The organism is Methylomonas rhizoryzae, assembly GCF_008632455.1.
Taxonomy (GTDB): Bacteria; Pseudomonadota; Gammaproteobacteria; order Methylococcales; family Methylomonadaceae; genus Methylomonas; species Methylomonas rhizoryzae.
Genome location: NZ_CP043929.1, coordinates 4149315 through 4205112, shown reverse-complemented (window position 1 = coordinate 4205112; position 55798 = coordinate 4149315). Strand labels below are relative to the sequence as shown.

The following is a 55798-nucleotide window of genomic DNA, read 5'->3' as shown; positions in this document are numbered from 1 at the left end:
GCTAACAGCGGGCAAAGCGCCAGGTTCTGCGTCAGGATCACGTTGTTGTGCCACAGGCCGTCAGAGGCGATTTTCCGGTAGGATGCGGATAAGAAATTCATGTTCGTCTCCCGATAGAAATTGCAGGGTATGCGCGATTACGGCTTATGCGGAGCCAACAGCTCCTGCTGGTGACTGCGGTAGAAATCCAAACCGCGTTTGATGGCCTGCACGACTTTGCGCGGTGTGATAGTGGCCCCGGCAAATTGGTCGAATACCCCGCCGTCCTTTTTGACGGCCCATTGGGTTACCGTTAGGTTGTCCAGCGATTTGCCGTTAAAGCTCAGTACCCATTTGGATTTACTCAGTTCGATTTTGTCGCCTAGTCCCGGCGTTTCTACGTGAGAAATGACTCGCACGCCTAAGATTTCGCCGTTTTTATCGACACCCATGACCAGATAAATAGGGCCGGCGTAACCGTCCGGCGCGACGAATTTAAAGCACGCCGCAGTCAAATTGCCTTGTCTCTTTGCCAAGTACACCGTGGTTTGCTCAGCGCCTATGTTGGCTTCGGCGGACGGCAAGCTTACGGTGTCCGCCAGCAAATCGTTATCGTATAAATCTGCAGGTACCACTTCTTCCAAGCTGGCTTTCAAATCTTCTTCCAAACGCAGCTTGATGACGTCACGGGTCGCGAAATCGGCTACGCCTAGCAATAAGCTGCCCAGCAATGCAAATCCCGCCAATACGCCGGCTTGATACTTTAATTGCGGGCGTAGTCGTTCCAAGTTTTCGGGTTCAAGAAATGCTTTCAGCTTTTCAGACAATATTTTGACAGTCGTCGCCGAATCGATCGCCGATTCGCCGGATGCAGTGTCAGGCGCAGGCTCTGAACTCATGGCTTTCCTCAAGATTGGCTGATGTCGATCGGTCTGCCGTTACGGTAGCGGCCGTAAATGCGCGGACGAACGTAATGGTCTATCAACGGTGTGGTGGCGTTCATCAATAGAATCGCAAACCCGCTACCTTCCGGGTAGCCGCCCCAGGTACGGATAATGAAAATCAAGATTCCGCAGCCCGCGCCGAATAGCATTTGGCCTGCCGGTGTATTGGGAGAAGTGACGTAGTCGGTGGCGATGAAGAAGGCCAGCAGCATGATCGCACCGGAGTTCAGGTGTGCCCACGGTCCCAGGTAGTGGCTGCTGTCTATCCAGTGAAATACAGTCGATAAAAGCGCTATGGAGGCCAACAGCGCAACCGGTCCATGCCACTGAATTACCCGTTTGTACAGCAGCCACAAGCCGCCGCCCAGCACCAGCAGGCTGGAGGTTTCGCCGAAGCTGCCGCGTTCCCAGCCGATAAAGGATAAAAAGCCGTTATAGTCAGATAAAGAGCCGGGTAAGGTCAGATGATTGGAGAAGCCGGTTTTGACCGCGCCCAGCGTGGTTGCGCCGGTGACGGCGTCGGCGCCGGCGTTGCCGAAAGTAATCGCTAAGCTATCGATGGGGCCTGGGCCAAAGAATAGCGGATTGACGTTTACCCAAGTCGTCATCTCGATAGGAAAGGAAATCAACAAGGCGACCCTGGCCAGCATGGCCGGGTTGAACAAATTTTGGCCCAAGCCGCCGTACACTTGTTTGCCCAATACGATGGCGATGGCCGAGCCGGCTACGCCTATCCACCATGGTGCCCAAGGCGGCAAGGTCATGGCGACCAACAAGCCGGTCAAAATTGCCGAGCGGTCGCGTAAAAAAGGCGCGGCTTCCACCCCTTTCATTTTCAAGCACATTGCCTCGAACAGCAGCGCCGAGCCGATGGTGGCCGAGCAAAGGTAAAGCGCGGGGAAACCGAATAACAGTAAACCCCAGGCAGTAGCCGGCACCAAGGCGATGATGACTAGGCCCATGATTTCATCGACGCGGCGCACCGCGATGACGTGCGGGCCGCTGACAGGCTTTATGCTCATAAGCTTTCCTCGGTAACTTTGGTCGCTTCGGTGGCTTTGGCCGCAGCGGCAGCCGCTTTAGCGGCCTCTTGCTGGCGTTGACGCTCGGCTCTGGCTTCGGCGGCTTTGCGGGCTTCTTCTTCCTGCTGCAAGCGGATGCGTTCCATACGTTGATTGCGGTCGTCGACCAAACGCTTGGTTTGCTCGGATTTATGTTCCATCTGCTGGCGTTTGTATAATTCGCCGGAAGCGTATTTGAAGTAGTGCACCAACGGGATGTTGGACGGACAGACGTAAGAACAGGTGCCGCAATTGATGCAATCCTTGAGGCCCAGGTCGACTGCAGCGTCCAGTTGGTTGGCTTTGATGCGGCTAGCCATTTCCAAAGGCAACAATCCGACCGGGCAAGCGCCTACGCAGGTTGAGCAACGAATACAGGGCTTGACGTCCGGGGTTTCGATTTCTTCGGCCGCCAGCGCAAGAATACCGTTGCATGCCTTGACTACCGGCACGTCGGCTCGCGGCAGAGCGTCGCCCATCATGGGGCCGCCCATGATCAACCGCGAAATGGCCGCCTTGTCGGTATCGCAATAGGCCAGCACCTCGGTCATCAAGGAGCCGATCAACACTTCCACGTTCTGCGGTTTGCCGACAGCGCCGCCCGATACCGTCACTACCCGGCTGATCAAGGGCTGTGCCAAGCACACGGCTTTGAATACCGCATAGGCCGTAGCAACATTGTGGATGACCACGCCTATGTCGGTGGCGCGGCCGTCGGCCGGAATTTCCCAGCCGGTCAGATAGCGCAGCATTTGCCTGTCCCAGCCCATGGGGTAGCGGGTAGGGACTTGTCTTACGGTAATTTCCGGATAGGCCGCGCAGGCGACGGTCATCGCGTCGTAGGCTTCCTGTTTGTTGTCCTCGATGCCGATGATGGCGGCCGGAGCGTTCATGCCGCGCAGCATCAAGCGGATGCCGGTCACGATGTCGGCGGCGCGTTCTTGCATCAGCCTATCGTCGCAGGTCAAATAGGGTTCGCATTCGCCGGCGTTGATCAGCAAGGTATGGATTTGGTTTTTACGGCCTAAATCCAATTTAACCGCGGAAGGAAATACCGCGCCGCCCAAGCCTACCACGCCGGCGGCGCCTACCCGCATGCAGATCTCTTCGGGCTGCAATTCGAACGGGTCGACGGGAATTTGTAGTGGCACCCATTCGTCCAAGCCATCGGTCTCTATGACGATGGTGCGAATAGGCAATGCGGAAGGATGAGGCGCCGGGTAATCCAGCACGTCGGCGATCAGGCCGGAACTGGGCGCATGCACGGGTGCGGAAATAGTACCTTGGCTGTAAGCCAGCAATTGTCCTTTCAGTACTTTTTCGCCCACCTTGACCAGAGGTTCCGCCGGTTTGCCGACATGTTGCTGGACCGGGATGTATAAGCGCTTGGGCAACGGCATGCCCTGTGCGATAGGGACGCCGGAGGTTTCCACTTTGTGCTCTTCGGCATGGATGCCGCCGCGCAGTCTCGGGTTTTCGAACAAGGACAACATAGGCAGTCTCTCCCGCTTAGGCGGCCAACAGAGGTTTCGGCCAGCGCCAGTCGCGCAACGTGACTTCTACGGGATGCATTTGCAGGCATTCGGTTGGACATACGTTGACGCATTTTTCGCAGCCTATGCAGGCGTCGGCCACCACGGCATGAATTTGTTTGGGAGCGCCGACGATGGCGTCGGTAGGGCAGACTTTGAAGCAACGGGTACAGCCGGTACAGGTTTCCTCGCTGACGCGGGCAACCATGGGCTCTTGATCTTGGGTTTGGCTCAAATCGACTTCCACGCCCAAAAGCTTCGCCAACTGTTCCACTAGCGGCGTGCCTCCGGGCGGACACAGCGTTACCGGAGCGGCGCCGGATACTACCGCTTCCGCGGCGGGTCGGCAGCCGGGAAATCCGCATTGCCCGCATTGTGAGCCGGGCATCATGGCTTCCACTTGTTCCACCAAGGGATCGGACTCCACTTTCAAATACTTTGCGGCGATACCTAGGCTCAAGCCGAGCAAGAGACCCAAGGCTGTCAGAATGGCGATTGCGGAAAGTATGTACATGGTCGGTCAGTGTCCGTTAATTGTTCATGCACGCGCTTACTTGGTATACAGACCTGCGAAGCCCATAAAGGCCAAGGAGAGTATGCCGGCTGTGATGTATGCGATCGGCGTGCCGGAAAAAAGTGCCGGTACAGCCATCAACGCTAAGCGTTCACGGAGACCGGCAAATAGCACCATCACCAGGGTAAATCCTAACGCCGCCCCAAAGCCGAACAGCAAGCTTTGGACGAAGTTGTAATGTTCTTGAATGTTCAGCAAAGCAACCCCTAACACCGCGCAGTTGGTAGTAATCAGAGGCAGGAAGATGCCTAACACCTGATACAATACCGGACTGGTTTTGTGGATCACCATTTCGGTAAATTGCACGACTGCGGCGATTACCAGAATGAAACCGAGTACGCGTAAAAAACCGATATCGAACGGGATAAGCAAACGGTGTTCCACTACCCAGCTGGCGGCCGATGCCAAGGTCAATACAAAGGTCGTTGCCAGTCCCATGCCCAGAGCGGTATCCAATTTATTGGATACGCCCATGAAGGGGCATAAGCCCAGGAATTTGACCAGTACTACATTGTTGACCAGTGCGGTACCCAGAATTAGCAGAAGATATTCACTCATTGCTGTATCGCGTTGTGTTTTGCTATACCAGCAGCATCATCCATGCCAACAATATTTGTAAGGTTTAAACAAGCGAATTCGGGCGCGGATAGGGCGCGCAACGCGACTTTTGGTGCATTTGAGCCTGTGTTAAAGGACACATAAGCCGGCAAGAGGCGCCGATCTTTGTAGTAAATGCGACAAACACGCTAAATTCCCTGCGGGGATATTCATTCGGAATTGTCGGATAAGATTCATTTTTAAGATTGGCGTTTTATTTGCTAGTTTAATTGGCAGTTACGCATTAGGTAATGAGACGATCAGCATGAAAAATCCACCGCCCAAAGAATTAGAAGTTAGCGTCGGTACCGAGCTTGAATCGGCACTTTCGCCCTTGATAGCGCTTGCCCGAGAAGAAATAGTCCAACTCAATTCGTCAAAAACCTTGCCGTTTTCTTTGTTCGTTAAAGCCGTAGAGCAGGCACCGGTGGCGATTTCCATTACCGATAAAAAAGCCAACATCCTATACATCAACGACGCGTTCACTGAGGTGACCGGATACCGGGGTGACGAAATATTGGGCGAGAACGAATCGAAACTATCGGATAAATCCACGCCGCGCCAGGTGTATTACGATTTGTGGCACACCATATCCAGGAAGAAAGTCTGGAACGGCCGCCTGATTAATCGGCGCAAGCAAGGCGAACGTTATTTGGCCGATCTGACTATCGCCCCGATGTTGGACGAAAACGGGGCGATCAGTCATTACATTGGCATGCACCGCGACGTGACGCAAAGCCACCACGTCGAGCAACAGCTGAACAACCAAAAGAAGCTGATCGAGTCGGTGATTAACGCTTCGCCGGTGGCCATGGTGGTGTTGAACAGCGAGCACCGCATCATCCTGGACAACCAAGTCTATAAAATGCTGATCAGCGAATTAGGCCACGCCGAACCGGCGTTGTTCTTTCTGGATGCGCTGCAACAAGAGATGGGCGACATCTGGCGGGCGCAAGACGACGGCAGCCGGCGCGGATTTGCCAATCGCGAAGTGAGGGTGGAAGGCATCGGCCGGCGCGGCACCCGCTGGTTTGCCTGTTCCGGCAATTGGTTTAGCGAAAACGATACTCAGGCCGACAAATTCTTTCTACCGCAAACCAGCGACTATCTACTCCTCAGTATCAACGACATCACCTCACAACGTCGGCAGCAAGAAAAACTGCAATTGCAGACCTTGCGCAACATGATGGCGGAGGAAGAACATATCCGCAGCATCCGTGAAACCCTGCTCGGGGCGATGCATAAGATTCGGCAGCCGGTGAATCAGATCAACGCCGCGATTCAATTGATGGCGCAACGCAACGACAGTCAGCATCAACCGCTGAAAGAATTATTGAATCAAGTGCACCAGATGGGCGAAGAAACCTTGGCGACTCTGCAACGTTGCGTACCCGAGATTCCCGAATCGGCGGTGATTCCTGTCAATTTGAACCAACTGTTACACGAAGTGGTTTTACTATACAGTCAGAAGTTTCTAGCGAACGGCATTGTGATCGATTGGCTGCCCAATCCCATCTTGCCTTCGGTGCTGGGAGCGGAGAATAAATTACGTATGTTGTTCAAATTGCTGATCGATAATGCCGTCAACGCCATTAACCGGACAAGCTGTAGCGAGCGCACCATCAAAATTGCCACCGCAACCGAAAAAGATTGGGTTTGCGTGACCATTGCCGACAGCGGACCCGGTATTCCGCCCGAACAACGCAGCAAAGTGTTCGAGCCGTTTTTTACCACCAATCCTCAACACCTGGGCGGCGTACAAGCCGGCATGGGCTTGGTGATGGTGCGGGAAATCGTGAGCCAGCACGGCGGGATGATTGAAATAGATGCTGCTTATTTAAAAGGCTGTTGTTTTAACGTCAGTTTTCCTAGCCATCGTTACGGAGAGAAGGTGGACATTCATGAGTGATCGTTTGCTTCTGGTCGAGTCGGAGCTGGATACCCTGTACCTTGTCAGTCAGGTTCTCAACAGCACTCACGATCTCAGGACCAAACTAAAAGGAATTCTGGAAATACTGCATAAGCGCTCGGGGCTGCACTTCGGCATGATCACCCTACGGGATATCGACGACGACAGCATGAGCATCTGCGAAATTTACGGGGAAGGCATAGACCGGTCGGTACGCTATCAACCCGGCGAAGGTTTGGTCGGCGCGATTTTGGACGAAGGCAGCACCATTGTGGTGGAACGCATAGCCGACGAGCCGCGCTTTCTTAGCCGGCTCGGCGTTTACAACCCGGATTTACCGTTCATCGGTTCGCCGTTATCGATAGAACAAGGCGAAGTTGTCGGCATTTTGGCGGCCCAACCCTGCGTGGCGACTTTTTTGGGCGAACGGGCGCGCTTCCTGGAGATGGTCGCAAACTTGATTGCACATAGCGTCAATATGCTGCGCGTCATGGAGCGCAAGCAAAACGAGTTGACTAACGAGCGCGATTTTTTAAAACAAGCCTTGGTGAAAAACTACCGGTTCGAAAACATCATCGGCCACTCCGAGCCGATGCTGAAAGTATTCGATATCATTCGCCAAGTCGCCAAGTGGCATACCACCGTTTTGATTCGCGGCGAATCCGGTACCGGTAAAGAGGTAGTTGCCAACGCGATTCACTTTAACTCCACCTGCGCGAACGGTCCGTTTTTAAAGCTGAATTGTGCCGCATTACCCGACACGTTGTTGGAATCGGAACTATTCGGCCACGAAAAAGGGGCATTCAGCGGGGCAATCGGTCAACGCAAAGGCCGCTTCGAACTAGCCGATAACGGCACCTTGTTTTTGGACGAAATCGGCGAAATCTCCGCCTCGTTTCAGGCCAAACTATTACGGGTATTGCAAGAAGGCGAGTTCGAGCGGGTCGGCGGCGTTAAAACCATCAAGGTCAACGTCCGCATCATTGCCGCGACCAACCGTAATCTGGAACAGGACGTCGCGGAAGGCTCGTTCCGCGAGGACTTGTATTACCGCTTGAATGTGATGCCGATTAACATGCCGCCGTTGCGCGACCGCATCGAAGATATTCCCGACCTTGCCAACTTCCTGCTGAATAGAATCTCCAAACAACAGGGTGGAAGGCCGCTGGAAATCAAGGAAAGCGCCTTGCGCATACTGATGAAACACGGTTGGCCCGGCAACGTCAGGGAGTTGGAGAATCGCCTGGAGCGTGCTGCCATCATGAGCGCGAACGGCGTCATCGACAGAGACGTCATCATTAGTACCGGTTTGGAAGACGAAATCGGGGTGAGCCGCCCTCAAGCTACTGTCGCGCGGGTGGTCAATCTACACGATAGCGACATGGACGAGCGTGAACGAGTCATCGCCGCTTTGGAACAATGCGGCTGGGTGCAAGCCAAAGCCGCCCGTTTGCTCGACATGACCCCGCGGCAAATCGCTTACAGGATTCAGACTCTGAATATCAGCGTCAAGCAAATCTAATCCGCTGAATCACTGAAAAAATGCGGCACCGATTCGATGTTTAACGCATCGGTGCCGCTTTTGCTCGACAATTGCCGAAGTCTTTCGTCCGCGTGCAAATGCCGAACAAGCCGCTTGGTTACCGGCGAATGACGTTAGCGCCCGGGTTATAAACCAACCACGCCGCCGTCTTCACGGCTGATGACGATGGTCGAGGAACGCGGGCGCGGGCCTGCAGGGTCCGCAACTACCGTCGCCTCGCCGGGGTGACGGTAAACGGCGCCGTGATCCGGCCAGTTACTGGTAAAGCCGGTGCCGGCGCTGGAACGATCGCCCGGATGTTGGAAGTTGACGAACAGGTTTTTGCCGTCCGGGGTCGAGACCACTCCGGTAACTTCCTGATCGTTAGGACCGACCAAAAAGCGTTTGATTTCGCCGCTGATCGGATTAGCCGCCAGCATCTGGTTGGCGCCGAAAGGTCCGGACAATTGCTGCGAACCGCTCATGTCGGTCTGAATCCATAGTATGCCGTTTTGGTCTATCCACAGTCCGTCCGGACTGGCGAAGATGTTGTCTTGAGTCAGCGCGGGGCCGCCTTGTTCCGGCAACACCTGGCTGTCGGATTCGGTGCCGCCCAACACGAAGATATCCCACTCGAATTTGGTGGCCCACGAGCGGTTGCCTTGCTCGCGCCAACGGATGATGTGGCCGTAGGGATTAGGGCCGCGCGGATTGGCGGCGTCGATGTTGCCGGCGTTGCGGCTGGCGTTGTTGGTCATGGTCATATAGACTTCGCGGGTTTGCGGATGCACCGCGCCCCATTCCGGTCTGTCCATTTTGGTGGCGCCGACCACGTCGGCCGCTAGACGGGTGTTGACCAGTACGTCGGCCTGATCGGCGAAGCTCACGCCTTTGACAAACGCCGCAGCCTGGAACGCCAAATCGTTGATGTCCAAAGGCAACCATTCGCCGCTGCCGTCTTCGTTGAAGCGCGCCACATACAAGGTACCTTGGTCGAGGATGTTGCCGTTGACGTGTTTGCTATAGCGCGCCTTGGTGACGAATTTGTAGACGTATTCGTTTTGCGAGTCGTCACCGCAATAGAACACGACCGGTTGACCTAATTGCGGCGGCGCTACGATGCAACCTTCGTGGGCAATACGGCCCATGGCGGTGCGTTTTTTCGGCGTGCTGTTGGGATTGAACGGATCGATCTCTACGACCCAGCCCTGACCGTTGGGTTCGTTGCGGTAATCGTCGACAGCGGAGTCCGCTTTCACCGAAGCGTCGAAACGAATGTACTGGTCGGCGTCGCCTTGCGCGCTTTCCCAGCGGTAACGGCCGTTACTGGTCGATACGCCGTAACGGCTGTGTTCGCGCGGCAGGCCGGTTTTGTTGACGAAATAGCCGGCCCAGTTTTCCTCGCAGGTCAGGTAAGTGCCCCAAGGCGTGTAGCCGTTGGCGCAGTTGTTCAGGGTGCCGCGGGTCATGGTGCCATTCGGGCTGTACTTGGTTTTGACGAAATCGCTGCCGCGGACCGGACCGCGAATTTCGATCGGCGTGTTGCCGGTGATGCGGCGGTTATACTGACCATAAACAATTTTCCATTCGCCGCTGAATTCGTCTTTCTTGACTTCGATGACGCTGATGCCGTGGGCCGCAATTTCTTTTCTGACTTGGTCTTCAGGACGCGGCACGCTGTTGTTGGCACCGCCTTGATGCAGGTTGTACTGATCGACGTACTCATGGTTGACGCACAACAAACCGTGGGCATTCGGATTATTGGCCATGGGAAAATAGTACATGCCGTCGTGATGCATGCCCACTTGCTGTTCCTGCTCGGCACCCGTATTGCTACCGTCGGCTTTATAGGCGGGATAGCTGCCGGTCAACGGTGTGCCCCAGGGTGCTAGGGTTTGTACTTTGTAGCCGGCGGGTACGGTAGCGGTATCGGAACGGGTAGGCGGAACCGCCGTAAAACCCAGGCTTGGGTTCAAGGCGAAAGACGGATTGCCGCCGGCGGTCGGCGGCAGAAAGCCGCTGGTAGCCGCTTCCGCTAAATTGCCTAAGCCGGAAGCGCCGAACATGCCGGCCACCGCTACGGTCAAACTGCCGGTCAGCATATCCCGGCGAGACAAACGTCTTTCAAGAATGCTTGAAAAATGCGGGTTGTCGGAATGGTTGCTCATCGGCTCGTCGCCGAAGTCCGTCAGGTTACGATCGTTATCATTCATTGTATGTGCTCTCTCGTAATGGCTCAGAATAAGCCTTCACGATAACGGGCCGATATGAATAATCCGTGACGGGCCTATGAAGGAAATATGACGGCAATTCGAGCCGGCGAGTATTGCTTTGGCGAGTGGAATGCAGGTGTTTAAAGTGTCATTAAATGGTCGGCTGTTTGCGGCGGAAACCGACGAGTCCGGCCAGAGCGCTGCCGAACAGCCAGAGGGCGGGCGGTAACGGGACCGGGGCGACGTCGCCGTCGTGTACGGCGATGGCATAACCTGTGCCGGTTTTCAGCGCATCGGTTTGCAAGCCGAAATCGGTCAGAAACGACCAGGCAAAATTCTGCGCATCCGGCGCGTAGTCGACGCCGGTCCAATACAAGCCGGCTTGCAGTTGACTGAACGGGCCGGCCTGGCTCAGCGTGCCGTCGATATAGTTGCCTTGGTTGTCATAAGCACCGTTATTGCCCAGCGTGACGTAGTACAAATGTGCCAATTCGGAGGCCGGGCTGTTGATGTTGTAGCTCCAGTCGCTGCTGCCGTCCACGCTTTCGTCATACTGGAATGCCGTGCCGTTGACGGGCGAAACCGAAGGCAGGCGCCAGTCGGATAGGCCGGCGTGAGTCAATGCGTCCGCCCAGTCCATCGCTTGTTGCCAACTGAGGTCGGCGACGCTCACATCCAGCCAGGTCACGTTCAAAACGGTATCGTAAAACATGCCGTTGGCGCGCGCTTCCAGGGCCGCTTGCGAGCTTGCGGAGAACACCAGGCCGGCAGACAGTGCCGAAGCCAGCAGTAACGGTTTGCGTGAAATCATGATTCAACTCCTTGCATATACAAATGGTTCGTGGGTGTTGTGTGGCATTTCACAAATTAACCGGATACTGTGACAAGGCCGTGACGCGGATTTAAAGGTTGTATGGCAGGCAGCAACCCGGCGGGGCGACCTCGGCGTGTTTAAATTATTCCGTTCGCCAGATTGGTCCGGCGTGGGCGATCGAAATTTAGGCTACCAACTTAAGCCGTTAGTGACGATCAAGGTAAGCCTCCTTGCGGGCGCACGGCGTTACCAATAAACAGCCGCTGTTTGCCGTGATTTTTTTTTTTGCATTTTTATATCTTGGCAGCCATGGATTTTGAGCATATGAAAGCTGTTTCTCCAGGGCTTGTCAGACATGCCGACCATTCAGCAAAACCGATGGCGTACAGAGCGCTCAGGACCGGTTTTCAACCGTTTCGCTCACCTTGTCGGCCGATCCGGCGTTATCGGTGGTTTGGGGTAAAGCCTTGTCGTCGTTGTGCATGGCCTGCCTGAAACCGCGGATGGCCCCGCCCAGGTCGCTGCCAACAGTGCGCAGCTTTTTCGTGCCGAAAAGAACGACCACAATCGCCAGTACCAACAATAATTCGGATAGTCCTAGACTCACGGTGTTTACCTCTTTTTTATTCGATTCGGACGGCCGGTTGCGGATCCGTTGGATAATGCCGACGTAACGGACGCTTTCAAGTTGACACTGGCGGCCGTAACGCATGGAAAGCAAGCATTGTTCCCGGTTCGGCCGGTTGGTTTTTTACACCCATGGTTTCATCGAGTGCCCGGTAATTTTCGGAAACTCATACGGTCGAATAATATAGGGACAATGTTACAACGCGGTGAATGTTCTGCGGATAGCGGTGGGAACCGGAGGCGGACGAAATGATCTCGGTTATGCGGCCGTATAAAATGGCAGGAAGTCTTAAGCCGATTAAAGCTGAGCGGGTTGCTTGTGTAAAAGCCTTGATTGCCAAGGTCGGACATGTGCATTGCTCTATAGTCCGAACCATTACTATGGGGGGAAAACGGTATGAAAATGTTGTGGTTGGTATTGCTAGCAGGTCTGATAGGCCTTTATTTCATCAACATAGCCCTGATCAAAATGCCGTTTTTAGATTGGGAATGGGGGAAACATGCAGGCATACGTTTTTTGCTCGGATTTTTCATTCTAGGCGCCAATGCGTTTTACGCGCAAAAAATGCGGTTTGGGCAAGCGCTGAAAGTAATAGTGGTCATTGTGTTTCTGGATTATCTGTATGACTACTTTATCGACGCCTACCGCTTCAATTTCGAAATCATTCTACACGGCATTTACATGATTACCTGGGGGGCGTTGACGGGATATCTGGCCTTCAGGAATTTGAATAACAAGGAAGAAGCATAGCGTTGTAGGGATGTTCTTGTTTTGGCTATGCGCATTTCATGATTGGAAAAAACCTCAAACTACAAGGTACAGGTTGCCGCCACGCTCGGGGGTATCCTGTGCCACGGATGTTGCTTCAGCTATCCAGGCGGCGAGGAACGCTCATCCGCTGAGTGTGGGAAAGCGGAAAACCGCCCGCGCCGGGTAACGCCGCGGGCCTTGTATCCTCAAGCTTCGCGTTTTTCGCGCAAGCCTAGCCAAGTCAGGAACATGGAGCCGAACAGCCACAGCGCGCCCGGCAGCGGTACCGCCGAGACTTTGTACAGCGAGGTGGTTTCGCTGACTTCGTTGGCGACGGCGAGGTAGCTGCCTTGGGCATTGCTGAAGAAGATCAGGCCTTCCGGACCGACGTCGCCGGACGTGAACAGCATGTCAAGGAATGCAATGCTGCTGAGGTCGGTCAAGTCCCATACCATCACGGCGTTAGAACGCTCCAGGCCCAGAAACAACAACTCGCGGCCGTCCACCTTGCCCACTACCGCGCTTTCCGGTTCCGGACCTTTGTTGTCGCTACGGCCGTCGTCCCACAGGCTGGGGAATTGGGCTTTGATGATTTGTTCCAGTTGGTCGCCGGAGTCGAATACCATGTTGCCGTCGGCATCCAGAATCGAGAAGGAGCGGGCGCCGAATACCTGTAACCGGTCCAGATCGCCGTCGCCGTCGTTGTCGCCGCTGGTGGATACGGTCAGCCGGCTCAATTTGTCGTTGTTGCTTTGCCAATCGGTGCCGTGCGCGGCGTCCAGTGCGGTGCGCAAAGCCGGGTCTATGTCGGCGCTGCCGACTCTGATTTCATCATTGCCGCCCGGCCAATCCGCGCGCGAATCGCCTTCGTTGGCGGTTAGGTAATATTGTTTGCCGCCTTGGCTGAAGCTGGCGATGCCGTCCGGCATGTACAGGCCTTGGACGTTCCAGTTTTGAATGTTGCCGTTCAACGGATTGTTGCCGCTGCCGTCACGATCGGAGGCGTCCAGACCGTTGCCGGGCAGGCTGTGATCCTTCAGGCCCATGGACTTGATGTCGGTGACGGTCGCGCTGGCGATGTCGATGATGGCGACCGCGTTGGCTTCCTGCAGAGTGGCGAAGGCTGTGCTGCCATCCCGGCTGACCGCGATGTATTCCGGTTCCAGGTCCTGAGCCACGGTCGCATTGGGGCCGGTCAAGCGCACGCCGGCGGCTGTCAGCGCGTCGGCATCGGCGTTAAAGCCGGAGAAACCGGCGGTTTGCACCGCGAAGGTCGAGGTGTCGATGATGCTGACCGAGCCTTCCGGGTCGCCGGCAGGACCTATCGAATAGCTGCTCGGTTCGCCTTCGTTGGCGACCAGCAGGCGGCTGCCGTCCGGGGTATAAGTCACCGCATCCGGGTTGGCGCCGACGGTTATCGAGCCTTGCAACGAATAATCGGCCGCGTCGTAAAAGCGCACCACGCCCGGGTCGGTCTTGGTCGGCGCGGTAATGGCGACGGCGGCTTGGCCGTGACTCAGCGCCACGCTATTGATGCCGCCCAGCGCGGCGGTGGAAAAACTTTGCACCAGATTGCCGGATAAATCGAGTACGTCGATGCCACCTTGGCCGATGTTGGCCTGATTGGCGTCGGTACCGGCAATCCACAAGCGGTCGTTAAGCGCATCGTAGGCGACGATTTCCGAACCCATGGCATTGGAGCCGTTGGCTGCGGTGTGGTTGAAGGTCCATTGGTGCGACCATTGAAAATCGGCGGCCGCGGCGCCGGCCGATACCAGCGCCGCGGCAATTGCCGCGGCGAGTGGAAGTAGTTTCATAAAGCGTGCTCCTGAGATATTGCCGAGGTTTGACGTTCCGCCGAAGCCGGCATTCGGCCGGTTGCGGGCGCGCAAAATGCGCAACGGGAATGCTAAACCGGCTATATGACAGTCGCGTTAAACTGTGACGCATATCGCAGGAATCGCCAAATTTTGCCGGAGACCGCCCGAACCGCACCGGGTTAATGTTTTGCGCCGACGCTTGCTGCCAGCCCGGTGGCGGTGGTCAAGCCTTGGGCACCGTGTAAAGCCGCGCCATCCAGGTTGGCATGGTTGAAATCGGCGTCGGCCAGATTGGCTCCCGACAAGTTCGCACCGGACAGATCCGCCCAGCGTAGCCGTGCGCCCCGCAGATCGGCGTTTTGCAGTTTGACGTAAGCCATGACGGCATGGGTCAAATTCACCCCGCGCAGATCGGCCCCGGTCAACACCGCATTGTTCATTTCCACCCTGGCAGGGGCCATGCCTTGATTGGCCATGTCGGCGCCGAAATCGGCTCCGGCCAAGCCGGCTTGACTCAGATTCGCGCCGTTTAGCAAGCCGATTACCCGGCTGCCTGCCAGATTGGCCCCGGTCAAATCGGCGCCGTCCATCACCACCGCGTACAGGCTGGCGTTGGACAAATCGGCATTACGCAAACTGGCCTTGCGCAATTGCGCCCGGTTCAGATTCGCGCCATGCAGTTTGGCCCCGTCCAGATTGACCCCGTCCAGATTGGCGGAAAACAGGTCCGCGCCCTGCAAGTCGATGCCGGACAGGTCCAGGCCGGATAAATCCCGATTAGCCAGTTTCAACGGGGAGCCGACGGCGGTCAGTGCCGAAAGTTGCTCGCGGCTCAGTTCCGCGGCGGGAGATAACGACGGATTCCACGTCAGCAGGGTGAGGGTAAACAGGGTATAGGGTTTAATGACCATCGTGTCGTCCCGGTTCAGCAGCTGTTGTCGGCAGTGTAAAACGCGCCGCCGCGAAAAGTGCCGCTCGGCCGGAAAAAGGAAATTTTCGCAACCGGCGGCCTGTTGGCTGGTTCCCAAGATTGATGCTGACGATCGTGCGGCAAAGGTCGGCCGTTTAATAATGCAGAGTTTTGAGTTGAGTCTGATCGAGCGCAAACACCGCATCATGGGCCTTGGGCGGGACAAAGCTGCCCTGATGCAATCGGCGCTGATATAACCGGACGCCACTGCCATTCCACAGCAGCACGCGCAAGCGATTGCCGGTTCGATTGCGGAAGATGACAGCCGAGCCGGCGCAAGGCGCATGCCCCGGACTGTGCTGCATGATCGCCGACAAACCATCCAGGCCGCGCCGCATGTCGACCGGGGGCTACGGCTACCCAAATCTGCGATGGATAACCGATCAAGCCGGACATCGCAGTAACTTTGCTAGCCAACGCCCGCCAACCCGGCTTTGCCGGCAGCTTCCCGGGCTTTCGCCTGAGGTCCCATCCGGCCCGGTGAGCCGGTTAGCCCGGCGGGATCGCCTGGCTAACCGAGCGGAGCCAGCCTGCTTACAAGCAGGTGACAGCCTTTGGACACGGCAGCAAACATCCCGTGCGGGACCGGGTGTGTATGGCCCGGCCCTAAGGTGACGATCGATGGCTAGGCTAAGCGGCCGGGATCGGTAACCATTTGGCATCGACGGCCCGGCGCAGGGGAGATTTTAATCCGCTGGCGGGCGGCCGTAAGCGTGTGCCCGGCTCAAGACGGGTTGGAACCGCCCACCGGCCGATCAAGCCTTGCGTCTGACGTTAAACACGCCGACGAGTCCGGCCAGGAACAATGGCAAGCTGGCTGGCACCGGCACCGGGGCGGTGTCGAAGAACCCGGATGCGCTGCTCACCTCTATCGTTCCGGCCGGTAGCGGGTCGCCGTTCAGGGTGGTGATCAGCAAGTTGATGATGGCGGTGTTGCTGAAGTCGCCGGATGCGGTGACTCCGGGATCGATTTGCGAAATCGTGAATTGCAGGTTGCTATTTAGGTCGAACACCGCTTCGCCGCTGAATTGATATTGCGCGGTCAGGACGTCGTGCACGATGCCGGTCGTGGTGTAGTTGCTGAAATCGAAGGATTGCAGTTGGCCTAGCGGGGTGATGATCAAGCCGGCGCCGGCCCGCGAGCTGCTGCCGTCGATTTGCAGGTCACCGTCTACCACCATGTCGATGGTGACCAAATAGGGATCGCTGGTGTTCGGCGTCAGGGTAATGGTGTCGGTGTAACTGGCGAACGCATTCAGCGCGCCGAGTTCGATGTCGCCGAGCGTGCTGTCGCTACTGTTGGTCAGCGAGCCGGCGACTTGCAACTTGGGCACGCTGCTGTCGACGCGGGCCAGATATTCCCATACCCCGGTTTGTTGATCGCTGACTTCGATCGCTGAGCGGGTGAATTCGGGTGTGCCGGTTTCCGTATCGCTCAAGAAAGAATCGAACGGCGGAAATGTGCCGTCCAGCTCGACGCGGCCGCTGACGCGCATTTCCGGAGCCGCCGCAGCAACGGCAGCGTATCCGAGGAGCGCTGCGGCAAGAACGATTTTAATGGTTGATGACTGCTGCATACATGTTTTCTCCCAATGGCTGATGGGGCGCGCGGTTGTTTGAACGGACCGCGCGTATTCGAGAATTGCGGTTGGGCGCGAAAGAGCCGGTTGGCTCGCCCGCTAGGACAGTAGTCCGAAATATGCGGATCCGTCAATGGTTTGGGCGGGTATTAACCTGATTTTAATGTTGGGCCGCGTAAAGGCCGGAGCGTCACGCGGGAAGCTGGCGGGCAATCAAGGATAGAGGATGGCAGAAGCGGCCGGCGCCGACGGATAGAAAGGCCGCGCAGGCATAATTGCTGCTTAACAGCCAGTCGGCCGGGGTTTGACTGACGGCTTGGACTTTCATTTGTCGAATCTGCTTGGCGTTCTCCGGATGGCTCAGCATGTAACTGCCGCCGGCGCCGCAGCAAAGCTGGTTATCCGGCAGCGGCGAGACTTCCAGACCGGGGATTTTGCCGAGTAAAGCGTAGACGCTTTGCCGGTTTTTCAGCACGTTGCGCTGCGAGCAGGGTTCGTGAACCGCGGCCTTGGCATTGAGGGGCGCCAAGGCCAAGTGTTCGGGCCAATGCTGTAGCACGAAGTCGTTAACATCGGCCAAGCGTTGCTTGAAGCTGGCGGCGGCCGGGTCTTCGTCGGGATATTCGCTCAGCATGGCTCCGCAGCCGGTGGCGCAATGCACTACCGCGTCCACGTCCGGATTGGCGAAGGCGGCCAGATTGTTGGCGATTAGCGCGTCGGCGGCTTGGCCGTTATGTTGGTGGACCGCCCCGCAACAGCCTTGTTGCTCGGGCACCAGTACCTCGAAACCGATGGCATTCAAGATGCGAATGGCGGCGCTTAAGCTCTCCCGGTCGTAATGTTCGCCTACGCAGCCGGTAAACAACGCTACTTTGCCGCGCGGTGCGGCAACGGGATAGACGGTTTTCAAGGCGACTAGTGTCGGCATCGTGGTGATGGCCTCCGCATCCGCCAAGCCGATGGCAGCCAGTAGCCCGGATTTTTGCAAAGGCCGGCGCAGGCCGGATTTCAAATACAAGGCAATCAAGGGTTGCAAGCGGTTTCGGGCCTTTTTGTTCTCGATCAGGCGCAATGCCCAGCGTCCCCAGCCGCCGGGCTGGATCTGCAATGCAGCTTGCGCTTGGTCGAACAATCGGCCGTAGGCCATGCGGCTGGGACAGATGGCTTCGCAGGCCCGGCATTGCACGCAATTGTTCAGGTGGGTTAATTCGTCGGCGGATACCTCGGCCTTTTCCACCAGGATTTTGCTGATGGTGCGGATGCGTCGGCGCGGGGTTTCTTCGTCTATTTGAAACAAGCGGAAGGTGGGGCAGCCGCTGACGCACATGCCGCAGCGCATGCATTCGGCGGCGTCGGGAATGTAAGGGCCGTCGGCAGCCGGCATCGCCGACGTTTGGCCGAATGCCATGTCCATGAAGTCGAACATTCAGCCCTCCATGACGCGGATATAAGCGCGCCGCAGCAGTTCCATTTCCGCGGGTGGGCGGCCGCGCAATTCCGGCAGGGTGCGCAAGTGGCAATCGCGGCTTTGCAGCAGCTTGTGCGGCGGATCGAGCAGCATGAAGCGGGCCATGTGCACGACGATGACGCCGCCGGGCGCGTCTACCGGTTCGCCTTCGCCGGATTCGATGCGCAACAGCTCGTTGTCGAAACCCATCATTTGATTGATGCGGTTCAGCAAGATGGCCGGATGCATGCTGACCTTGGCGTTGTCGAATTCTTCCGGATCGAGCGGGCTGGACAACGGCGGCAACGACTCCGGAAAGCATACGCTGCCGTTGCTTTGCTGGGCAAACAACATCAACGCGCTGATGTCGCCTTTATAAAACAGCAAAAGGCGGTGACGAGCAAATACTTCATCGGCAGTCATATTAGTGAAGATGCGCCGATACCGCGCCGTATTTGTCCCACAACGGTTTGTAGCTACTGTCCAACTGCGACAAACGCGCGTTTACCCGCTCCAGCAAAGCGTATTTGGGGAAGCGGCTGAGGTTGCCTGCGGCATACCAGCTTTCCATTTCTTGGGTCAGCGCGGCTCTTTCGGCGGCACAGTCGGCGATTTGCCGTTTCAGCCAGATTATGCTGTTGGCTGGGGTCAAGTCGGCAATCCGGTAGCGCAAGCCGTTGCCGAATATGCGTACGCCGCCGCCCTGGGCGACGGTGTGATAAAGGTTTTCCGGATCCAATATTTCGACGCCGGCCAGGTAATCGATGCCGAATTCGTGTAAATGCGGCAACCAAGGTACGGTAGGCCCCATCAGCACGGTGGTGGCGTGTTGTGCCAATTCGGCCAGGCGGGGGAAGGTTTTATTGGTAATCGAGCTGGCGGTCAAAAATACCCAGTCGGCGGTCGGCAATAAGAATTCGCAGGCAGAATCCGGCAGGTCTTCCGCGACCGGATACTTTTCCAGCACGCTGAGCAGCATTTGGTTTTGGTAGCGCTCTATGCCGGGGTAATGGCCGATCACGACGACTTTCTTACCCAACAGCTGCGGCAGAAAGTGTTCGAACACCGATAAATTGCCGTTTTCCTGGCAGCGGATGACCGGCACCGAATCCGGTAGCGGCCGGCTATTGATGCAGCTGTTGAGCGCGGCCATGCCGACCGTGGCTTGATACAGGTTCCATTCTTCCACCCAGGCGGCCAGATCGACGATGGGTTTGCCGTTTAACTCGCCGGACCAGGACAGGGTGCGTATCGAGGTGCCGGGGCTCATCGCCAAGCCGATGCCGTTGGCATCGCTGTTTTTGCAATAAGTCCATACCAAGCCGATGGTGAGATGCTCCAATAGCGCATCGGTACTGCAATGGTCCAACAGCAATTCGTAAATATGCTTAGGGTGCGCCATTTAGGCCTCTATTCGGGTACATCCAACAACTTGGCTTCGGTTTTGATGTTGTCTTGCTGGCCCCAAGCGTTGATCGCTTCGACGAAAAATTGTTTTTTACGGGGATGCGGTTTTACTACGTCGTATTCGGCATAAAAACTGCCGTCGCCGTGAAACTTGATCTGTCCGATACGTTGTTTACCGGGATTGTACCAGTATCCGACCAGGTCTTGGCTTTGGGTGTAGGGGTCGACGACCAGACTGAATTCGGCGCCGTCGAATTCGGGAGCGCTGACGCCCTCTTCGGGCGCGAAGCCCAATTTGGCAATGTTTTCGCCTATGCGTTTGCACACCGCCTGGCCGAATTCGCGTCTGGCTTCGATATGTTCGCTGACTTCGCTCATGCGTTTTCCTCGTCCAGCGCCGCCGCCAGAGTCATGATTACCGAGGCCCCGCAGCGGTCTTCCGGGTCCAGAATGCGTATCTTGCTCAAGATTTCGCGCGATTGCTCTTCTTGGCCGCTACGCAGTTTGATGAAGGATAAGGCTTTCAGCGAATACAAATAAAACAAATGCGTCTCGCTGGCGTACATGTCCCATTGTGCGGCTTCGTTGGCCAAGCGCCGATAATCGTTGGGAAACTCGCCGAGCGCGGCGGCCTGTTCCAAGGCGGCCAAGGCTTCCCGTTCGGCTTCCTGTAATCTGCCTTGGTAAAAATAAAATTTATACAGGGCAAAATAGGTTTGTAAGCAACTGGGATCGGCTGCCTGGGCTTGTTTGAACAGTTGTTCCGCGCGCGGTTTATCGGCGTGGCTGGCCGCCACGGCGGCTTGCAGCAGCTCGTTGACGGCCTTGGGAATATTCGGGCTAAACAGCACCCGTTCTTCGAATAACGGAGTCGCTTGCATGGTTACCACACTTCCGGCGGAACTTTCAGCGCTTCAACCGGGGTACCGCCTAAAAGATGCTGTTCCACAATGGTTTTAACGTCTTCTTTCTTGACGTGGCCGTACATAATGCCTTCCGGATACACCAGTACGCTAGGTCCCGTCATGCAAGGCCCCATGCAGCCGGTATTGGTCAAGCCTATTCTTTCGTACAGGTTGCGGGCTTGAATTTCGTTCATGAATTCGTTCATCACTTCGGCGCAGCCTACTTGGCCGCAGGAACCGCGCGGGTGTCCTTGCGGGCGTTGTTGGGTGCAGACGAATACGTGTTTTTCGGGGCGTGGCATTGTATTGCTCCTCAATTTAGAAATGACTGGGGACTACCAAATTCGCTAGGTTCAGCCGTTTTCCGGCTGGTTTGGGCCGTGCGCTTGCAAGCACTCGACAAATTCGGACGGTCCGTCACGCCATGCGGCGCAGGCGCATTCCTCGGATATTTGCCGAGTTGACTCGCCGGGGCGGCCCGGATTGTCGCGCGATTCAAGCCTTAAACGGGCAGGGTGCTGCCGGAAGCCTATGACCGCGTCGTTGGAAAGGTTAAGAACTGTTCTTAACCGGGCGCTGACAAAGCCGGCAGGCGTTGGTCAGCGCATCTACGACCGGCTGCGCAAGCTGCGAGAGTTTGCCGGCGAGTCCGATAGATTCCGGAATTTTCGTCCCAATGCCGGTCGGCGTGCCGGCAGGAAACCCGTCAAGCCGCCAGCTTGTGCTCGTGGGTAAAGCAATCCTTGGGACACACTTTGGAACAAGCTTGGCAACCGATGCAATCGGCCGGGTTTTTCAAGCTCATGACCATGGTGTTATCGTCTTCGTCGAAATCGTCGTCCATGTCCGCATCGGCAAAGGCTTCGTCGCGTTCGATCAAGTCGAACACGTCGCGCGGGCAGACTTTGAAACAGCGGCCGCAGCCTATGCAGTCGCGCTGATTCAAGTCGGCAACGTAAGACGGCGTCCAGACCTTGCCGCCAAAGGTTACACCGGTTACAAATTCACTCATGACTGTATCCTCAGGCAGTCTCGGCGCTTGCCGCTAAATATTTCTTGTTTGCTTCGTCCCACGCTTTGCAAGCCTCGTAGGTGTTTTGCGCTACGGCCATCAATTCGCCATAGGCGTCAGGCAAACGGTCTTCGATCAAGTCGTGCAGTTCCATGGCCGCTTCGCCGGCGAGCCGCTTGGTTTTCTTCACTTCTTTTTCCAGTTTTTTGATGTCTTCGTCACTCATGTTGCACCTCACGCTTCCGCAACTTCTTTAAATTGCTCGATCAAGGCGGCGGCTTTATCGATGACTTGCTCGGTTTTTTGCGCCATCTCTTCCAGGCTGGGGAAGCCGAAACGGTGTACGTCGCGCAAGGTTTTGTCGACCACGATCAATTTGCCGACCAGAACGAAAGCGCGGCCGAAACCTTCGTGGGTAATGTTGATGACGGGTACTGCCATCAGGCCGGCTTTTTTCTCGACCAGCGAGGCAATGCTGTTGTAATAGGCTTTGACCCGGGCCATGGTGATTTCGTCCGGATCGCCGACGATGGGAATTTCGCGTTTGCGCTCTTTGGTCATGATCAATGGATCGATGATTTTTTCTTCGGACCAGCCTTCGTAAGTATCGTAAGTATCTAAGGCGCGCAGTTGTTTGATCATCTCGACGACGACGTCGGACGACATGTACGGATCGCCGGTTTCGATAACAAGGGCAGCTTGGGACATAATGTTCTCCTATGAGTGAAAATGCTTAAAAAATGGCCGGGTGGCGGCTTAAGACGAAACGGGCCGGCTGGCTCATTCGTCCCAGCCCTCCTCTTCCATCGAGTCGAACCGATTGGGGTCGGGAGCTTGGTGCCGGCCGATCGCTTTTGCCAACCAGGTGGACGGGCCGGATTTCATTTCGTTTTGTAAGTCCGAAATCAAATCTTTGATCGTGCTGCCTTCGTGTACTTTGATCGGCTGTATGCCTTGCGCCACGATTTGCTTGATCGCCGACGCGCCGACGGCTTGGCAGTACACCGCCGCGCAGCCTTCCAACAGTTGCAGCTTGACCGACAATTTATCTTCGTTGCCGTCCTGGGCTAAATCGCCGAACTGGGCCGCTTCCAGCATTTCGGATTGTTCCGGATCGACGGCGTAGACGGCGAACGAGCGGGCGGAGCCGAAGTGCTGGTTAACGTGCACCATGTCGGTGGTGGCAAAAGCCACTTTTATGGCTGTTTCCATAGGCATTTTCTGTTCTTGGGTCAGAACGACCTGCATACGGCGGGCTAATGACATGACGACGCGTGAGCGGCAAGTTCTTGTTCCGGTTTTTGCGCGTACGGCGAGAAATAAGGTTCAATATCTTCGTGGGCGAAGTTGATGACCAGATTCGCCAGATCGAATAGGGTTTGCCGGGTACCTTTGTAACCTATCCAGGTTTTTTGGTAGCCGCCTATGATGTCGTACAACGGAAAACCAACCCGTAAAATCGGTAACTCCAGACGTTCGGCGCTATGCACTGCGTGGGAATTGCCTATCAGCAACTGGGCGCCGCGTTCTTTGGCGGTGATTTCCAAATCTTCCAAATCGCCGATCTTGACGGCATCGACCGGCATTTTCGCCAGGATGGGCGCATTGGCGGGGGCGACCGCCGCGACGATTTCCGCACCCATGGCTTGCAGCAGATGCACGAAGGCGTTCAATTGATCCGGGTCGGAGGCAATGGCTACTCGCAGCTGGCCGAGCATGAAGTGGGTATCCAGCATCGCGTCTTGCAACTGCATGCGCTGACGCTCCAGGCGCGGCGGTACCGGCATTTCGCTGATGTCGGCCAAGGTCGAGATCAAGGCGTCGTTGGCTTCCAGGCCGTACAGATGGTCGAAATAAAACGTGGGTACACCGGTGCGTTCTTGCAATAAATCGCCGCATTTTTTTAAGGACGGGCCGATGACGAAGGTCGCCTTGGCTTCGCCCAACGTGGCGACTTCCGAGACTGTAGTTCCGCCTATGGTGACCGGCGAGAACGGATCGTCGGTCAGTACGCCGTCCAAGGATTCGGACAAATCCGGTACGAACACCGGACGTAGGTTGAACATTTCTATGGTATCGCGCAAGGTTTCCAGGTCGCCCGGCGTCAGCATCGGCGGGGTCAATACGTTGATTTGCCGTTGCCGGTTGCCCGGTTTGGTACCGGCTTCGGCGGCATCGGGGACCAGCGCCTTGATGATCTCGTATACCGTCAGCGCGTAACCGCTTTCGACGCAACCGGAAAAGTCCGGGGTATTCACCGCGACTACGGCGACGTGGTTGTATTCCGGGTACTTGTCGCGAAATTCGCGCACGTTGCGGTGCACGTCGCAGCCTTGGGTTTCGGCCAGACCGGTGGTCAATACCACGATCAGGGCCGGGTTGGATTTTTCCGCGATGGCTTTAATGCCTTCGATGACGTTTTCGTCGGCGCCCAATACCGAACTGGCTTGGTCCATCGCGGTGGTTTGCAAGGGAATCGGCTCGCGGAAATGGCGGACGAAGAATACTTTCGCAAACGCGGTACAGCCTTGCGAGCCGTGCAACATCGGCATGGCTTTGTCGAAACCTAAACAGGCCAGGGAGCCGCCGGTCGGTTGGCTGGCTTTCAGCGGGCTGACCGACAGCGCTTTTTTGCGTTTTTGAATTTCAGCCATATCAAGCCGCCTGAACTTTCATGGGTTCGCCAAGTTCGACGCTGTCGTCGCCGGTCTCGACCGTTACTTCATCGCTACTGTCGATAACCGTTTTGGCTACTCGCCAAGGCGCCGGTTTGCGGACCGATTCCCAGACCGGGCTTTCCAGCGTCAGCGCCAGCTGGCGCACCAGCTCCAGCATACCTTGATAGCCTTCGTAGCCGAATTCGCGCTCTTGATTGATATCCAGGAACGGGATACGGGCTTTCAACGCGGTGTACATATTGCGGCCGCCGGCAATCAAAATGTCGGCTTTGTAGTCTGCGACCACTTTCAACAAGGCTTTCGGGCTACCGTCTTCTATCATCAAGGTGTCTTCGCCCATCAATTCGCGAATTCGCGCCTTGTCTTCTTCAGTCGATTTTTTGGTACCGGTGGCAACCACCACCATGCCTAAATCCTGCAACGCCGAGATCACCGACCAGCTTTTGACGCCGCCGGTAAACAAGAGTACCCGTTTGCCTTTCAGGCGTTCGCGCCAGGGTACCAAGGCTTCGCGGATACGGTTTTCTTCGCGGGCAATGATGGCTTCGGTGCGGGCGGTCAGCTCCGGATCGTTGATGATACGGGCGAAATCGCGCAAGGCTTGGCTGGTATCGGTAATGCCGTAGAAGCTGCCTTCGAACCAGGGGATTTGGTATTTGTCTTCCAGTTTGCGGGCCACGTTGATCATGGCTTTGGAGCACACCATCATGTTGACTTCGGCTTTGTGCATGGTTTGCACTTCGCGGAAGCGGGCGTCGCCGGACAAGGTGCACAAGACGCGCAAGCCCATTTCGTCCAGCAGCGGCAATACGTGCCAGAATTCGCCGGCGATGTTGTATTCGCCGACCAAGTTGACGTCGTGGATTTTGATGCCGGCTTTTTCCGCTTCGAGTGCGGCCGGCGGCAACGGATCGGGATCGCGGGTACCGACCACGTGTTTGATCATGGCGTCGGCGGCTATCCGGTTGCCCAGGTTTTTGGTACCGTAAAAGCCTGCCGCGTCGATTGGCACCACCGGCACTCCCCAGCGTTCGGTGGCTTCTTTGCAGGTGGCGTTGATGTCGTCGCCGACCAGGGCCGGCACGCAGGTGTTGTAAATGAATACCGCCGGCGGGTTAAAAGTTTCTACCGCTTGTTTGATCGCGTGGAACAAGCGTTTTTCCGAGCGGCCCATTACGATGTCTTGCTCGGTCAGGTCGGTGGTCATGCCGATCCGGTACAGATCCGGCCCGGAGGAGCGGGTGCCGCGGTTGTCCCAGGAGCTGCCGGCGCAAGCGATAGGACCGTGCACGATGTGAGCGACGTCGGCTATGGGCAATAACGCGATTTGCGCGCCGTCGAAGGCGCAGCCGCCCGCTGCCGAACCGGGCTTAGGCTTGGCACAACCGGATTTTTCCTTTTTGTTGTGCTCGCAGGCCGGTTCGTCTAACAATTCTGCTATGTCTTTCGTGGATTTCATCGCGAAACTCCTCAATTTTTGTTGTAGATCAAGCAACGCCTGTGCCATAGGCTAACAAATTGATTTAGCATCGCTTTCGTTAAATTCCGATTGTCGCAAATGCTACAAAACGCCGTTACAGGTGGCTCGGGCGCGACAATGGCCGACAGGTTGGCGTTGCGATGGTTGCATAGCGGCGAGACGTGGACTCAAGCTTGATTTGCGGCGCGGCTATCATGCGTTAAACCGTTTTCGGTGGTGTCCGGCCTCCGGGTTCGTCCTGCGGTGTCCTTATACGATCGAGCGGATCAGGATGATTTCGGCAGATACCAAAGTGCCATGTTTCGGCTGGGTCGGGCTACAATGCGGCAACTCTGCAAGATTACGCCTATGCATTCTGATCTCCCTGCAAGCGACGCTTTGCTCGCACACCGTTCCGCCTTATTGGCTTGCAGCCGATGCCCGGATATGATCGGGCCGGTAGTCTGCGGCCAGCCGGTACAGTCCGGGGTGTTGTTGGTCGGCCAGGCGCCGGGGGCTAAGGAAGGCGAGTTCGGCAAGCCTTTCGCCTGGACGGCCGGCAAAACCTTGTTCGGTTGGTTTGCCGGCATAGGCTTGGACGAGGCGGCGTTTCGCCGGCAAGTCTACATGGCGGCGGTGTGCCGCTGTTTTCCCGGCAAGCAGGCTAAAGGCGGGGACAGGCTGCCCAGCCCGGTGGAAGTGGCCAATTGCTCGGTTTGGCTGCAGACGGAAGTCGAGTTGTTGCGCCCGCAACTGGTGATTCCGGTTGGTAAACTGGCGATCCGGCAATGGCTGGAAGCCGATAAGCTCAGCGATGTGATCGGTCGGCAGTTTCGTTTGGGCCTATTCGGCCATGAAACCGACCTGATCCCGCTGCCGCACCCGTCCGGCGCATCCACCTGGCATCGTAGCGAACCGGGTAAAAGCTTGTTGGCGCAGGCTTTGGCTGCAATCGCCAAGCATCCGGCTTGGCGGGCGCTGTTGTAAACAGACTTTTGCCGCTGCTCGGCCGAGAGTCGGTCGCATGGCGGATCAAAGCTTGCGGCTATGCCGGCTCGAATCCTGTATCAGAGGTTTGTTGTCGAGCGCGCCGGGTATCAAAATCTTGCAACCGGCGCGAGTAGAGGATGAGAACGTGCAATGGCTTATTTGACTTGCAGCAAGCCGCCGGTGCCCAGGCCGTTTTGTACGTCTTGGGCTTTGTAATTGCGCACGGCGATGACCATGTTGTTGTAGGCGTCGAAAAACGCTGCGGCGATGGCTTGGCCTTCCGGGGTTTGGGTAAACGAGCTGGCGCCGCCGCCGACTGCGCCGCCGATGACGCCGCCCCAGCCGCCCAGGCCCAACGCGCCGGAGATGTTGCTGTTGTTAACCGTCGCACTGCCGGAGGATACCGCCACCTGCACGGTCGAACGAATATCGGTTAAGGTCAGGGCTACGTCGGAGGTGCGGGTTTGCACCGCGTTGGACAGTGCGCCGGCTGCCGCGCCCAATGCGCCCAAGCCGGCCGCGTTCAGGCCTATCCCCAAAAGTCCGCCGCCTACGGTGTTGGAGCTACCGCTGGTGACTTCATTGTTGACGATGACTTGCGGGTCCAACAGATAATCTGCAGCGACGCGCTGGCCTTTATGTTGCTTGGAGCCGGCACGGTATTCGCCGGATTCGCGTTGTTCGGAGACGATGTCGTTGATCAACGCCCGGGTGGCTTGATTGCCGATGGAGGTAATCACAAAGCAATTGGATTGTTGGACCGCCAGTCTGATCAACGGCTCGACCGTGGTTACCGAGCCGGCCCCGCTGAAACGGCCGTCGGCGACCGCCAAGGTGCCCAAAGATTGACTGCAGCGTTCCAGCGCTTTGTTGGCGTTGACGCTGGTGGAACCGCCGGCCGAGCCGGTTAACAAACTGCCGCTGCCGCCGGTTTGCAATGCGGGTTGCTGGGGCGCGCAAGCGGTTAAACTCATCATGACAGCCGATAATAAAATTCTTCTTGATGGCTGTAAGTGCATATTACCTCCTGATTAAGGGTTATCGAATAAAATCAAACTAGATTGTTTGAAGTTGTAAAACGGGCTTGGTATTAACCGGCTTAAACTAATAATATTCCCGAAGATAATAACGCAAGTTCCGTAGCAACGCGATAATGGTGGTTATGTCCCTATGAAAACGTCAAATCGGTTTATATCAATTTTCTGCTTAGCGATGGTGTCGGCGTGTGCGCAGACCCCGCCGCAGCCTGTGGTGCCAAGCACGGTTAGCGTGTGCGACGAGCAGGGGTGCGCCGAACGTCCGCGCGATTACGAAAGTTTTCGCCCGCAGCGCACGGCGGAAGAAGAGGCCGGCGTGCAACAAATCGCCGCGTTGGAAGCAATCGCTAAAAAAGACCCTAGCGCGGCTTACGATTTGGCGCTCAGGTTGTTCAGAGGCGACGGCGTTAAACAGGACTTGTACCGTTCGGTGCAATGGATGCGCGATGCGGCCGAACGCGGGCATTTCGATGCGCAAAAAGCGTTGGGGCGTCTGTATTTAACCGGCTTGGCGGAAATGGGTTCCGATCCGATGGAAGCGCAAAAATGGTTGACCATCACCGCCGGCCGTGGCGACAAAGAAGCGGAAAAATTATTGGAAGAAGCGAATGCCGCTAAGCAGGAGCTAGCAGACGATTACCGTTGGCGGCAACGTTGGCGCCAAACTTTTTATAACTATTGGGCTCATAGTTATCCCTATTATTGGCGTTGGGGGGCGGGCCGCTGGTATTACTACTATTACTAAATGTGGGCGGTGTTTTTCCAAGGCAATCTTGCGAATAGCCGGCCGAAAAAACCCAGTAAGTTTTAATTAGAGATTTTTAAAGGACTCGAATATGCAAGCAAAACCCGCACTCTCCGCCGTGCCTTTGCACGAGCTGATTCAAAATCGCTGGAGCCCGCGCGCGTTCGCCCCGGATAAAGCCGTGCAGCCGGACGCGGTGACTGCATTGTTGGAGGCAGCCCGCTGGGCGCCGTCTTGTTTTAACGACCAGCCGTGGCGCTATCTGGTTTGCGATAGCTTTCGGGACCGGCCCGCTTGGGAAAAAATGCTGTCTTGCTTGGCCGAGAAAAATCAGGCATGGGCAAAGAATGCGCCGCTGTTGATTTTATCGATTGCGATGCAGCATTTCGGCCACAACGGCAATCCTAACCGCTGGGCTTCTTACGACACCGGCGCGGCCAGTCTCAGTCTGTGTTTGCAGGCCCAGGCCTTGGGCTTGGCGGCGCATCAAATGGGCGGTTTCGATGCCGACCGGTGCCGGGCGCTTTTCAATTTGCCGGAAGCTTGCACGCCGATGGCGGTGTTGGCGGTCGGATACCAAGCCGAAGCGGATAGCTTGCCGGAAGATTTCCGGACCGGCGAAACGGCCGAAAGACAGCGCGCGGCCTTAGCCGAGAAGTTCTTTTTTTCGGAATGGGGTAAGGCGGAAAATTGAGGTCTGCCGATGCTGGCGTCCGAACAATGGCCGGGTCGTTTCCGTGTTTTCGACCACTGTGATGCGCTCGGCTTTGGCTTGTGATAAACCCTACATTTGTTGAGTTTGAGAAGGCGTGCTGATGTTTGCCGCGTTTATAAATTGTTGATAGTTAGCTATTTTTTGTTTTTGTGTAATGTTGGATTGGTTTTTGCTTGCTTGATTGGAAAATCTTCATTCCTCTCAGGAGTTCATCATGACCAGTTCCGTTTTCAGCGAAATTCTCAGCGGACTTTACGACAACCAAGTCGTCCCTTATTTGGGACCCGGCGTGTTATTCGATGTAACCAGCAAACTGAACGGCAGCCCGATTCCGGCCGATAGTGACAGCCTGATTTTGGCGATGAATGGCGGCAAACCGATGGCGCCGAAATTGATGTACGAATTTCCGCGTGCGGCGATGAATCAAGAGCTCAAACGCGGACGTAACTTTTTGACCCAATTTTTAGACAAAACCTATGGCGAAACCCAATATACCCGGGCCGCCATTCACGATTGGCTGGCAGAATGGAAGCCGAACTACATCATCGATGTCAATCGCGATACCCAGTTGCAAGACAGTTACGCCGACGAAGAGCATACCTTGATCATCGGTTTGGCGCGTATCGTCGGCACTAGCTACCGTTTCAAGATTTTCCAATACGACGGGCAAAACTATTTCGAAATCGAGCAAGGTCAAGTCGATCCGCGTTTGCCGATTTTGTTCAAGCCTATGGGCACGCCCAAGCCGGAGTCCAACTATATTGCCTCCGACGCCGATTATGTCGATTACATTACCGAGTTGATGGGCGGGTTCGCGATTCCGGATTTCTTGAAAGAATACCGCAAAGGCAAAAAATATCTGTTGCTCGGCTTGCCGCTGAACCGCGATTCGGAGCGTATGGTGATGAGCGACATTACCTACGGTGCTAACGAGCACAGAGGTTGGTTCTTGCGTAAGAATCCAACCGACAAGGAAAAACGTTTCTCGGAAAGACTGGGTTTCGAACTGATCGAAGCCGATTGCCAAGATTTGTTGGAAATGGTGCAGGCGCGCAAAGCGGCTTAATCGGCTTTAAATCGCTTCGACAACGCGTCAGTGGAATTTGGCCGCAGCTGCGGCCAATTTTTTGTGTGTTGAGGGGCGTTTCAGCTGTTCGTACAGACCATCGTGACAGGCGGCGGCAAGGGCCGCCCGCATCGCCTGCGAAAAGCGGGAGTGTTGCCGGACATGACGGTGAGGATAGGGAGGGTAATGATGAATTGCGGCCGAAAAGGCGGCAACTGCCGCCGTTAGCGGCGTGGCTGCTGCAATATCTGCAAACCGCCGTACAGAACGTGTGACAGCCCGGTATACAACAAAAACGGCTCGAAGTTGTCGTCAATTTCGATTTGGTTGATGGATGAATAGTATTCCAGCGACAGAATCAGCAGCAATATAAACCCGCCCAACGCGAATACCGCCGCGTAGTTCTGACTGAATTGGTAAAAACCGTAGACGGCTAATTGTACCAGGCACAAATACATCAACACCCAGCGCAGGTTGTTGGCCAGCGGCCCGTATAAATCCACGGTGTTGCGGAAGAAGAGTTCGCTGCCGGTCAAGGTCATTATGCCGGCTACCAAGACGATGATGACCGAGGCGTTAAAGTTGATGCGCAATAGCAGCAGCAAGCAGCGCATGGAGTGGTGGGATAGGGCTTGAGTGTTCATATTGGACCCTCCGTGGGAGAAAAAGATACCCTCCCGGAGTACCGCGTTGGGAGGGTATATAGAGGAGGACCGTTAAGACGTCGCGACCGGTTGTGTCGGGATGGAGCGGTCGGGTCCGTCGTCTAGTTCCAATTCGGTCATCGCGGCTTGCGCTTCCGGCTCGGGCTGTTCCGGTTCGGGTTCCGGCGGAGCAATCAGCTTGCCTTGCATCAGTTCGTCGATTTGGTATTTATCGATGGTTTCCCAGTCCAACAAGGCATGTGCCATGTTGTGCAGGACTTGCATGTTGTCTTTCAAAATGTTTTCCGCGCGCTGATAGTTTTGATCGATGACTGCGCGAATTTCGTCGTCTATGGTTTGTGCCATTTTCTCCGACATCGGCTTGGATTGCGGGCCCATGTAGCCGCCTTCGCTGTCGCCGTAATCCATAGGGCCCAGTTTGTCGGACAAGCCCCATTTGGTGACCATATTGCGGGCCAGTTGGGTGGCGCGCATGATGTCGTTGGAGGCGCCGGTGGTGACTTTGTTCTTGCCGTAAATTAAGGCTTCGGCGATGCGGCCGCCGAACAAGCTGGAAATCTGGCTTTCCAGTTTATCCTTGCTAGCGCTGTATTGGTCGCGTTCCGGCAGGAACATGGTGATACCCAGGGCGCCGCCGCGCGGCATGATGCTGACTTTGTACACCGGGTCGTGCTCCGGCACCAAGCGGCCGACGATGGCATGACCGGCTTCGTGGTAGGCGGTCATCAACAGCTCTTCCTTGGTCATCACCATGGTGCGGCGTTCGGCACCCATGATCATCTTGTCGCGGGCTTTGTCCAAGTCGCTCATGGACACTTGCCGCTTGTTGTTGCGAGCCGCGAAGATGGCACCCTCGTTGATCAAATTGGCTAGTTCGGCGCCGGAAAAGCCGGGGGTGCCGCGGGCCAGGTCGGTCAGGTTGACGTCGTCGGCCAAAGGTACCCGGTCGCCGTGTACTTTGAGGATTTGTTCGCGGCCTTTGATGTCCGGCAGGCCGACTTGCACCTGCCGGTCGAAACGGCCAGGCCGTAGCAAGGCTTTATCCAGAATGTCGGCCCGGTTGGTGGCAGCGATGACGATGATGCCTTCGTTGCCGCTGAAGCCGTCCATTTCCACCAGCAGCTGGTTCAAGGTTTGCTCGCGTTCGTCGTTGCCGATGTTGCCGTTGCCGCGCTGGCGGCCCACCGCGTCGATCTCGTCGATGAAGATGATGCAGGGCGCGCGCTTTTTGGCTTGGTCGAACATGTCGCGCACCCTGGAGGCGCCGACGCCGACGAACATTTCGACGAAATCCGAACCGGATATTGAGAAGAAGGGGGTACCGGCTTCGCCGGCGATGGCGCGGGCCAGCAAGGTTTTACCGGTACCGGGCGGTCCGACCATCAAAACCCCGCGCGGGATTTTACCGCCCAACGCTTCGTATTTGCCGGGGTCGCGTAAAAAGTCCACCATTTCCACCACGTCGGCCTTGGCTTCCTCTACCCCGGCCACGTCTTTGAAGCGGACTTTGACTTGGTCTTCTTCCATCAATTTGGCCCGGCTTTTGCCGAAGCCCATTTGCCCGTCGCGGCCGCCGGCCAACATGGCTTGTTTGCGCATGAAGTAAACCAATACGGCGATCAGCAGCAAGGTCGGTGCCCAGGAAATGATGATATTCATTAGCGTGGACGGCGGCTGCGGTTTTTCCACTTTGATCTTAACGCCGTATTCCAACAGCTCGTCGATCATCCGCATGTCGTTGGGATTGTAGGTGGAAAAACGGGTACCGTTATTACGTTTGCCGTCGACGTAATTGCCGTCGATCACGACTTCGGTGACTACGTTGTTGCGCACGTCTTCGATGAAATCGGAATAGGAGATTTCGTTGTGCGGATCGTATTCCGGCATCGTGCGGTTGAATATCGACGATACCACGATGCCTATGGTCGCCAATATCAAAACGAAGAAGAAAAACTTTTTCATTTGCCTATCCCCTTAACTCATTTCTCGTTGGAGAAATATTTGAAAAAGTCCGAGTTCGGTTTCAGCACCAAGGTGTCTTGCGTGTGTTCGAACGAGGCTTGATATGCTTGCAAGCTGCGGTAGAACGCGTAAAACTCCGGGTTTTTACCGAAACTCTTGGCGTATATGTCCGCCGATTCGGCATCGCCCCGGCCGCGGATGTTTTCCGCATCCCGTTGTGCGTTAGCGACGATCACTTGCTTTTGCTTGTCGGCTTCGGCGCTGATTTGCTCTGCGCTTTCCGCACCTTGGGAACGGAATTCCCTGGCGACGCGTTCCCGTTCGGCCCGCATGCGTTGGTACACCGAGCTGCTGACTTCCGGAGGCAAGTCGATGCGTTTGACGCGGATGTCTATCAATTCGATACCGAATTTCTGTGCGGCCGGGGAGACTTTTTCCAACAAGGTATCGCGTAGTTGGTTACGGTCTTCCGAAATCAGTTGTTTGATCGTGCGCACGCCGAACTCGCTGCGCATGGCGTCCTTCATGATTTGGTCGAGGCGCAGGTTGGCCTGGAATTCGTCGCCGCCGACCGTGGTATAAAAAAGACCCACGTCACCGATTCGCCATTTGACGAATGAGTCGACAATAACGTTCTTCTTTTCGGAGGTAAGAAAACGCTCGGATTTACCATCCAAGGTCAGTACGCGCGCATCAAACGTACTGACGTTATTGATGACGGGAGTCATAAAGTGGAGTCCGGGTTGCAAATCGGTGGTAACGATTTCGCCCAGTCGAAACAAGATAGCCTTTTCGTTTTGATTGACGTGGAAAACCGACATCGTTGCGGCTAAAGCCAGGACCGACAAGCCGGCCGGAAATGCGAGTTGCGCTTTGTTCATGGTTTGCTCCTGCTGGGACGGATATCGTGAGGGGCCGATTTTCCGTGGTTGTATTTCGCCGGGCTATAGGATTCCTCGGTCGTTACAGGTTCTTCGTGGTTGACGTAAGCGGCGTTTTGGTGCACCACATTCGGGGCCATCGGCATGTACAAGGCCGGCGGCTGGTCGGTGTCGACCACGATTTTGTTGGTTGAACTGTAAAGTTTTTCTTTTGCTTCCAAATACAAGCGTTTGCGGGTAATCGCCGGATTTTTCTCGTATTCCACCAGCAGTTGGTCGAAACGTTCGGTTTCGCCTTTGGCCTTGGAGACTTTTTCGGAGGCGTAGGCTTCGGCTTCCTGCAGGATGCGGGACGCGGCGCCACGCGCTTTGGGAATGACTTCGTTGGAGTAAGCTTCGGCTTCATTGATCAGGCGTTGCTTGTCTTCGCGGGCGCGGATCGCGTCTTCGAAGGCGCCTTGCACTTCCTCCGGCGGCTGAGCGTCTTGCAGGTTGACACTGGCCACGCTGATGCCGGCTTTGTAATCGTCCATCGCTTCTTGAATCTGTTCCTTGATTTCCGCGACGATTTGACTGCGGCCTTCGGTTAACACGAAGTCCATGTCGTTGCGGCCGATGACGCCGCGCAACACGCTTTCGGTCAATTGTTTCAGGGTGTTTTCGTTGTTCTTGACGTTAAACAAATAGTCGCCGGCGTTTTTGATTTGGTATTGCACGGCCAGGCGCACGGCGATGATGTTCTCGTCGCTGGTCAGCATCAAAGACTCTTGCGGATTGTTGGACGATTTGCTGAAACGGCTGACGTCGTTGTAGCCGACTTCGATAAAACGTTGCTGCTCCACATTGACCACGGACACCGCTTCTATCGGCACGGGCAGATGCCAGTGCGGGCCGGGTTGGGTGGTTTCGACGTAAGCGCCGAAGCGGGTGACGACGCCCCGGTTGCCTTGGTCGATGATGTAAATGCCGCTGATCAGCCAGCCCAAGGCGAGCGCGCCGCCGAGCAAGCCGCCGATTTTGGTGACGGAAAACAGGTTTTCGTGTTCGTGGTAGAACTCGGTGGTCTTATTGGAGATGTGTTTCCACTGTTTATCAAATTCCATCTTCCAATCCGGCGGTGGGGTCGGTTTGTCTGCGTTGTGGTTTTCAGATGACATAGTTACTCCTCTTGATAAGGTAGCCGGATCGGGCTATGCAGTTATAGTTGGTTGGTAGCCGCCGGATGCGGGCGGTAAGTGGAAACCGTGAAGCCATAGATAGAATCAGGTATCGTTTGGTTCCAGAAACAGCATCAAGTCGAAGCCGAATTGTTGTTTTAGTCGTGCCAGCGCTTCGTTTTGAATTTGTCTTACCCGCTCTCGCGTGACGTTGAGTTGATCGGCAACCGCTTGCAAGGTCATTTCGGTGTGATTTTTCAAACCGAAACGCATCGCTAAAATGGTGGCTTGTTTTTCCGGCAATGCCTCTACCGCTTTATTCATATAGCAGACCAAATCATTGTCGATTAAATCGTCAATCGGTTGATTGAATTGTTCTTGACTCATGCGTTCCATGATAGCCATGCCGTCATCCTCTTCGGCGTTGGCGTCTTGCAGGAATGCGGATTGATAATAACTGGAGATGGTGCGAATGTCTTGTTCCGACAAATCGCAACAGGTTTTCAGTTCTTTCAGGGTTGGCCAGCGTTCCTGTTGTGTATAGGAGATGCGCATTGCTTCGAAGATAGGCGCGGACTTTTCCGCCAGCGCGACCGGCAAGGCGACGATTTTGTCTTGTTTGACGATCAAGCGGGAGATCGCTTGCTTGATCCAAAAAATGGAATACGTGGAAAAGCAATGGCCGCGTTCGGCATCGAAGCGGTCTACCGCTTTGATCAGGCCCACCAAACCTTCTTGCATCAGGTCGTCGAAGGTTAAGCTGAGGGTTTTATATTTGTGGGCGACAAAGGCAACCAGACCGGTATTTTCGGCAATCATAAGTTGCCGGATTTTTTTTAGCTCCGTGCGGGCTCGTTTGACTTTTCGAACGTAATCGTCACTGTCGGACAGTTCTTTTTCCACCCGCTCGGCAATTCTCATTAGGTATAAGGGCAAAAAATGCAGACGCTGCATGTTGGTGCGCGAGCATTCGTTTATGGCTTGAGAGTCGATACGATTGAAGTGACCGACTTGTACAACATTTTTCTGTTGTACAGCTTTGTGTAGCGAATAGGGGCTGCATTCGCCGAACAAGCCGGTAAAAATGTCCGGTTTGGAAAATTCCGATACGAATCGGCGTAAGCCGTCTTTATAGCTTTCCTGCTGTTTGATCAGAACCACATCGGAGTATTCCAGACCATTACTGAGATCCAACAGCAGTTGCTTGGCCATGATTGCAGCGACTTTCGTGTTGCTCAACAACAGATCCGCCAACGTTTGCCGGGCCGACTCCACTTGCAAGGCGCGGGATCTGGCGTCCGGTTCCGCCGTCGATAATTCCAAGTCTAAAACTTTTTTTGTTGCCTGAGACATTTGGATGCACCGATTCGAAAATTTGGGTTGGCAGCGAAGATACAAGGGTGTAATATTTTTGTCAAACTAAAATTTGTACAAAACATGAACAATGTACTCAATTAAAGCCGTTACCGCATTAACCGGTTTGACTCCGGAAACCCTGCGCGCTTGGGAGCGGCGCTACGAGTGCGTCACTCCGCAACGCACCGAAAACGGGCGGCGTTTTTATACTCAGGAGGACCTGGAAAAATTAACGCTACTTGTCAATTTGACACGCAACGGTCATGCCATCGGTAAGATAGCTAATCTAAGTTGCGAACAATTGCGGCATTTTCGTAATCCAACGCACCAGCGTACCGACAATACCCAACGGGATTTGTTCAGCCAGATCTTGGATTCCTTACAAAACTACCGAATCGAGCGTTGCGAACAGTTATTAAAACGGGCAATGCTGGCGCATGAACCGGTAGAGTACGCTAGAGACGTGTTGCTACCTGTTTTGCACCAAGTTGGGTTGCTTTGGCATCAAAAAAAACTCAATGTTGCGCAAGAGCATTTGTTTTCCGGCTGCGTGAAACGTATTGTGCTTACAATGGTTAACAATCTATACCATACGTCCAAGCGGCAACCGGCCATGTTGTTCGCTACGCCCAGCGGGGAACCACACGAACTTGGGATTTTGTTGGGCAGTTTGGTAGCTTCCACGCTGCAATACCATTGCTATTATTTGGGTGCCGATTTGCCGGCGGCGGATATTATCGATGCCTGCGAACACTTGGCACCGAGGATTATTGTGATCGGTCTGGTGAAAAACCCGCCGGATGCGGAAACGGCGGCCGATGTCGAACGCTTGGTCCGTTTCGTCGCGGGTGGGCAAACTCAGTTGTGGATTGCCGGAGCCGGAGGTAAATACTGGGCGTCGGTACAGGGCAAGTTGCCCGCCAATTGCCTGTATGTCGACGATATAGACGAATTTTACAGCCGAGCCCGGCAGCAAAATCTTCTTTCCCATCTTCAATGAAACGCTAGACTTAGCGGTGGATGCTCTGCGTGGCGCCTATAACGGATTGTTGCGCCGCTATCCGTTTAATTGACCGTATCGAAAGGTTGGCGGGCTTACCTGTCTTGACAAGAGTGGCGCTCAATTTCAGACTCACGAGATAACTATAAAGACGGAGGTGTATCGTGCAGTCCAAGAAAGTCGTTTTTGCCGTGTTGTTATACGTGGGATGGCTAACCGCCGCCGCGGCCGCAGGGAATTATCGTTTCGCGCCGGGAGATACCGTTCTGACCAATTGTCGTTCGATTTATACCAAGGGTGTGGTCAAAGCCCAAGTGGATGACGGTTACACCATACATTTTCCCAAGCGTAGCGGGCCGATAAATTGTCCGCCGTTTCGCTGGCATGCCGAGTTTGTGCTGCCTTTTCAATCGGTACCCGAATATCGGTTAAAGTTTTTCGGCGGATTGAAGCGGGACTTGGTTTTTAAAGTCGGCGAGAACGTGACCTTTCAGTTTCCGGCCGACAAGCGCATTATCCAAAATCAGACTGACGTCACCATCGATGCGCAAATTACCGATATCAGCGACGTAGGCGCGATTGCGGTGAAATTAGTGAGCAGCGAGCCGGAAGCGGCGGCGATGTTTTGGCAAATGATAGGCAGCAACTACGTCGATTTACGCCACGAGGCGCTGGCGCTGGAACGCAATCGGCGTTGAGTCGGTTAATTGTCCTTACAAACCGTTAACGTTTGTGCCGCCAACTTGGCCGGTAAGGCTTTGTCCGCGTCGATTTTAATCCGGGCCAGCCATTCGGTCTTGGATTTTAGCCGGGCTTTAATGTCCGCTTTGACGCCGCGTTGTGCAAGCTCGGTCTGGAACACCTCGGCGCGTTGTTTGCTCTTGAATACTCCAAGCGAATAGCCGCTACGAGGGTCGCCGGGTGCTATCGGCCAGATGTCGGTCAAGCCTTTAGCGTTTAGCATCATTTTGTCCAAGCGCGCCTGTTCCTGGGTTTTAGCGGCCGGGAAGTAAACTTGATAATCGGCCGGGTAGGATGCGTCTTTGCTGATGATGTTCTCCGGGGCGAAGCCGGTGTCGCGTAGCCAATTTTGGGCGGCAGCGAAGCTGGAGAAGGGGGCGGTTTGCAAACAGCGCAAACGGGTCGGCTTGCGGGGCTGATTCGCATGGGCAGCAGGAAACGGCGCGGTTGGCGTTTTGCCCTTGGCTAGGATTGGGCCTGTAGGTTTGGCGACTGTTGGGGATTTCTGCAGCAGGCCGGCCAATAGTTCGCTAACGGTTTCAGTGGCGATCCTGCGTGGCCGGCGATTCAAAATTTGTTCGATTGCCGCGCCGCGCCGCGCGCGGGTGTACTCCCCGGCCAAGAGGATGCTGCCGCTGTTCGGTTCGGTTTGCTGTGTGACGGTCAGGCGGCTTTTAGCGTATTGCCAGACACCGAAGCCGATGTTCAACAGCAGCAGTAGATAAAACAGCGCTTTCATCGATTGCCGCTACCCCGGCAAACCAATGCCAGGCCTTTTAATACCAAGTCCGAGTCTATCGTTACCGGTAGCTCTAATGCCGAGCCCAGTAGGTCGGCGTCGCCGCCGGTGATCAATAGGCGGAAATTGCCGGTTAACTGTTTTGCGGCCAGTGCTACCATCCCGGCCGCTGCCAGCAACACGCCGTTTGCTATTGCCGGTTCGGTGGCGTTCGCTAACTGCGCTTGCGGGGTGTAGGCCTTTAACGGCAGATTGGCGGTATTGGCGGCTAAAGCGTTGCGCATCAGGTTAAGGCCGGGACAAATCAAGCCGCCTAAGTGTTGACCGTCGGCCGTCACGGCATCTAAGGTGACAGCCGTGCCGCAGTCGACGACGCAGACGTTGCCGGGGTAATGGCGGTGTGCGGCCAGTAAGGCCAGCCAGCGGTCCACGCCGAGTTTGGTCGACTCGGCATAGGCGTTGCGTACCCCGTATTCGTATGCGGCCGATTGCGCCTGATACAGGGTAACTTTAGGCCATAAGGCGAGGGCTAAGGCGATCGTGTCTTGTGCTAAGGCGCCGTGCGCTACCGATGAAATGGCCAAATCGCGTGGTTGTGCCAACTCCGACCACGATTGTCTTAGCGCCTCTAAATCGCGTGCGTGCTTGTAGTCTATTGCGTTGACCGGGCTTAGCCGGCCGTCTTGTTCCGTACACCATTTCAAACGGGAATTGCCGAGATCGACTAATAACTTCATAAGGCTTTGACGCTGACCTCGCCGGAAGCAAAGCTGCGCAGTTGGCCGTCCGACCCGGTCAATAGCAGCAAACCTCGATGGTCTATGCCCTGAGCGATGCCCTCAATGCGTTGTGCGCCGATGCTGACAACCACAGGTTTGCCTTGCAGACAGTCGTAGCTGCGCCAAGCGGGTAAGGCTTCGGTCAGCCGATCGATCTGATAATGGGCAATGGCCGGCAGCACTTCGTTCAAGACCGACGCAGCGATGCGGTTACGCTGCAAATAAACGTGTTCGCCTAAAATTTGCCGCAGGTCCACCCATGCTTGATCTATCGCTAGCGCTTCGGACCGGGGCAGGTAGAAATTCAAGCCCAGGCCGATAACGGCTTGACAAGGGCCATCGCTTTCTCCCGAGACTTCTATCAAAATGCCGGCTAATTTGCGTTGTTGCCAGTAGATGTCGTTCGGCCATTTCAAACCAATGCCGTCGATTCCCGCGCGGCTTAAGGCTCGTGCCACCGCAAGGCCTACGATCAAGCTCAATCCGGCGAGTGCGGCGGGGCCGTCGGCATACTCCCATACTATCGACAGATAGAGGTTGTGTCCGAACGGTGAAACCCAAGAGCGTCCGCGCCGCCCCTTGCCGGCAGTCTGGTACTCGGCAAAACATACGATAGCTTGGCGGTTTAGCGCTAACCTGCGTTGTTTCAGATAAGTATTGGTGGAGTCGATCACGGCATGCAGTTCCAATTCGCCCAGCAATTCGGCCGCCTCGGGGGTTAAATGGGCTCGTAGGGTGGTTTCCTCCAGCAATTGTAAGGGGCTTAGCAATTTGTAACCCTTGCCGGTGAGTGCGCTCCATTCCAGGCCCCATTCGGTCAATGCTTGCATCTGCTTCCAAACCGTGCCACGGCTGACGGATAAAGTTTGTGCCAGTTCCGTGCCGGAATGAAACCGGCCGTCGGCCAGCAACGACACAAGCTGTAATAATCCCGGGGCAGGAACGGTCATTTGCAACTGGAACGGGGCTATTGGGTGTTTTTATCGCGCAGTTGCTGCATTTGTTTTTTCATGACGTGTTTGACCAGCAATTCCCGGTCTTCTTCGCGCAGATTTTCGTATTCGGCGCAGACCGTATAGACTCCGGAATCCTTGTCCGGAGGTGCTTTGCATTGTACGACGCGGGCTATCGCTACGATTACCACCAAGGACGAGGTCAAGAGCATTTTCAATTCCAGCATCGTGCCGACCGGAATGGCTTGTTCATGGGTGAATGCAATACCGGCGGCGCTCAAATTGACTTCGCAGCGGTCGTTGTCGGAAAAATCGCTGTCGTTGCTGCTTAAGCTCTGGGTCAGCACATTAATTTTGTTGTCGATGATTTTCAAATATTCGAACATTTCGGGATCGCGCCGTTCCAGACGCGGGGCCAGTAGGGCCGCTTCCCGGTTTAATATGCTCATCGCGGTAGTTAAGCTGCAGCTTTCCAATATGCGGTCCGAGGCCAAGCTGTGGCGTCTTGCTTCTTCGGAGTCTATGCGGCGAAACAAAAGATTGATCGTATCGCTGATGCGAAAAAAACGCCGTTTTTCTTGCGCGTCGTCGATCATGGTCATAGTCTCCGGAAGAAGGGCTGCGCTGAATTTTAATCGAAAGCCGGTCGCGATGGGGCGCCTCAATCGGGAACCACAATATCGTGGCTGGCGATTAAGCTGTTTATGTCGCGGCGCCGGACCGGATGAACCGGTAGGATCAACGCACCGGCTGCCAAGCCGTTTTGGCTGAGCGACTCTTGCTCCACATAGAGTTTGTCGATGCCGTATACCGAGAATGCCGCGTAAGTGGCTGCCGTGTCGCGTAAATCCGCCGGTTCGGCCTGTTGGTTGGGCGCCAGTTGCAGCACGCCGCCGTCGCAGAACAAAACGCCGACTGGTTGGTCGAAAGCGGCGGTGGTGAGGATCAGGTCCAAGGTTTCCGCCAAGCGATAGCCTTGGTGCGGAGGCCGGCGCATGATGAACAAATAACGTTTCATCGCTTAACCGAACACCAGATGGCGGTCCGCTTCCATGGAGGCCTGCAACCATTGGCCGAGGCCGGCGATTCTAAAGCCCGGCGCCAGATTGTCGTCGCATGCCCCCCGGCGTTGCGCTTCGTCCGCGTGTAATAGCCCGCGCCGTTGTGCGGCGGAGATGCACACGACTAAATCGATGCCGTGCTCCGCCGCCAGTTGCGACCATTGCTCTGCGGCAGGTGTTTGAGATTCCGGCGGCAAGGCATAACGTAAGGCGTTGTGTATGCCGTCCCGGTAGAAAAAAATTTGCAAAATTCGATGACCTTTTTGCAGGACTGCCGCGCTGAAGCGGTAAGCGACTCGGCTGGCGTCCGAGCTCTCAGGGCTGCAATTGATTAAAATGGCGTACTTCATGTCGCTGTTTGCCCGGGCTAATTCTTTTATAATCGCGTCATTTTAGTATCGGCCGGACGGCTTGTCCCGCGTTTTGGGCGGATCGGTCCGGCGGCCTTATTTCTCGACTGCTTGTTTTCGCCATGAGACTACGCTTATTAACGACCGCTATCTTGTTGGCTTTGGCGCCATCGCCGCCGCAGGCCATAGAAATCGAAAAAATCCAGTTGCCGGAAATGGGCGATTCGGCCGGCGCCTTGATTTCGCCGGTGGAAGAAGCGCAGCTCGGGGAGGCGTTTTTCCGGAATTTACATTCGCAAGCGGAAATCAGCCAGGACCTGGAAGTGGAACAATACATCCAGACGATAGGCCGGCAATTGGCCGCGCACAGCGATACGCCGTCGACGCCGTTTCATTTCTTCGTGGTGATAGATCCTACCATCAACGCGTTTGCCGGGCCCGGCGGTTATATCGGGGTCAATTCCGGGTTGATTTTGCTGACCGAGGCGGAAAGCGAGTTGGCTTCGGTCATGGCGCATGAGATAGGTCACGTGACACAACGTCATTTGTATCGGCAAATCGAAGCGGCCAGCAAAATGTCCATTCCGACCGTGGCTGCCACCTTGGCGGCCATTTTAATCGGCACTCAATCGCCTAGGATGGGTCAGGCGGCATTGATGGCGGTGCAAGCGGGCAGCATTCAATTTCAAATCAACTTCACCAGGGACAACGAAAAAGAGGCCGACCGGGTAGGCATGCAAACCTTAGCCGAATCGAGTTACGATCCGCGCAGCATGCCGACTTTTTTCGAGCGTTTACAGCAATCGACGCGTTATTACGGTAAGGGCGTGCCGGAGTTTTTACGCACCCACCCGGTTTCCGAAAGCAGGATTGCCGATACCCGTGGCCGCGCCGAGGTGTATCCCTACAAACAATATCCCGATTCCATGGGTTATTCCTTAACCAAGGCCAAGCTATACGCCGCGACTACCGAGGACAAAGCCGCCGCGCAACGTTATTTCAGCGCGTTAGAACAGCAAGGCACCGAACAGCAGCGTGCTGTCGCCCGTTACGGCATGGGTTTGGTCTATCTCAAAAGTTTGCAGTACCCCAAGGCTTTGGCGGTGTTTCAGGCATTGGCGGACCGTTATCCGGATCAGCCGCATTTTTTGTCCGCCTATGCGCGCACGGCGCTGGAAAGCCAGGATTACGAGATGGCCAACCGGCTGTTCGGCAAAGCGATTCAGCTGTTTCCTAACGATGATGCGATTAAAATCGAGTTTACCCGTTGCCTGCTGAAAAATAATCAGCCGGAGCAAGCGAAGCAGGTGTTGGCGGGTTTGTCCGAGCGTTGGAAAAGACAGCCGATGTATTACGAGCTGATGGCGCAAATCTCGGCCGGGATCGGCCAGCAGGCCGAATCGCACCGTTATATGGCCGAGCACTATTATGCGAGCGGATATACTGAAGAAGCCATTACCCAAATACGCTTGGCCAAGCAGCAAAAGCATTTGAGCTATCAACTACAAGCGATTTTGGACGAGCGCTTGAATTTCTTTTTAAGCGAAGAGCAAGAGCGGAAAAGTCTGCGGTAATATGAATTAGGTGTTTCTAATATACACAAGTTTTTGTTTCCAAATGTTAATTTCGGGGCGAAACTAATTTTCGTGGGCGAAGCCAATTTTTAATGGACATCACAAAAAAATTTGCCTAGACTGTCGCCACCTTAATAGGGGTGCACACGATCTTCGGATCATGTCTTTGAGGGGAGGGAGCGGCCTGTAACTAAGGCTCATAACTATAACAACAATAGTAACTGCTTGACTAAGCTGCCATTATTGGCAGACGTCCGACTTAAAAACAACAATAATAACCAATAGGACGAGCCCGCTTCTGCGGGCTTTTTATTTTCCGTCACTTTGTACTTATAATGCGGTAAAACAAACCGGCTCAACACGGCTTGCGTCCGTTGGGGAGTGGCTTTCAGATGTTTGCCGCACTCAGAGAAACGCGCTGTTTCCGGTTTTGTTTCCCATTCGGTTCGTTTAGCCGATACAATCCGATTCAATCTCAAATTTTAGAAGGTTATTAGATGGCACGCGTTACTGTGGAAGATTGTTTAGAACACGTGGAAAATCGCTTCAAACTGGTGTTGTTGGCCAGCAAGCGGGTACGACAACTGGAAAAAGGCGCCGACGAATTCGTACCGCGCGGTAAAGACAAAGATACCGTCATTGCCTTGCGGGAAATCGCGGCCGGTTACGTTAACGAAGAGAACGTAGATCGTTTACACCGCGGCGGCAACGTTTCCGATACCTATTTGGAAATCTGATCGCAGGTATGGTCGAGATCGCGCACGCATTACCGCCGCTGCCGGACGTAGAGCATCCGGAAGAGAAGCTGCTGCATCAGTTGTGCGAGGTGTTGAGCGCGTATCTCGATCAAGACGCGGTGGCTAATATCGTTAGGGCTTATCGGTTTGGCGCAAAGGCTCATTCCGGGCAGTTTCGGAAAAGCGGCGAAGCGTATATTTGTCATCCGGTGTCGGTAGCGATTTCTTTGGCCGGTATGCATATGGACGCCAACGGCATCATGGCGGCGATATTGCATGACGTTATTGAAGATACGCCGGTTTCCAAGGCGGAGTTGACCGAACAGTTCGGCAGCGAAGTGGCGGATTTGGTGGACGGGGTCACCAAGCTGTCCAAAATCGATAGCCGTTCGCGGGCCGAGGCGCAGGCGGAAAACGTCCGCAAAATGTTTTTGGCGATGGCGCAGGATTTACGCGTCATCGTGGTCAAACTGGCGGACCGTCTGCACAACATGCAAACCCTGGGCAATATGCCGGCGGATAAAAAACGCCGGATTGCCAAAGAAACTTTGGAAATTTATGCCCCCATCGCTAACCGATTGGGCATGAACGATATTCGTCACCAGCTGGAAACCTTAGGCTTCAAAGCCTTGTACCCCAATCGTTTTGTAGTGCTGAGCGATGCCGTTAAAAAGTCTCGCGGTAACCGTAAGGAAATCATCGACACCATTCAAAACGCGATACAAAACCGGTTGACCGAGACCGGGATGGACTGTTCGGTAGCTGGCCGGGAAAAGAATATCGCCAGCATCTACCATAAAATGGTCAGTAAAAAGATTTCCTTTTCCGACGTTTTCGACGTGTATGCGTTTAGGATCTACTGCCATCAGGTCGACGATTGTTACCGGGCTTTGGGTTGCGTGCACAATTTGTTTAAGCCGATACCCGGACGCTTCAAAGACTATATCGCTTTGCCCAAAGCCAACGGTTATCAATCCCTGCATACCATATTGAAAGGGCCTTACGGGGTGCCGATCGAAATTCAAATTCGCACCCACGAAATGCATCGTTTGTCGGAGTCCGGCATTGCCGCGCACTGGTTGTATAAATCCGACCACGAAAAAAGCGAGACCATGCAAGCTAGGGCCAACGAATGGTTGCGCGAGCTGTTGGAGATTCAAAAATCGGCCGGCGACTCCTTGGAGTTTATCGATAACCTCAAAGTCGATCTGTTTCCGCAAGAGGTGTTCGTGTTCTCGCCCAAGGGCAAAATCATCAAGTTGCCGCGCGGCGCGACGGTGGTGGATTTTGCCTATCAAGTGCATACCGACGTCGGCAATGCTTGCATATCGGCCAGGATAGATAAAAAGCTGGTGCCGCTGCAAACCAAATTGGAAAACGGCATGACGGTAGAGGTCATCACCGCGCCGTGGGCCCGCCCCAACCCTTTGTGGCTGAATTACGTGGTGACGGCAAAAGCCCGCAGCTGTATCCGTTCGTATTTGAAAAACTTCAATCAGCAGGAAGCGATCAATCTAGGCCGGCGTTTGTTGGAAAAGGAATTGAACAGTTCCAACATCACTTTGGACGAAGTGGACGACACGCAAATCATGCAAGTTTTGCATTCTTTGCGTAAACATTCGTTGAACGATCTATTGGAAGACATCGGCTTGGGCAATCGCATGCCGTTTCTGGTCGCCAAACACATATGTCAGATCGGCAGCAATACCGGGGTTAAACTGGACGGGCACGAGCCGCGTAATAAATCGCCGTTGATCATCAAGGGTACGGAGGGAATGGTGGTTAGTTTGGCCAAGTGTTGCCGGCCAATTCCGGGCGATCCCATCATCGGCTTTTTCAATCCGGGTAAAGGCATAGTCGTGCATCACCACGAATGCCGCAACAGCAACGAAGTACGCAAAAAGCAAACCACCTGGCTGGACGTGGAATGGAGTCCGGAAGCGAGTGGCGAATTTTCGGCCGAAATCCGAGTTGAAATTTTGAACCAACGCGGTTCGCTGGCCACCGTGGCGTCTACCATTTCCTTCATGGAATCCAATATCGAAAACATCACCGTTGTCAGTCAAGACGACAGGGTATCGGTGGATTTATTAACGTTGGCGGTGCGCGACCGCGTACATTTGGCCAACATCATCCGCAAGCTGAAAAAATTATCCATTGTTCTAAAAATCACTCGCATCAAAGCTTAAGCATGAAAAAAACCATCATTTCCACGCCGTTGGCGCCTCAAGCCATTGGCACTTATTCGCAAGCGGTAAAAATCGACAACACTGTTTATTTATCCGGGCAAATTGCCCTGGATCCGGCAACGATGCAAGTGGTGGACGGGGACATCGAGCTGCAAATTCGCCGAGTGTTCGATAACCTTCGGGCAGTGGCCGAAGCAGCCGGCGGAGATTTTGCGGACATCGTCAAGCTGAACGTCTATTTGACCGATTTGGGGAACTTCCCCATCGTCAATACCATCATGGCCGAGTATTTTGCAGAACCCTATCCGGCCCGCGCGGCGGTCGGAGTTGCGGCTTTGCCCAAAGGCGTCGGCGTCGAGATGGACGGCGTGATGATGTTGCGAGACGAGTACTACTGACGTTAATCAGGCGCCGGCACCGGCGCCTTTTCATTGATGCCTAGCGGGGAAGTGCATAAACAGCCGGTGACCAGTTTAGCCGGTATCGGCTCCCAGACCGCCGCGCGGATGCAAAAACTCGGCATCCGTACTCTGCAAGATTTGCTATTTCACCTACCTCAACGTTATCAAGATCGGACGCGCGTTGTCGCCATTCGCGATTTGATACCGGGCGGCACCGCTTTGGTGCAGGGCGCCGTCGAATTTATCGACGCTCAGCAACGCGGCCGCTCCAGCGTAATTTGCCGGATCGGCGATCGTAGCGGTTTTTTGAGTTTGCGCTTCTTTCATTTTTCCGCCCAACAAATCCAGCAGTTGCAGCCAGGCGTCGAATTGGCTTGTTTCGGTGAAGTCCGCATGGGCTTTAACGGCTTGGAAATGATTCATCCCGAGTATCGGTTGCTGGCGTCCGGCGAGACGGCTGCCGAGCCGGCCTTGACCCCGGTGTATCCGGGTACCGAAGGTTTGCATCAGGCCAGTATCCGCAAGGCGGTCAAGCAGGCGCTGCAGCTGTGTTTACGCGACCCGAGCGCGTTACCGGATGTGTTGCCGGACGAGTTGCGAGGGCAGTTAGGTTTTCCGCGCTTGTCCGAGGCTTTGCTGACCTTGCATCAACCGCCGCCGGGTTTATCTGAAATTACCCTGACCGACGGCAGTTCGCCGGCTTTGCAAAGTTTGGCCTTGGAAGAGTTTTTAGCCCATCATTTGGCGTTATGGCTGGGAAAACAGCAATACCGGCATTGGCAAGCGCCGGTTTTTACCGTTCCCGCACATGCCAAGCAAGCGTTTTTGATGCGCTTGCCGTTCACGTTGACCCGTGCCCAAACTCGAGTCGTCGGCGAAATCGAAGCCGATTGCGCCGGCGTGCAGCCGATGCTGCGGTTGGTGCAAGGCGATGTGGGTTCCGGTAAAACCGTGGTGGCCGCATTAGCGGCTTTGGCCGCTTTGAGTTCCGGTTATCAGGTAGCGTTGATGGCGCCAACCGAATTATTGGCGGAGCAACACTTTCGCAATTTCTCAAGTTGGTTTGCCGATAGCGGCCATGCGCTGCTGTACCTGAGCGGGCAGAGTAAGGGCAAGGCCCGGGCGGCGATATTGCAGCAGCTGGCCGACGGCAGTGCCGGTTTGGTGGTGGGCACGCACGCCTTGTTTCAGGATGCGGTTCAATTTCACAAATTGGGCTTGGTGATCATAGACGAGCAGCACCGGTTTGGCGTGCACCAGCGGCAAGCCTTGCGGGCTAAAGGCCAAGCGGCTGGCTTGGCGCCGCACCAGCTGGTCATGACCGCTACCCCGATTCCAAGGACCTTGGCAATGTTGCAATATGCCGATCTGGATATTTCCGTCATCGACGAGTTGCCGCCCGGCCGCCGGCCGGTTACTACCAGCGTGCTGCCGTCCGAACGGCGCGCCGATGTCGTAGCGCGTATCGCTCATTGGCTGACAACCGGTAAACAAGCGTATTGGGTGTGTACTTTGATAGAAGAGTCCGAGCAGCTGCAATGCGAAGCGGCGGAACAAACCGCCGAGAGTTTGCGTGCGCTGCTGCCGCAGGCCAAGGTCGGTCTGGTGCACGGCCGGATGAAACCTGCCGATAAAGAGGCCGCCATGCAGGCCTTTAAATCCGGCTTGTTCGGGGTGTTGGTGGCGACTACCGTGATTGAAGTCGGGGTGGATGTGCCGAATGCCGGCTTAATGATCATCGAAAACGCCGAGCGTTTGGGGCTGTCGCAATTGCATCAGTTGCGCGGACGGGTGGGGCGCGGCAATCTGGACAGCTATTGTTTGCTGCTGTACCAGTCGCCGTTATCGGAAGCCGGCAAGCAACGCTTGGGGATACTCAGAGAAACTCACGACGGTTTCGTGATTGCCGAGCGGGATCTGGAATTGCGCGGTCCCGGCGAAATTATCGGCAGCCGGCAGACCGGACAAATTCAGTTCAAAATCGCCGATTTGGCGCGGGACCGAGCGTTGTTGGACTATGTGGAACCGGCTGCGGCGTTGTTGCGCAACGTCTGTCCGCAACAGGTGCCGCTGTTGATAGCGCGCTGGCTGGGTAGTGCTCCGCATCCGTCCGACGGCCGCTTCGGCACAATCTTTAGTCCGTGAGCCGCGGCGGCAGCCGCTCCATTTTGCTTAGTGCTTGGGTCCCGAGCCGGCCGAGCTGCCGGACGGTTAATCGCGTATACAATATTTGCTCGGTATTTCAGGAGTTAAGAGGTTTATGTTTACGCAATTATCGGCGCCGCAATTAATGGGCATTTTGAATGTCACCCCGGATAGTTTTTCGGATGGCGGGCGCTATTCCGGCGTCGACGCGGCTTTGTGCCGGGTGCAAGCCATGCTGGATGAAGGGATGGATATCGTCGACGTAGGCGGCGAGTCGACTCGTCCTGGGGCTGATCCTGTGAGTCACGACGAACAGATCCGCCGAGTGGTGCCGGTTATCGCCGCCATTCGTAGCGTGTATCCGGCATTGCCGATCAGCATAGACACCATGTCCGCCTGCGTGGCGCAAGCGGCATTGCAGGCCGGCGCGACTCTGGTGAACGACGTTTCCGGCGGGGTGGTGGATCCGCAGATTTTAGCGCTGGCGGCGGATAGAAATGTGCCTATCGTATTGATGCACATGCAGGGTCTTCCCAAGACCATGCAGCTCGATCCTTATTACGACGACGTGGTCGCCGAAGTGACGGATGGCTTGCAAGGTAGAATCGATGCGGCCTTGGCGGCCGGGATTGCCGAGCGCAACATTGCGATAGACCCCGGCATCGGTTTTGGCAAACGCAAGCAAGACAATATCGATTTATTGGCGAATTTGCAGCGAATCGCGGCTTTAGGCTTTCCGGTATTGCTCGGTACCAGCCGGAAGCGCTTCATGGGCAGTATCTGCAATGTCTCCGAGCCGTCCGAATTGGTTACCGCTACCGCCGTGACTACCGCGCTGGGCGTGATGGCCGGCGTGCGGCTGTTTCGGGTGCACGACATATTGCCGAATCGGCAGGCGGCGGATTTGGCCTGGGCAATCAAACAAGCCCAATGACGGCGCTGCATCCGCGTTTACAAGCGCTGCAGCGGCAACTGGGGGTATCTACACTGTCGCGGATTGTCGATTCGGCGACGCGTGCGCATAACGTCGAGTTGTGGCTCAAACGCGACGATTTATTGCATCCCGTCATATCCGGCAATAAATGGCGCAAGCTTAAATACCCGTTGAACGACGCACTGTATGCCGGCGCGCATACCGTAGTCAGCATGGGTGGAGCTTATTCCAACCATCTGCACGCTCTCGCTTTCGCTGCGCGCGAACTGGGGCTGCATTCGGCCGCTTACATCCGCGGAGAACGGCCCGGGGTGCTCAACCCGACTTTGGCAGATTTGCAGCGTTGGGGGATGCAATTGCATTTCGTTTCCAGAAGCGCCTATCGGGATTTACGTTATTCGGACGTGACGGCCGGCGCTTTGAATTTGCAAGCGGGCAGTTATTGGATTCCGGAAGGCGGGGCGTCGCGGCAGGCGTTGACAGGCGTGGCCGAAATCGTCTCGGAGCTGGATTGCGCATACGACGTGTTAGTGTGCGCATGCGGTACGGGTACTACGTTGGCGGGCTTGATTGGCGCGGCTCGCGCGGAGACTAAGATACTCGGCGTGGCGGCGCTAAAAGGCGGAGAGTTCTTGCATCGGGATATTCCGGCGTTGCTAGGCCGGCTGCAGCCGGTATGCGACTGGGAGTTGCTGTTGAACTATCACTGTGGCGGATTCGCCAAAACTCGCCCGGAGTTGACCGATTTTATTTCGAATTTTAGGCTCACACACGATGTGCCGTTGGAGCCGATTTATACCGGAAAAGCTTTGTATGCAATCTACGATTTGCTTAATAAAGATTACTTCGTTGCCGGCCAGCGTATCGTCGCCTTGCACACAGGCGGATTGCAAGGGGCGCGCCGACAATAGCCGCTCGCCAACAAGGAAGCCGGCTAGCGCGGTTGTCGCGTAAGGTTTCCGCAAACATTCGCCGAAATACGTGGTTAGCGCGGCCAGGTTGCGATTCGAAAGGCTGGCGCCGCAACGAAAGTCTTGTCCGCTCGGGTCATGCCCTTGATTGTTCGCGGAGACGATATATCCGTATGATCGTTAGGCGATTTATGTTTTTTTGGCTACGATTAGGCTACGTAGATTGTTTTCCACGGGGGGAGTAATGAGCCAATTAAGCGAAGAAGAGCGTAGGAAAATCCTGGAGAGTTCGCCGGTGGGTACCTGGGCGTTGATGCTGATAGTCGGGGCCGGCATGGTGATCGCTTGGTTAATGATGTATTACGGGGTGTTCATCCCGCGCGGCCATATCGGTTAGGGGGCGGTATGCATATCGATCAATTGGAAAGGCGTTGGGCGAATATCGCGCTCGGCATAGCCGGCTTGTTTGTGCTGGTGATTTTGACGTCGGCACTGTTTCACGGCATACACGCGCCGAGTAACGTGGAAACCATCGATTCGGCGCGTTTGCATTTATCGGCAGAATTTGCCGAGGATCATTTGGGTCCGCAACAGAATTCGGACGGTAGTGTGACCGTGCGTATGGTCGCCGGGCGTTATGGTTTTTATCCGAAAACCTTGACTTTGCCGGCCCAGACCAAACTGATTTTTCGTTGGGTCAGTTTAGACGTGTTGCACGGGGTGCATATTCCGATGACCAATATGAGCACCATGATAGTGCCGGGTTATGTGGCGCAACTGACTACCGAGTTGAAACATACCGGGGAATATCCGCTGTTGTGTAATGAATACTGCGGCATGGGGCATGCGCATATGTGGAGCAACATCAGCGTGGTCGGCAAAGAGAAGTGGCAAACGATAAATCGGACCGGGGGAGAGAATCATGGCTAATGTGGCGGAAAAAAAGTTGGCGCTGTGCCATTTCTGGGTGGCTTTCGCCGCATTCGGTTTGGCGGCCGTCATGGGCTTGTATCAGGTGGTGGAGCGAAGCGGGTTTTTCGGTTTTTTGGAGTCGCGGGAAGTGTATTACGCCTCCGTCAGTACCCACGGGGTATTGATGGGTTTTGTGTTGACCACTTTTTTTATCATGGGCTTCGGCTATTACGTGGCGACTACAACGCTTAAGTTGCCGATCTGGAATGTGTCGTTTGCCTGGGGCGGCTTTGCACTGTCGCTATTGGGCGTGGTGTTGGCGGCCGGCCCGCTGCTGACCGGGAATGCATCGGTTTTATTCACGTTTTATCCGCCGCTGATGGCGCACCCGGCGTTTTATATCGGCGCCACTTTGTTGGTTGTCGGTTCGTGGTTTTGGTGTGTGTCGATGATCGTGATGTATGCACAGTGGAAAGCCGCCCATCCGGGGCAGCCGGTACCGCTGGCGATGTTTGCGACTACCGGAAACGCTATCTTGTGGCTTTGGACCAGTGCCGGAGTGGCCGTGGAAGTGTTATTCCAGCTGATTCCCTGGGCCTTGGGCTGGATAGACACAATAGACGCCGGCTTGGCACGCACTTTGTTTGCTTGGACCTTACATCCCATCGTTTATTTTTGGTTGATTCCAACCTATACCGCGTTTTACTGTTTGGTACCTAAGCAGGCCGGCGGTTTTTTGTTCAGCGACGAAATGGCTCGGGCGGCTTTCATGTTGCTGGTCGTGTTCAGCCTGCCGATAGGCTTTCACCATTTATATATGGATCCGGAACAGAGCCACGGCTGGAAGATCGTGCATGCGATCGGCACCTTTGTCGTTACCCTGCCGACTTTCATTACCGGATTTACCGTCATTGCCTCTTTGGAAATCGCAGGACGTTTGAACGGCGGCAAGGGTTTGTTCGGTTGGATTGCCGCCTTGCCGTGGGATAATCCTATGGTGTTGGCGATTATCCTGGGCTTGCTGATGTTGATTTTCGGCGGCTTCGGCGGTTTGGTCAACGCCAGTTATGCCATGAATGCCATGGTACACAATACCGCGTGGGTTTCCGGCCATTTTCATCTGATTTTCGGCGGTACTACCATCATCATGTATTTCGGCATCGCTTATTACTTTTGGCCGATCTTGACCGGTAAGCCCTTGTTCAGCCAGTCGTTGGCGATTACTCAGCTGTGGATTTGGTTTATAGGCATGATCATCATGACCACGCCATGGCATATTTTAGGGCTGCTGGGCCAGCCACGCCGCATCGATAGCGTCAATTACAACAACTTGTTGGTGTTATCGTGGGAGCCGTACGAGGCGGCGATGATATTCGGTGGTGCGATATTGCTGGCGTCGTCGGCGCTGTTGCTTTATAACTTGTATCAAACCCAAGTCGGTAGCGGTAGCTTTGAAGGCGAGGTGGAATATGCCGAACCGATTCATCCGGTCGGCGCATTGCCCGCTTACTTGAATGGATTCAAGCTGTGGAACATCGTGATTGCGGCCTTTATGCTGTTGGCTTTCGGGTATCCGATTTTGCAATTCTTCTTCATGGAAACCTTCGGTTCCGGTAGATGGGGGGTATAGTCATGAGAAGCTTTGTACTTATTGCAACCTGTTGCTGGTCATTGACGCTAGCCGCACAACCATCGACGCAAGTGGCATGGACGGCGGAACAATTAAATTTCGTCAAAGCGGGAAATCCGGCGGCCGGCGAAGCATTGGCTAAATCGTGCGGCGGATGTCACGGCGATAAAGGCATTAGTGTCACAGGGGCGTATCCATCGTTAGCGGGCCAGTTGGCGACTTATCTCTATAAGCAGTTGCAGGATTACGCAAACGGGGATAGGCAGGATGTAATCATGGGAGGTATCGCAAAAGGGCTTAGCAAGCAGGATGCGGCTAATCTGGCTGTGTGGTATGCCTCTCAAACTCCGGCGTTTCAGTCGCGTAGCGTGATGGTTTATCAAGCGGCTGAGACCTTGGTGAAATCCGGGGACCGCGAACGCATTTTGCCGCCTTGCGAGGTGTGCCACGGCAGTAGCGGGCAGGGACAAGTCATGGATATGCCGGCACTGTCGGGGCAAGCCGCTAGCTATACGACGGCTGCGCTAAAGGCGTTCAAATCCGGTGAGAGACATAACGATATCTACGGGCGAATGCGCTTGATTGCCGAAAATTTAACCAACGAAGAAATCGAGCAGCTAGGCTTTTATTATCAAAATACCGGTAAATAAAAGGCACGCTGGCGGTCGGCTGGCTATTCGACGCCGCCGACCGCCTCAAATTACAGAGGGGAACTTTATGGCCGAGGCTGACATACCCGTCAAATACGCGTACAAGGGAGTTAATTTGATCAGCTTCGGTCTGTCGATCAAGCTGTTATTCACCGGTTACTTGGTCACTATCGCAGTCGGTTACTTGATGGCACTTGGGCAGATTCTGATGACCCACGGCATGGCCGATGGAAAACTCGGTTTATCTTTGGAAGATATAGTGTATAGTTACTACGGAGACCGCTCGGGTTCCGTGTTAGAATCTAAGTTAAACGGGTCTATGAAATTTAATGCTCCTGAACAAGATAGATTCAAATTGATTCAGTGGGTGCGCGACGGTGCGTTGGAAGCCGGTTATTGGGAGTCCATCAAAACGATAGTCGATAAAAACTGTGTGGCTTGCCACAACGAGAATGCCGGTTCGTTGCCGGATTTTTCCAAATTGGAAAACCTTAAAAAAGTGGCGGAATCCAGTCAGGGCGCTACGTTTCAATCGTTAACCCGGTTGTCGCACATCCATTTGTTCGGCATCAGCTTCATTTTCATGTTTGTCGGCGTAATTTTTGCGTTTTCCACGGGTGTGCCGTATTTCCTTAAGTATCCGGCAATAGTCATGCCTTATCTTTTTTTGTTGGTCGACATTGCCTCTTGGTGGTTGACCAAAATCAATCCGCATTTTGCCTGGCTAGTTATTTTGGCCGGGGCTGGGTTGGGCGCGTCGTTTGCGTTCATGTGGACAGTGTCTATTTATCAAATGTGGGTATTAGGCGGCATTCGCAAGCAGAGCGACCGGCGCAACGCGGTTTTGCGCGATTAGCTGCTGTATGTAGCTAATTGTCAAAAGAGCAGGGAAGCGGGTTAAGAAACACATTGTTCAGTGCTGGTTTTATCGTTTAACACATTAACAATGTTGTGAAATGGCCACAACACCTTTACAATGAATTCGTACTTTGGTTTTGTGGGTTCTGTACTACACTGGTAAGCGAGTGGCTTCCACTTAGGATGGAACAAAATAAGCGTACCTGTAAATTTTGTGACGCGGGCAACATTCTGGTGATGTTTCACAGAATTATTTTGTTACAACTCCTTACAATCCGCGGTAACTTTTGTTAAAAAATTTTTAATTTCTCTATGGGGGGCTTATGGCATCTAATTACGATGACGGTATCAGTAAACAAGAAGCGGTAAATAATTTACTGGACTCAACTCTTTCCTTTTCAACTGCGCAACAAATCATCAAATCGCTGGGTGGCGGCAAAGTAACCGTTGGCGAATTTGGTAATACCTCTTCGTCTAGTGACTTAGCAGGGCATAAACTCGCTCTGTTCACCGGTACTGGCGGTACTGCCACTGTTAACTTTTCTGGCGCCGGCAAAAACGACCTTAAAGGTGTTAAGTCTATCGTCTTTGGTGACAACAGCGATGTTACCTTCACTCTAACTGGCGATGGTGCGAAAAAATTCAAAGGCACCATTTCTACCAACGACGGCGATGATAACCTGACTGTTCAAGATACCAAGAAAGTCTTTATTTCAACCGGCGACGGTAACGATTCTGTTACTACCGGTGATGGCAAAGATACTGTTGCAACCGGCGACGGTAACGACAATATTAAAACCAACGGCGGCAATGACCTTGTATTCCTGGGTGATGGCTCCGATAGTGCCGGCAGTGATAC

General features: G+C 55.0%; 59 protein-coding genes (2 of these 59 only partly in view). 22 read left to right on the top strand and 37 right to left on the bottom strand.

Going from position 1 to position 55798, the window contains the following annotated elements:
- The 6 genes in view from F1E05_RS18535 to rsxA are tightly spaced (at most 36 nt apart) and all read right to left on the bottom strand, a layout consistent with a single transcriptional unit that may run on beyond the window.
- Positions 1–101 carry the 5' portion of an electron transport complex subunit E gene (locus tag F1E05_RS18535; protein ID WP_150051114.1) on the bottom strand. 604 nt of this gene lie to the left of the window's left edge, so only the first 101 of its 705 coding nucleotides appear in the window; it begins with the start codon at positions 99–101; its stop codon lies off the left edge, out of view.
- A gap of 36 nt (positions 102–137) precedes the next feature.
- Positions 138–878: an electron transport complex subunit RsxG gene (rsxG, locus tag F1E05_RS18530; protein WP_150051112.1), complete on the bottom strand. Its 741-nt coding sequence runs from the start codon at positions 876–878 to the stop codon at positions 138–140.
- A gap of 8 nt (positions 879–886) precedes the next feature.
- Positions 887–1945, bottom strand: coding sequence for an RnfABCDGE type electron transport complex subunit D (locus tag F1E05_RS18525; RefSeq protein ID WP_150051110.1), 1059 nt, complete (start codon positions 1943–1945; stop codon positions 887–889).
- Positions 1942–3477 carry an electron transport complex subunit RsxC gene (rsxC, locus tag F1E05_RS18520; protein ID WP_150051107.1) on the bottom strand — a complete coding sequence of 512 codons (1536 nt, stop codon included), beginning with the start codon at positions 3475–3477 and terminating at the stop codon, positions 1942–1944. The genes F1E05_RS18525 and rsxC overlap by 4 nt, the downstream gene beginning before the upstream one ends.
- A gap of 16 nt (positions 3478–3493) precedes the next feature.
- Entirely contained in the window at positions 3494–4030 is a 537-nt protein-coding gene (gene rsxB, locus F1E05_RS18515) for an electron transport complex subunit RsxB (protein WP_150051105.1), read from the bottom strand.
- Between the two features lie 36 nt (positions 4031–4066).
- Positions 4067–4648, bottom strand: a complete 582-nt coding sequence (gene rsxA / locus F1E05_RS18510; protein ID WP_150051103.1) for an electron transport complex subunit RsxA — start codon at positions 4646–4648, stop codon at positions 4067–4069.
- 304 nt (positions 4649–4952) lie between these two features.
- Here rsxA and nifL point away from each other — a divergent pair, with 304 nt between their 5' ends.
- Positions 4953–6596, top strand: a complete 1644-nt coding sequence (nifL, locus tag F1E05_RS18505; protein WP_150051101.1) for a nitrogen fixation negative regulator NifL — start codon at positions 4953–4955, stop codon at positions 6594–6596.
- The gene (nifA, locus tag F1E05_RS18500) at positions 6589–8118 is read left to right on the top strand and encodes a nif-specific transcriptional activator NifA (RefSeq protein ID WP_150051099.1); all 1530 of its coding nucleotides are present in this window, start codon (positions 6589–6591) and stop codon (positions 8116–8118) included. Before nifL ends, nifA begins: the two co-directional genes overlap by 8 nt.
- 146 nt (positions 8119–8264) lie before the next feature.
- On the opposite strand, the gene F1E05_RS18495 is transcribed toward nifA, so the two are convergent.
- The 3 genes from F1E05_RS18495 to tatA all read right to left on the bottom strand — a co-directional run bounded on the left by F1E05_RS18495 (position 8265) and on the right by tatA (position 11752).
- Complete coding sequence (locus tag F1E05_RS18495) at positions 8265–10331, bottom strand: PhoX family protein (RefSeq protein WP_150051097.1); 2067 nt, start codon at positions 10329–10331, stop codon at positions 8265–8267.
- A 151-nt stretch (positions 10332–10482) separates the two neighbouring features.
- Entirely contained in the window at positions 10483–11142 is a 660-nt protein-coding gene (locus tag F1E05_RS20685) for a hypothetical protein (protein ID WP_232056709.1), read from the bottom strand.
- A 397-nt stretch (positions 11143–11539) separates the two neighbouring features.
- The gene (gene tatA / locus F1E05_RS18485) at positions 11540–11752 is read right to left on the bottom strand and encodes a twin-arginine translocase TatA/TatE family subunit (RefSeq protein ID WP_232056708.1); all 213 of its coding nucleotides are present in this window, start codon (positions 11750–11752) and stop codon (positions 11540–11542) included.
- A gap of 417 nt (positions 11753–12169) precedes the next feature.
- Here tatA and F1E05_RS18480 point away from each other — a divergent pair, with 417 nt between their 5' ends.
- Positions 12170–12523, top strand: coding sequence for a hypothetical protein (locus tag F1E05_RS18480; RefSeq protein WP_150051095.1), 354 nt, complete (start codon positions 12170–12172; stop codon positions 12521–12523).
- Positions 12524–12729: 206 nt separating this feature from the next.
- Here F1E05_RS18480 and F1E05_RS18475 read toward each other — a convergent pair whose 3' ends face one another.
- From F1E05_RS18475 to nifE, 16 genes are all read right to left on the bottom strand, one after another.
- Positions 12730–14340, bottom strand: a complete 1611-nt coding sequence (locus F1E05_RS18475) for a choice-of-anchor I family protein (protein WP_150051093.1) — start codon at positions 14338–14340, stop codon at positions 12730–12732.
- A 182-nt stretch (positions 14341–14522) separates the two neighbouring features.
- Positions 14523–15254: a pentapeptide repeat-containing protein gene (locus tag F1E05_RS18470; protein WP_150051091.1), complete on the bottom strand. Its 732-nt coding sequence runs from the start codon at positions 15252–15254 to the stop codon at positions 14523–14525.
- A gap of 154 nt (positions 15255–15408) precedes the next feature.
- Positions 15409–15651: an IS66 family insertion sequence element accessory protein TnpB gene (gene tnpB, locus F1E05_RS18465; RefSeq protein WP_232056707.1), complete on the bottom strand. Its 243-nt coding sequence runs from the start codon at positions 15649–15651 to the stop codon at positions 15409–15411.
- A 417-nt stretch (positions 15652–16068) separates the two neighbouring features.
- Positions 16069–16890 carry a VPLPA-CTERM sorting domain-containing protein gene (locus F1E05_RS18460; protein ID WP_150051089.1) on the bottom strand — a complete coding sequence of 274 codons (822 nt, stop codon included), beginning with the start codon at positions 16888–16890 and terminating at the stop codon, positions 16069–16071.
- A 193-nt stretch (positions 16891–17083) separates the two neighbouring features.
- A complete protein-coding gene (locus tag F1E05_RS18455) occupies positions 17084–18319 on the bottom strand; it encodes a (Fe-S)-binding protein (protein WP_150051087.1) in 1236 nt (411 codons plus the stop codon).
- On the bottom strand, positions 18320–18763 hold the full coding sequence (locus F1E05_RS18450; protein WP_150051085.1) for a hypothetical protein: 444 nt from the start codon (positions 18761–18763) through the stop codon (positions 18320–18322).
- Position 18764: 1 nt separating this feature from the next.
- Positions 18765–19742: a DUF364 domain-containing protein gene (locus tag F1E05_RS18445; protein WP_150051083.1), complete on the bottom strand. Its 978-nt coding sequence runs from the start codon at positions 19740–19742 to the stop codon at positions 18765–18767.
- An 8-nt stretch (positions 19743–19750) separates the two neighbouring features.
- Positions 19751–20125, bottom strand: coding sequence for a hypothetical protein (locus tag F1E05_RS18440; protein WP_150051081.1), 375 nt, complete (start codon positions 20123–20125; stop codon positions 19751–19753).
- Complete coding sequence (locus tag F1E05_RS18435) at positions 20122–20628, bottom strand: hypothetical protein (protein WP_150051079.1); 507 nt, start codon at positions 20626–20628, stop codon at positions 20122–20124. The genes F1E05_RS18440 and F1E05_RS18435 overlap by 4 nt, the downstream gene beginning before the upstream one ends.
- Positions 20629–20630: 2 nt before the next feature.
- Positions 20631–20954, bottom strand: coding sequence for a (2Fe-2S) ferredoxin domain-containing protein (locus F1E05_RS18430; RefSeq protein WP_150051077.1), 324 nt, complete (start codon positions 20952–20954; stop codon positions 20631–20633).
- Positions 20955–21358: 404 nt separating this feature from the next.
- Positions 21359–21664, bottom strand: coding sequence for a ferredoxin III, nif-specific (gene fdxB / locus F1E05_RS18425; RefSeq protein ID WP_150051075.1), 306 nt, complete (start codon positions 21662–21664; stop codon positions 21359–21361).
- Between the two features lie 10 nt (positions 21665–21674).
- A complete protein-coding gene (locus F1E05_RS18420) occupies positions 21675–21890 on the bottom strand; it encodes a CCE_0567 family metalloprotein (RefSeq protein ID WP_150051073.1) in 216 nt (71 codons plus the stop codon).
- 8 nt (positions 21891–21898) lie between these two features.
- Positions 21899–22372, bottom strand: coding sequence for a NifX-associated nitrogen fixation protein (locus F1E05_RS18415; RefSeq protein ID WP_150051071.1), 474 nt, complete (start codon positions 22370–22372; stop codon positions 21899–21901).
- Positions 22373–22444: 72 nt separating this feature from the next.
- Positions 22445–22876: a nitrogen fixation protein NifX gene (gene nifX, locus F1E05_RS18410; RefSeq protein WP_150051069.1), complete on the bottom strand. Its 432-nt coding sequence runs from the start codon at positions 22874–22876 to the stop codon at positions 22445–22447.
- A gap of 44 nt (positions 22877–22920) precedes the next feature.
- Complete coding sequence (gene nifN / locus F1E05_RS18405; RefSeq protein WP_150051067.1) at positions 22921–24318, bottom strand: nitrogenase iron-molybdenum cofactor biosynthesis protein NifN; 1398 nt, start codon at positions 24316–24318, stop codon at positions 22921–22923.
- Between the two features lies 1 nt (position 24319).
- The gene (nifE, locus tag F1E05_RS18400; protein ID WP_150051065.1) at positions 24320–25801 is read right to left on the bottom strand and encodes a nitrogenase iron-molybdenum cofactor biosynthesis protein NifE; all 1482 of its coding nucleotides are present in this window, start codon (positions 25799–25801) and stop codon (positions 24320–24322) included.
- Between the two features lie 447 nt (positions 25802–26248).
- Between nifE and F1E05_RS18395 the strand changes: the two genes are divergently transcribed.
- Positions 26249–26788 (top strand): uracil-DNA glycosylase family protein, encoded by a 540-nt coding sequence (locus tag F1E05_RS18395; RefSeq protein WP_150052090.1) that lies wholly within the window; start codon positions 26249–26251, stop codon positions 26786–26788.
- Positions 26789–26946: 158 nt separating this feature from the next.
- Here the strand turns inward: F1E05_RS18395 and F1E05_RS18390 are convergent, their stop codons facing one another.
- Entirely contained in the window at positions 26947–27768 is an 822-nt protein-coding gene (locus F1E05_RS18390) for a hypothetical protein (RefSeq protein ID WP_232056706.1), read from the bottom strand.
- A 235-nt stretch (positions 27769–28003) separates the two neighbouring features.
- On the opposite strand from F1E05_RS18390, the gene F1E05_RS18385 reads away from it, so the two are divergent.
- The 3 genes from F1E05_RS18385 to F1E05_RS18375 all read left to right on the top strand — a co-directional run bounded on the left by F1E05_RS18385 (position 28004) and on the right by F1E05_RS18375 (position 30354).
- Positions 28004–28573: a tetratricopeptide repeat protein gene (locus F1E05_RS18385; protein WP_232056705.1), complete on the top strand. Its 570-nt coding sequence runs from the start codon at positions 28004–28006 to the stop codon at positions 28571–28573.
- A gap of 91 nt (positions 28574–28664) precedes the next feature.
- Positions 28665–29267, top strand: a complete 603-nt coding sequence (locus F1E05_RS18380) for a nitroreductase family protein (RefSeq protein ID WP_150051059.1) — start codon at positions 28665–28667, stop codon at positions 29265–29267.
- A gap of 235 nt (positions 29268–29502) precedes the next feature.
- The gene (locus F1E05_RS18375) at positions 29503–30354 is read left to right on the top strand and encodes an SIR2 family protein (RefSeq protein ID WP_150051057.1); all 852 of its coding nucleotides are present in this window, start codon (positions 29503–29505) and stop codon (positions 30352–30354) included.
- A gap of 224 nt (positions 30355–30578) precedes the next feature.
- Here F1E05_RS18375 and F1E05_RS18370 read toward each other — a convergent pair whose 3' ends face one another.
- The 5 genes from F1E05_RS18370 to F1E05_RS18350 form a co-directional block, all read right to left on the bottom strand.
- Entirely contained in the window at positions 30579–30998 is a 420-nt protein-coding gene (locus tag F1E05_RS18370; protein WP_150051055.1) for a hypothetical protein, read from the bottom strand.
- A gap of 72 nt (positions 30999–31070) precedes the next feature.
- Positions 31071–32981, bottom strand: a complete 1911-nt coding sequence (ftsH, locus tag F1E05_RS18365) for an ATP-dependent zinc metalloprotease FtsH (RefSeq protein ID WP_150051053.1) — start codon at positions 32979–32981, stop codon at positions 31071–31073.
- 17 nt (positions 32982–32998) lie between these two features.
- Complete coding sequence (gene hflC, locus F1E05_RS18360; RefSeq protein WP_150051051.1) at positions 32999–33862, bottom strand: protease modulator HflC; 864 nt, start codon at positions 33860–33862, stop codon at positions 32999–33001.
- On the bottom strand, positions 33859–35019 hold the full coding sequence (gene hflK / locus F1E05_RS18355) for an FtsH protease activity modulator HflK (protein WP_150051049.1): 1161 nt from the start codon (positions 35017–35019) through the stop codon (positions 33859–33861). The genes hflC and hflK overlap by 4 nt, the downstream gene beginning before the upstream one ends.
- Positions 35020–35124: 105 nt before the next feature.
- Positions 35125–36372 carry a sigma-70 family RNA polymerase sigma factor gene (locus F1E05_RS18350; RefSeq protein WP_150051047.1) on the bottom strand — a complete coding sequence of 416 codons (1248 nt, stop codon included), beginning with the start codon at positions 36370–36372 and terminating at the stop codon, positions 35125–35127.
- Between the two features lie 91 nt (positions 36373–36463).
- On the opposite strand from F1E05_RS18350, the gene F1E05_RS18345 reads away from it, so the two are divergent.
- Positions 36464–37375 carry a MerR family transcriptional regulator gene (locus tag F1E05_RS18345; RefSeq protein WP_150051045.1) on the top strand — a complete coding sequence of 304 codons (912 nt, stop codon included), beginning with the start codon at positions 36464–36466 and terminating at the stop codon, positions 37373–37375.
- A gap of 164 nt (positions 37376–37539) precedes the next feature.
- Positions 37540–38073: a hypothetical protein gene (locus tag F1E05_RS18340; RefSeq protein WP_150051043.1), complete on the top strand. Its 534-nt coding sequence runs from the start codon at positions 37540–37542 to the stop codon at positions 38071–38073.
- A 5-nt stretch (positions 38074–38078) separates the two neighbouring features.
- Here the strand turns inward: F1E05_RS18340 and F1E05_RS18335 are convergent, their stop codons facing one another.
- The 6 genes from F1E05_RS18335 to tusD are packed head-to-tail and all read right to left on the bottom strand — an operon-like array spanning position 38079 to position 41998.
- The gene (locus tag F1E05_RS18335) at positions 38079–38855 is read right to left on the bottom strand and encodes a hypothetical protein (RefSeq protein WP_150051041.1); all 777 of its coding nucleotides are present in this window, start codon (positions 38853–38855) and stop codon (positions 38079–38081) included.
- Entirely contained in the window at positions 38852–39592 is a 741-nt protein-coding gene (locus tag F1E05_RS18330) for a type III pantothenate kinase (RefSeq protein WP_150051039.1), read from the bottom strand. Before F1E05_RS18330 ends, F1E05_RS18335 begins: the two co-directional genes overlap by 4 nt.
- On the bottom strand, positions 39589–40584 hold the full coding sequence (birA, locus tag F1E05_RS18325) for a bifunctional biotin--[acetyl-CoA-carboxylase] ligase/biotin operon repressor BirA (protein WP_150051038.1): 996 nt from the start codon (positions 40582–40584) through the stop codon (positions 39589–39591). The genes F1E05_RS18330 and birA overlap by 4 nt, the downstream gene beginning before the upstream one ends.
- Positions 40585–40601: 17 nt before the next feature.
- A complete protein-coding gene (locus F1E05_RS18320; protein WP_232056704.1) occupies positions 40602–41189 on the bottom strand; it encodes a PilZ domain-containing protein in 588 nt (195 codons plus the stop codon).
- A 59-nt stretch (positions 41190–41248) separates the two neighbouring features.
- Positions 41249–41605, bottom strand: coding sequence for a sulfurtransferase complex subunit TusC (gene tusC, locus F1E05_RS18315; protein ID WP_150051036.1), 357 nt, complete (start codon positions 41603–41605; stop codon positions 41249–41251).
- 3 nt (positions 41606–41608) lie between these two features.
- A complete protein-coding gene (tusD, locus tag F1E05_RS18310; RefSeq protein WP_150051034.1) occupies positions 41609–41998 on the bottom strand; it encodes a sulfurtransferase complex subunit TusD in 390 nt (129 codons plus the stop codon).
- Positions 41999–42120: 122 nt separating this feature from the next.
- On the opposite strand from tusD, the gene F1E05_RS18305 reads away from it, so the two are divergent.
- The 13 genes from F1E05_RS18305 to F1E05_RS18250 form a co-directional block, all read left to right on the top strand.
- Positions 42121–43572 (top strand): M48 family metalloprotease, encoded by a 1452-nt coding sequence (locus F1E05_RS18305; RefSeq protein ID WP_150051032.1) that lies wholly within the window; start codon positions 42121–42123, stop codon positions 43570–43572.
- A 497-nt stretch (positions 43573–44069) separates the two neighbouring features.
- A complete protein-coding gene (rpoZ, locus tag F1E05_RS18300; RefSeq protein ID WP_150051030.1) occupies positions 44070–44309 on the top strand; it encodes a DNA-directed RNA polymerase subunit omega in 240 nt (79 codons plus the stop codon).
- Positions 44310–44317: 8 nt separating this feature from the next.
- A complete protein-coding gene (locus F1E05_RS18295; RefSeq protein WP_150051028.1) occupies positions 44318–46498 on the top strand; it encodes a RelA/SpoT family protein in 2181 nt (726 codons plus the stop codon).
- 2 nt (positions 46499–46500) lie between these two features.
- Positions 46501–46896, top strand: coding sequence for a RidA family protein (locus F1E05_RS18290; protein ID WP_150051026.1), 396 nt, complete (start codon positions 46501–46503; stop codon positions 46894–46896).
- Positions 46897–46932: 36 nt separating this feature from the next.
- A complete protein-coding gene (recG, locus tag F1E05_RS18285) occupies positions 46933–49044 on the top strand; it encodes an ATP-dependent DNA helicase RecG (RefSeq protein ID WP_150051024.1) in 2112 nt (703 codons plus the stop codon).
- Positions 49045–49159: 115 nt separating this feature from the next.
- Positions 49160–49978: a dihydropteroate synthase gene (folP, locus tag F1E05_RS18280; protein ID WP_150051022.1), complete on the top strand. Its 819-nt coding sequence runs from the start codon at positions 49160–49162 to the stop codon at positions 49976–49978.
- Positions 49975–50889, top strand: coding sequence for a 1-aminocyclopropane-1-carboxylate deaminase/D-cysteine desulfhydrase (locus tag F1E05_RS18275; protein WP_150051020.1), 915 nt, complete (start codon positions 49975–49977; stop codon positions 50887–50889). The genes folP and F1E05_RS18275 overlap by 4 nt, the downstream gene beginning before the upstream one ends.
- Positions 50890–51133: 244 nt before the next feature.
- Positions 51134–51286, top strand: coding sequence for a hypothetical protein (locus F1E05_RS20355; protein WP_190303195.1), 153 nt, complete (start codon positions 51134–51136; stop codon positions 51284–51286).
- A gap of 8 nt (positions 51287–51294) precedes the next feature.
- A complete protein-coding gene (locus F1E05_RS18270) occupies positions 51295–51819 on the top strand; it encodes a cupredoxin domain-containing protein (protein WP_150051018.1) in 525 nt (174 codons plus the stop codon).
- The gene (locus F1E05_RS18265; protein WP_150051016.1) at positions 51812–53431 is read left to right on the top strand and encodes a b(o/a)3-type cytochrome-c oxidase subunit 1; all 1620 of its coding nucleotides are present in this window, start codon (positions 51812–51814) and stop codon (positions 53429–53431) included. The genes F1E05_RS18270 and F1E05_RS18265 overlap by 8 nt, the downstream gene beginning before the upstream one ends.
- A gap of 2 nt (positions 53432–53433) precedes the next feature.
- Positions 53434–54081 (top strand): c-type cytochrome, encoded by a 648-nt coding sequence (locus F1E05_RS18260; RefSeq protein WP_150051014.1) that lies wholly within the window; start codon positions 53434–53436, stop codon positions 54079–54081.
- 67 nt (positions 54082–54148) lie between these two features.
- On the top strand, positions 54149–54937 hold the full coding sequence (locus F1E05_RS18255; RefSeq protein ID WP_150051012.1) for an elongation factor-1 alpha: 789 nt from the start codon (positions 54149–54151) through the stop codon (positions 54935–54937).
- 325 nt (positions 54938–55262) lie between these two features.
- Positions 55263–55798, top strand: the 5' portion of a protein-coding gene (locus F1E05_RS18250) for a calcium-binding protein (protein WP_150051010.1). The gene runs 289 nt beyond the window's last position; the window shows 536 of its 825 coding nt (coding positions 1–536); it begins with the start codon at positions 55263–55265; its stop codon lies beyond the right edge, outside the window.

Bases quoted from the DNA above. Each gene is read 5' to 3' on its own strand.
- rsxG (WP_150051112.1), bottom strand. From the start codon at position 878: ATGAGTTCAGAGCCTGCGCCTGACACTGCATCCGGCGAATCGGCGATC.
- F1E05_RS18525 (WP_150051110.1), bottom strand. From the start codon at position 1,945: ATGAGCATAAAGCCTGTCAGCGGCCCGCACGTCATCGCGGTGCGCCGC.
- rsxC (WP_150051107.1), bottom strand. From the start codon at position 3,477: ATGTTGTCCTTGTTCGAAAACCCGAGACTGCGCGGCGGCATCCATGCC.
- rsxB (WP_150051105.1), bottom strand. From the start codon at position 4,030: ATGTACATACTTTCCGCAATCGCCATTCTGACAGCCTTGGGTCTCTTG.
- rsxA (WP_150051103.1), bottom strand. From the start codon at position 4,648: ATGAGTGAATATCTTCTGCTAATTCTGGGTACCGCACTGGTCAACAAT.
- nifL (WP_150051101.1), top strand. From the start codon at position 4,953: ATGAAAAATCCACCGCCCAAAGAATTAGAAGTTAGCGTCGGTACCGAG.
- nifA (WP_150051099.1), top strand. From the start codon at position 6,589: ATGAGTGATCGTTTGCTTCTGGTCGAGTCGGAGCTGGATACCCTGTAC.
- F1E05_RS18495 (WP_150051097.1), bottom strand. From the start codon at position 10,331: ATGAATGATAACGATCGTAACCTGACGGACTTCGGCGACGAGCCGATG.
- F1E05_RS20685 (WP_232056709.1), bottom strand. From the start codon at position 11,142: ATGATTTCACGCAAACCGTTACTGCTGGCTTCGGCACTGTCTGCCGGC.
- F1E05_RS18480 (WP_150051095.1), top strand. From the start codon at position 12,170: ATGAAAATGTTGTGGTTGGTATTGCTAGCAGGTCTGATAGGCCTTTAT.
- F1E05_RS18475 (WP_150051093.1), bottom strand. From the start codon at position 14,340: ATGAAACTACTTCCACTCGCCGCGGCAATTGCCGCGGCGCTGGTATCG.
- F1E05_RS18470 (WP_150051091.1), bottom strand. From the start codon at position 15,254: ATGGTCATTAAACCCTATACCCTGTTTACCCTCACCCTGCTGACGTGG.
- tnpB (WP_232056707.1), bottom strand. From the start codon at position 15,651: ATGCGGCGCGGCCTGGATGGTTTGTCGGCGATCATGCAGCACAGTCCG.
- F1E05_RS18460 (WP_150051089.1), bottom strand. From the start codon at position 16,890: ATGCAGCAGTCATCAACCATTAAAATCGTTCTTGCCGCAGCGCTCCTC.
- F1E05_RS18455 (WP_150051087.1), bottom strand. From the start codon at position 18,319: ATGTTCGACTTCATGGACATGGCATTCGGCCAAACGTCGGCGATGCCG.
- F1E05_RS18450 (WP_150051085.1), bottom strand. From the start codon at position 18,763: ATGACTGCCGATGAAGTATTTGCTCGTCACCGCCTTTTGCTGTTTTAT.
- F1E05_RS18445 (WP_150051083.1), bottom strand. From the start codon at position 19,742: ATGGCGCACCCTAAGCATATTTACGAATTGCTGTTGGACCATTGCAGT.
- F1E05_RS18440 (WP_150051081.1), bottom strand. From the start codon at position 20,125: ATGAGCGAAGTCAGCGAACATATCGAAGCCAGACGCGAATTCGGCCAG.
- F1E05_RS18435 (WP_150051079.1), bottom strand. From the start codon at position 20,628: ATGCAAGCGACTCCGTTATTCGAAGAACGGGTGCTGTTTAGCCCGAAT.
- F1E05_RS18430 (WP_150051077.1), bottom strand. From the start codon at position 20,954: ATGCCACGCCCCGAAAAACACGTATTCGTCTGCACCCAACAACGCCCG.
- fdxB (WP_150051075.1), bottom strand. From the start codon at position 21,664: ATGAGTGAATTTGTAACCGGTGTAACCTTTGGCGGCAAGGTCTGGACG.
- F1E05_RS18420 (WP_150051073.1), bottom strand. From the start codon at position 21,890: ATGAGTGACGAAGACATCAAAAAACTGGAAAAAGAAGTGAAGAAAACC.
- F1E05_RS18415 (WP_150051071.1), bottom strand. From the start codon at position 22,372: ATGTCCCAAGCTGCCCTTGTTATCGAAACCGGCGATCCGTACATGTCG.
- nifX (WP_150051069.1), bottom strand. From the start codon at position 22,876: ATGGAAACAGCCATAAAAGTGGCTTTTGCCACCACCGACATGGTGCAC.
- nifN (WP_150051067.1), bottom strand. From the start codon at position 24,318: ATGGCTGAAATTCAAAAACGCAAAAAAGCGCTGTCGGTCAGCCCGCTG.
- nifE (WP_150051065.1), bottom strand. From the start codon at position 25,801: ATGAAATCCACGAAAGACATAGCAGAATTGTTAGACGAACCGGCCTGC.
- F1E05_RS18395 (WP_150052090.1), top strand. From the start codon at position 26,249: ATGATCGGGCCGGTAGTCTGCGGCCAGCCGGTACAGTCCGGGGTGTTG.
- F1E05_RS18390 (WP_232056706.1), bottom strand. From the start codon at position 27,768: ATGATGAGTTTAACCGCTTGCGCGCCCCAGCAACCCGCATTGCAAACC.
- F1E05_RS18385 (WP_232056705.1), top strand. From the start codon at position 28,004: ATGGTGTCGGCGTGTGCGCAGACCCCGCCGCAGCCTGTGGTGCCAAGC.
- F1E05_RS18380 (WP_150051059.1), top strand. From the start codon at position 28,665: ATGCAAGCAAAACCCGCACTCTCCGCCGTGCCTTTGCACGAGCTGATT.
- F1E05_RS18375 (WP_150051057.1), top strand. From the start codon at position 29,503: ATGACCAGTTCCGTTTTCAGCGAAATTCTCAGCGGACTTTACGACAAC.
- F1E05_RS18370 (WP_150051055.1), bottom strand. From the start codon at position 30,998: ATGAACACTCAAGCCCTATCCCACCACTCCATGCGCTGCTTGCTGCTG.
- ftsH (WP_150051053.1), bottom strand. From the start codon at position 32,981: ATGAAAAAGTTTTTCTTCTTCGTTTTGATATTGGCGACCATAGGCATC.
- hflC (WP_150051051.1), bottom strand. From the start codon at position 33,862: ATGAACAAAGCGCAACTCGCATTTCCGGCCGGCTTGTCGGTCCTGGCT.
- hflK (WP_150051049.1), bottom strand. From the start codon at position 35,019: ATGTCATCTGAAAACCACAACGCAGACAAACCGACCCCACCGCCGGAT.
- F1E05_RS18350 (WP_150051047.1), bottom strand. From the start codon at position 36,372: ATGTCTCAGGCAACAAAAAAAGTTTTAGACTTGGAATTATCGACGGCG.
- F1E05_RS18345 (WP_150051045.1), top strand. From the start codon at position 36,464: ATGTACTCAATTAAAGCCGTTACCGCATTAACCGGTTTGACTCCGGAA.
- F1E05_RS18335 (WP_150051041.1), bottom strand. From the start codon at position 38,855: ATGAAAGCGCTGTTTTATCTACTGCTGCTGTTGAACATCGGCTTCGGT.
- F1E05_RS18330 (WP_150051039.1), bottom strand. From the start codon at position 39,592: ATGAAGTTATTAGTCGATCTCGGCAATTCCCGTTTGAAATGGTGTACG.
- birA (WP_150051038.1), bottom strand. From the start codon at position 40,584: ATGACCGTTCCTGCCCCGGGATTATTACAGCTTGTGTCGTTGCTGGCC.
- F1E05_RS18320 (WP_232056704.1), bottom strand. From the start codon at position 41,189: ATGACCATGATCGACGACGCGCAAGAAAAACGGCGTTTTTTTCGCATC.
- tusC (WP_150051036.1), bottom strand. From the start codon at position 41,605: ATGAAACGTTATTTGTTCATCATGCGCCGGCCTCCGCACCAAGGCTAT.
- tusD (WP_150051034.1), bottom strand. From the start codon at position 41,998: ATGAAGTACGCCATTTTAATCAATTGCAGCCCTGAGAGCTCGGACGCC.
- F1E05_RS18305 (WP_150051032.1), top strand. From the start codon at position 42,121: ATGAGACTACGCTTATTAACGACCGCTATCTTGTTGGCTTTGGCGCCA.
- rpoZ (WP_150051030.1), top strand. From the start codon at position 44,070: ATGGCACGCGTTACTGTGGAAGATTGTTTAGAACACGTGGAAAATCGC.
- F1E05_RS18295 (WP_150051028.1), top strand. From the start codon at position 44,318: ATGGTCGAGATCGCGCACGCATTACCGCCGCTGCCGGACGTAGAGCAT.
- F1E05_RS18290 (WP_150051026.1), top strand. From the start codon at position 46,501: ATGAAAAAAACCATCATTTCCACGCCGTTGGCGCCTCAAGCCATTGGC.
- recG (WP_150051024.1), top strand. From the start codon at position 46,933: ATGCCTAGCGGGGAAGTGCATAAACAGCCGGTGACCAGTTTAGCCGGT.
- folP (WP_150051022.1), top strand. From the start codon at position 49,160: ATGTTTACGCAATTATCGGCGCCGCAATTAATGGGCATTTTGAATGTC.
- F1E05_RS18275 (WP_150051020.1), top strand. From the start codon at position 49,975: ATGACGGCGCTGCATCCGCGTTTACAAGCGCTGCAGCGGCAACTGGGG.
- F1E05_RS20355 (WP_190303195.1), top strand. From the start codon at position 51,134: ATGAGCCAATTAAGCGAAGAAGAGCGTAGGAAAATCCTGGAGAGTTCG.
- F1E05_RS18270 (WP_150051018.1), top strand. From the start codon at position 51,295: ATGCATATCGATCAATTGGAAAGGCGTTGGGCGAATATCGCGCTCGGC.
- F1E05_RS18265 (WP_150051016.1), top strand. From the start codon at position 51,812: ATGGCTAATGTGGCGGAAAAAAAGTTGGCGCTGTGCCATTTCTGGGTG.
- F1E05_RS18260 (WP_150051014.1), top strand. From the start codon at position 53,434: ATGAGAAGCTTTGTACTTATTGCAACCTGTTGCTGGTCATTGACGCTA.
- F1E05_RS18255 (WP_150051012.1), top strand. From the start codon at position 54,149: ATGGCCGAGGCTGACATACCCGTCAAATACGCGTACAAGGGAGTTAAT.